Genomic DNA, 56,899 nt, shown 5'->3' with positions numbered 1-56,899 from the left:
TCGAGGTAGCACCAGAGCGTCTCCATGAGCTCAGCCGAGTGGGTGAGGAGGGGCTCGTAGATCTGCTCGATGAGTGTCCGCCGGGCGAGCCCGTCACCCGCGAGCGCACGCTCGGGCAGCAGATCGTCGGCCAAGACCGGGCGCGGGGCGTGCCGCCATGCGCGCGCGACGGCGACGCCGGCGAGCGCGGCACGCGCGCTCCGGGATGCCTCGATGAGGTTGTCGACCGTCGGGCCGAGCACGAGGGGGCCGTCTGCAAAACCATCCGAGAGACGCGCGGCGATCTCAAGGAACGTCCTCGCCGGCTCCTCCACGGCTGCCCCGACACCGGCTTCGCTCGCGGGCGGCGCCATACGGCCAAGTACCAGCACGAGGCGGGTACCCTGCAGACCGATGAGCACGTCCGCGCCGGCGTGGCGGGCGGTGCGGCGGAGCTGATCCACATCGACGGAGCGCTCGGCGCTGCCGACGAGGACTGCCGCCTCGCCGTCGCCGTGCCAACCGAGCGCCGCGATGCGGCTCGGCAGCTCGTCGTCTGACTCGCCCGTGAGGATCGAATCGACGACGAGCGCCTCGAGTCGCGCGTCCCACAGCCCGCGGGCCTCAGCCTGCCGGGCGTACACGTCTGCAGCGGCGAACGCTACATCGCGTGAGTAGTGCAGGATCGCCTCGCGGAGCGAATCGCTCCGCGGAGCAACGCGCGTCTCGACCACAGTGACCACGACGCGGATGAGCTGCAGCGTCTCCTGCAGGCTGATCGAGCGGAGTAGCTCACGGGGGGCGGAGCTGAAGATATCGGAGGCGATCCAGGGCGTCGCGCCCGGGTCTTCGTACCACTGAATGAACGAGCTAATCCCCGTCTGGGCGACCAAACCGACCGCCGAGCGGCGGCTCGGGGGCATGTTCCCGTACCAGGGGAGCGTGTCCTCGAGCCGCGTGACGGTCAGCGTTGCCAGCTCGCCTGAAATCGTGCGAAGCCAGGCGAGCTCCTGATCTTTATGTGTAGGCATATGCCGAACCGCTAGGCGTCTCCGCCTGCGCCGCCGGTGGTTCCGGCGTTGACGTCGTCCAGGCGGTACCGTGCTGCGGCCTCAACTGCGACACTCGCGTCGATCTTGCCCTCGAGCGCGAGGCGCTGGAGGACCTTCACGACGAGCGACTCGCGGTCGATCTTGAAGAACCGGCGAGCAGCCGCGCGGGTGTCGGAGAAGCCGAAGCCGTTCGCGCCGAGCACCGAGAAGTCTCCCGGAACGTAGGGGCGAATCTGCTCTGGCACCTCGGGCGTCCAGTCGCTGACTGCGACCTTCGGGCCCTCGGCGCCCGCGAGCTTCTCGGTGAGGTACGCGGTGCGCTGCTCTCCGCCGAAGTTGTTGAAGTTGTGCTGCTCGGCTGCGAGGCCGTCGCGCTGCAGCTCAGACCAGCTCGTCACGCTCCACACGTCTGCGGCAACGCCCCAGTCGTTGGCGAGAATCTCCTGCGCCTCGATAGCCCACGGCACAGCAACGCCCGAGGCGAGGATCTGTGCGCGGTGGGTGCCGCCCTTGGCTTCGCTCACGCGGTGCAGACCGCGGACGATGCCGTCGACGTCAACATTCTCTGGCTCAGCCGGGTGGATCATCGGCTCGTTGTACACCGTGAGGTAGTACATGACGTTCGGATCCTCGTGCTCGCCACCGTACATGCGCTCGATGCCGGAGCGCATGATGTGCCCGATCTCGTAGCCGTAGGCGGGGTCGTACGAGACGACGGCGGGGTTCGTCGACGCGAGCAGCAGCGAGTGGCCGTCGGCGTGCTGCAGGCCCTCACCCGTGAGGGTGGTGCGGCCTGCGGTCGCGCCGATCATGAAGCCACGCGCCATCTGGTCGCCTGCGGCCCAGATCGCGTCGCCCGTGCGCTGGAACCCGAACATCGAGTAGAAGATGTAGATCGGAATGAGCGGCTCGCCGTGCGTTGCGTACGACGTGCCGACGTTCGTGAACGCCGCAGCTGCGCCCGCCTCGTTGATGCCGACGTGGAGGATGACGCCCTGCGGGCTCTCCTTGTACGCGAGCAGCAGCTCGCGGTCGACCGAGGTGTAGTTCTGGCCGTGCGGGTTGTAGATCTTCGACGTCGGGAAGTACGAGTCCATGCCGAAGGTACGCGCCTCGTCGGGGATGATCGGCACGAAGCGTGCGCCCATTCCCTTGTCGCGCATGAGGTCGCGGAGCAGACGCACGAAGACCATCGTGGTCGCGGCCTCCTGCGTGCCGCTGCCCTTCGCAGCGACCGCGTAGCTCTTCGGCTCCGGCAGTGTCAGCGGGATGTGCGTTGCGCGGCGCTCCGGCAGATAGCCGCCGAGCTCGCGACGACGCTCGTGCATGTACTGGATCGTCGGATCGTTCTCGCCCGGGTGGTAGTACGGGGGAAGCGCCGGGTTTTCCTCGAGCTGCGCATCGGTGATCGGGATGTGCATGGTGTCGCGGAAGAGCTTGAGGTCGTCAAGCGTCATCTTCTTCATCTGGTGGGTCGCGTTGCGGCCCTCGAAGTGCGGCCCGAGGCCGTAGCCCTTAATGGTCTTCGCGAGGATGACGGTCGGGCGGCCCTTGTGCTCGGTCGCGGCCTTGTAAGCTGCGTACACCTTACGGTAGTCGTGGCCGCCGCGGCGCAGGCCCCAGATCTCGTCGTCCGTGTAGTCCTTGACGAGCTCGAGCGCGCGCTCGTCCTTGCCGAAGAAGTGGTTGCGCACGAACAGGCCGCTCTCGGCCTTGTACGTCTGGTAGTCGCCGTCGGGCGTGGTGTTCATGATGTTCAGCAGCGCGCCGCTCTGGTCGCGGGCGAGCAGGTCGTCCCACTCGCGGCCCCAGATGACCTTGATGACGTTCCAGCCGGCACCGCGGAAGTAGCTCTCGAGCTCCTGGATGATCTTGCCGTTGCCGCGGACCGGGCCGTCGAGACGCTGCAGGTTGCAGTTCACGACGAAGGTGAGGTTGTCGAGGCCCTCGTTCGCTGCGACCTGCAGCTGGCCGCGGCTCTCGACCTCGTCCATCTCGCCGTCGCCGAGGAACGCCCAGACGTGCTGGTCGCTTGCGTCCTTGATGCCGCGGTTGGTGAGGTACTTGTTCACCTGCGCCTGGTAGATCGCGTTGATCGGGCCGAGGCCCATCGACACGGTCGGGAACTGCCAGAACTCGGGCGCGAGGCGCGGGTGCGGGTAGCTCGGCAGCGCGTTCGGGGCGTGCGACTTCTCCTGACGGAAGCCGTCAAGCTGGTCAGCCGACAGCCGGCCCTCGAGGAACGCGCGCGAGTACATGCCGGGGGAGGCGTGCCCCTGCACGAAGATCTGGTCTCCGCCGCCGGGGTGATCCTGACCGCGGAAGAAGTGGTTGAAGCCAACCTCGTAGAGGGAGGCAGCTGAACCGTACGTCGAAATGTGGCCGCCGACACCGATGCCGGGGCGCTGCGCACGGTGCACGGTCATAGCCGCGTTCCAGCGAATCCACGAGCGGTACTGGCGCTCAGTGTCGTGATCGCCGGGGAAGTCGGGCTCGTTCTCTGACGCAATCGTGTTCACGTAGTCGGTGGTCGGAACCATCGGCACGCTCAGGTGCAGCTCGCGCGAACGCTCGAGCAGGCTCGTCATGATCTCCCGACCACGGCCTGGGCCGTGCGTGTCGACAACGCCATCAAGCGACTCACGCCATTCGGCGGTCTCGGCGGGATCCATGTCTTCGTGATCCTGCGAGTAAGGATCTTGTGTGTTCACAGCCACGGAATATGCTCCATTCGACACCACGCACTAAACCATGGGCATGTGGGTTCAGCCCCGTTGAGTACGCAACTCAAAAAACGCCCCGCAGGTTAGCGGGCATCTCCCAGACTAGCGAACATCCACCACCGAACGGCGAATCAAAGGGGTGTCTGTGTCATTCACAAACAATATTCGGGTCGTTTCGCAGCTAGTGTGGGGTGCGTAGGGAATTCGCACGGTGGCGTGATTGCGCCCGAAAGGTTGAAGACATGGTTCTAGAGGTAGGCGCGATGGCGCCAGATTTCACGCTTTCCGATCAGCACGGCGAGGAGCTCACGCTCAGTGAACTCGTCACCGAGGGCCCCGTGGCGCTCGTGTTCTTCCCGCTCGCGTTCTCCGGAATCTGCACGGGCGAGCTCTGCGAGCTGCGCGACAATCTCCAGATCTTCGAGGACAGCAAGGTGCGCCTCCTCGGCATCTCGGTTGACTCGGTCTGGGCGCTGAAGGCGTGGGCCGCGGCAGAGGGGTACGAATTCTCGATCCTCTCCGACTTCTGGCCGCACGGCGCAGTCGCGAAGGAGTACGGCGTCTTCGTTGAAGAGGCAGGCATCGCAACCCGCGCGACGCTCGTGATCGGCGAGGGCCGCAAGGTGCTTGCGTCGTTCGAGACCGCTCCCGGCCAGGCGCGCGACTTCGGTGCATACCGCGAGGCGATCGCAGCGATCGCGTAAGCACGCCCGCTGACAGACTGCGGCCCGGCGAGAGCGTAATGCTCCCGCCGGGCCGCAGTGCTGTGTGGAGAGCGAGCTCAGGCCTGCGATCTCAGGCCTGCGAGCTCGGGCCTGCGAGCTCAGGCTGGCGGGCTCAGGCGATGACGCTCAGGCGGGCGGGGCGTCGCGGCTGGGTTCTGGTGGGGCATCAGTGGGCTTTGCTTCGGCACCGAGGTCGGCGTTCCGCTCGACGCGGGGCTCGGCGTCGTCTTCGGCGCTTGGCTCGGCGTGGGGTTTGGCCGCCGCAGCGTCCCGATTCCTGTTGCGCCGCTCCCGCTGCAGCGCTGGGCCGCCCATGACCAGGCCCAACACGATCATGAGCACGTTCGAGACCGTTCCGAACGGCTCGAGCGCGCCTGTGGCCAAACGGGCGACGAGCAGCACGATTCCGATGACGATGAGCAACGCAGAGACCAGCGCCGTTCCGAGCGCTGGTCCGTTCTCACGGCCGCCGGTGCTGCGTTTGGGGTCGCTCACGTTCGTGCTCCTTCGCTGGAGAAACCTTGGCCCGGGCTGTTGGGGCACGAAATCGGGCCCGTTCAGCTCGGCCTACAAGTGTAGCTCACCTCGTGGTGAGTTGCCGAGGCTATACTTCTTCTGCGGTGCCCGGCCCTGCTGCGTACGCCCCGGCGTCCGCACGGGGAAGACGCCGCGCGTCCGCGAGATGCGGTAGTCGATGCGGTCGTTCACGTAGCTCTCCATCTCAGCGTTGTCGGCCAGTGAGCCCGCCCACTGCGTCGTCATGTGCTCCGTGAGCCGCTCGAGCCGCTGCGTGCGCTCCGCGCGTTCAAGCACCCTGTCGTCGATCCGCAGTGCCTTGAGCGTCGCGAAGGCCATGAGTAGCAGGATCACGCTGAACGGCAGCGCGGTGGCGAGCGCCGCGGCCTGGAGCGATTTGAGGCCGCCTGCCAGCAGCAGGGCGATCGCCACGAGTCCGGTAATCACGGCCCACAGAATGCGCGACCAGGCGGGCGGGTTCGGGTGGCCGCCCGAGGCGAGCATGTCGACGACGAGCGATCCCGAATCTGACGACGTGATGAAGAAGATCGCGACGAGGATGATTCCGACGACCGAGAAGATCGTGCCGAACGGAAGGTCGCCGAGGATCTTGAACAGCACGCTGTCGATGTTCACGGTGCCGTCCTCGACGAGGTCGCCCGCCCCGAACAGCTGCCGGTAGAGCCCGCTGCCGCCGAGCACGGAGAACCAGATGATGCCGACCAGCGTCGGAACGAGCATCACGCCAGCGATGAACTCGCGGATCGTGCGGCCCCGCGAGATGCGCGCGATGAAGATGCCAACGAACGGCGACCACGAGATCCACCAGCCCCAGTAGAAGATCGTCCAGTTCGCGAACCAGCTGTTCGCCTCGCCGCGCTGGAACGCGCCGACGTCGAAGGTCATCTGCATAAAGTTCGCGAGGTAGAAGCCGAAGGACTCGGTGAGGTTCTGCAGCAGGAAGAGCGTCGGCCCGAGCAGCAGCATGCTGATGAGCAGCGCCCCCGCGAGGCTGAGGTTGATGTTTGAGAGCCACTTCATGCCCGCACCGATACCGCTGACGACCGAGAGGATCGCGATGAGTGTGACGGCGATGATGAGGATCACGAGGAGCGTGTTGTCTGCGCGGTCGACGATCCCGATCTCAACCATGCCGGCCGAGATCTGCTGCACGCCGAGGCCGAGCGAGGTCGCGACGCCGAAGACGGTGCCGAGAATCGCGAGCACGTCGATGAGGTCGCCCGTCCAGCCCTTCACCCGCTCGCCGAACAGCGGCTCGAGCGCCCAGCGGATCGAGACGGGGCGGCCGCGGCGGTGGATCGCGTACGCAATCCCCAGCCCGATGATCGCGTAGATCGCCCACGGGTGGATGCCCCAGTGCACGAACGTCTGCGCCATCGCGAGGCCGGCGATTTCGCTCTGGCCGCCCTCCCAGCCGGGCTTCGGATCCACGGTCGCGTAGGTGAGCGGCTCGCCGACGCCGTAAAACACGAGGCCGATGCCCATGCCGGCGGCGAACAGCATTGAGAACCACGACATCAACCCGAACTCAGGGGTGTCGTCGTCTTGGCCGAGCCGAATGCGGCCGAGCCGCGAGAAGCCGATGAACGCGGCGATGCCGATGAACACCGCGACGACGAGCATGTAGTACCAGCCGAGGTGCTCGACGATCCAGCCCTGCACGCTGCTAAACGTCTGCTCGGCGGCGTCGGGGAGCGCGACTGCGTAGCTCACGAGCGCGAGGATGATGATGAGCGCGGGCCAGAAGACGCGCGGCGAGATCATGCCGCGGCCGATGCGCACGCCGTGGGTGCGGAGCTTTGCGGTGATGCGCTCGTCGCTGTCGTCGTCCGAGATCTGCACCGCCTCGTGGAGATGCACCGTATCCGGCAAATCCAGGTCGCCAGGCTCGAGCAGGAGCGCGCCGGTGTCTGGCAGTGGCTCCGCGGAGAGCGCGGCTTCGGGTTCGCTGGCGCGGCTAGCGCCTTCGGAATCGGGGGTGGTGTGCTCGGGTGAGCTCACGAGATCATCTCCGTCAGGGGTGTCGCGTCGCGTCGCAAGGGAGCTTCTCCCATGCTGTGCAACTGGTATGAGAGTCCAAGCCGCTCGATAGAGCGATGCAAGGGACTATCTTTGCACAGCTGCGGCGCGGACGCGAGGCGGGTATCTCCGGCCAGTGCGAACGCAGGGGAGTCACGCGAGCACCCCCTTCCTGCAAGAGCACCCCCTTTCCACGCGTAGAAAGGGGGTGCTCTTGCAGGAAGGGGGTGCTTCCGCGAGGAAGTGTCCGCGAGGATCTGTGCGCGGTTGCCGTGAAAACAGAACTGGGGCTTCGGAAGTATCCGAAGCCCCAGTTGCAATATTGGTGGGCCCGGCCGGGATCGAACCGACGACATCCACGGTGTAAACGTGGCGCTCTACCAGCTGAGCTACAGGCCCTCCGCTCGCGAAAGCGAACTCGATCAGTCTAGTGTGGAATCGCGTCGCACACGAATTCGGCTGGGCGCGTGTTGCCCACTGAGATCGGAGAGCCCGTGTCCGCGTTGCCCCCAGAACCCAAGCCACAGTTGCGATCGCGGGGGGAGTGGGCGCTCGACGAGGCGGCGACACGCCGAGCTCGGAGTGCTCAATCCCGGGCGGGTCACGCGGCCGGTCTCGCGGCCGGTCTCGCGGGCGGAAGCCGCCCCGCCGCGATTGAGTCCCGAGCGACACAGCTGGCGGTTGCGGCCTTCGTCGCGGCCGGCGTACTCACCGCGATCCTCATGTGGGGAACACGGCTCCCGCTCGCCGGCGCGGGCTCGCTCGGCAACATCGGGGCGTGGTGCGCGGGGGCCGGTGCCGGGCTGGCCTTCGCGTTCTCGTACACACTCGAGTCGCGGCGTGGGCGCGGCAGCTGGCGCAACTCCCTTCCCGCGCCCAAGCGCGCGTTCGACGTCCTGGCGCTGACCCTCGCGACGGGCATGCTCGCTTACCTGGCGATCATGGCGATCGCCGCGCTGTTCGGGCTTGGGTTTCAGGGGCTCACCGTCGATCCGCTCGGCGGCGGAGTGCTCGCGGGGGCCGCGGCGGCGGCGATGACGTACATCGGCGCGCTCGCAGGTTCCCGGGTCAGCGCGGAGTCAATTGCGTTGCTCGCGACGATGCAGCTACTCGTTGGCACCGTGGCGAGCATGGTGACCTCCCCGGACACGACCTGGTGGCAGCTGCACTTCTCGCAGCTCGGCAACGAGGGCGGGGCGGCCGGGTACCGCTTCAACGTGTCACTCATCCTCACGGGCTTCGCGCTCACCGTGCTCGCGAACTATATTGGGCGCGACATCGAGCGCGGTCTGGCCGTGCGCGGCGTGAGCGATCCGAAGCTCGTCTGGGCACTGAGCTGGGTGTTCGCGGGAATCGGTATCTGCATGGCGATCGCGGGCTCGGTGCCCGACGCCGAGAACATCTTCGTGCACGTCGGATCTGCCTCGGGCATGCTCGTGCTGTTCGGCGTCTTTGTGTTCGTCTCGCTGCGGAGGATCGTCGACGTGCCGCGCGATCTCGTCGTGTTCTCACTCATTGTGGTGGTGGGGATCGTCGTCGCCGTACTGCTGTGGATCCCGTTCGGGTACTACAACCTCACCGGAACCGAGTTCATGGCCGCGAGCCTGCTGTTCGCGTGGCTGATGGTGTTTGTGCGAACCGTTGCCGCGTACGCCGAGGCCCCGCTCGCCGGAGCGGCGCGGGAATAGTCCGCCAATGCAGCCGGTTGGGGTAGGTGGCGCGATGACCGCGCCGGTGAGCGAGAAGAACGGTGGCGAACCTCGATGAACGAGTTTGAAGCAGGCGACGCGCTAAAGCGGGCATTTCGGGATCACCCGGCCGGGGTGGGCCTGATCACGGCGCAGACGCCCGAGGGCCCCGTGGGGCTCACTGTTTCGAGCGTCGCATCGGTCGCGGTGGATCCACCAGCGCTGTCATTCTCAGTGACCCGCGCGACAGGGAGCGCGGGCGGTGTGCTGCACGCCGACTCTTTTATCGTGCACCTGCTCGACACGCGGCACGCAGAGATCGCGCAGACCTTCGCCGTGTCCGGCACCGAGCGCTTCACGCAGGAGCAGGGCTGGGAGATGTTGCCGACGGGGGAGCCGCTGCTCCGCGACGTTCGCGTCGCGCTGCGTTGCCGGTCACTGCACCAGCTCGAGGTGGGGTCGTCGGTGATTGTTGTTGCTGGCGTGCTCGACGCGCACTTCGGCGACGCGGCCGAGCCGATGAGCTACGTTGACCGCACCTTCCGCACGCTCGGGGAGCAGCTCTAGCGAGCAGCTACCAGCCGCGCTCGATCCACGCCTTGTACTGCGGCGCTTCGGCACCGATAGTGGTCGCGGCACCGTGGCCAGGCCAGGCAGTGGTCGTGGCGGGGAGGGTGAGCAGCCGCGAGTCGACCGATGCCATGATCTGCGTGAAGTCGGAGTACTCCCAGCGGGTTGCGCCTGGGCCGCCCTCGAAGAGCGTGTCGCCCGAGAACAGCGTCGCGATCTTCTCGGCGTAGAACGATACCGATCCGGGGGTGTGACCCGGGGTGTGGATCGTCGTGAGCTCGACGCCAGCGACGGCAAACACGGCACCGTCAGCAAGCTCGAAATCGGGCAGCCGATCCTGCCCGTGAGTCTCTTCCCAGAGGAATAGATCTGCCGGGTGCAGGTAGAGGTGGGAGTCCAGTCGATCCGCGAGTGCGACAGCCTCGTTCACATGGTCCTCGTGACCGTGCGTGAGGAGAATCCCGAGCACATCACGTTCGCCAACAACCTCGGCAATCGCCTCGACGTCGTGGGCCGCGTCAATAATCAACACGGCCTGTTCGTCTCCGATCACGAACACATTGTTCTCAATCGGTACGCCACCCGGCGGGTACTCGGGGCGGCCTGCCCCGAGTACCCCTGCGGTGACGACCCGGTGAATACTGAAATCGCCACTCACGACTATCTGCGCCTACTCCGCGCGGGTGACCACGGTCGTGCACGGCAGCGAGTTCAGCACGCCGTGGCTGACCGAGCCGAGCAGGAGGCGCGAGATGCCGCCGCGGCCGCGGCTGCCGACCACGACCATCTCGGCGTTCTCTGCGACCTGCAGCAGCGCGCTCACCGGGGGCGCCTGCACGATCTCGCGGCGCACCTCAAGGTCGGGGTAGCGCTCGGCGAGGCCGGCGGTGCCGATCGCGATCGACTCCTCGGCTGCTGACTGCTGCGCGGTGACGAGCTCCTCGCTCCACAGGTACTCGAGACCGGGGGTGAGGGGCGGCATCCACGCGTAGACGGCGATGAGCGGCACGCCGCGGAACGAGGCCTCTTCGGCGGCGAATGCAATGGCGCGCTTCGACGCCTCAGAGCCATCGACGCCGACAACGACACCCCTGCCGGTGTCCTCTTGCTCAGCGGGGATCACTGCCACGGGGCAGTGCGCGACCGCCGCGACCTTCACGGCGCGGGTACCGAAGACGGAGCCGGCGAACTTTCCGCCAGAGTGTGCGCCGAGCACGAGCAGGTCGGCGTGCTTCGAGGCCGCCTCGACCTCGGCGATCGGGTGGCCGACCACCGCGGTGCCCGAGATCTCGCCCGTGAAGCCGAGCTCGGTGCGAGCGCGCTCGATCTCGTGCGCGAGCATCTGCTCTGAGGCGGCCTGCGCCTCAGAGAGGAACGCGACACTCTCCGACAGGAAGGAATCGTCTGCGACGTGAATGAGCTCGACGGTGGCGCCACGATCCGTGGCGCGTGCGAGACCCCATGCGAGGGCTGCGCGGCTGTGATCGGATCCGTCGACTCCGATGAGGTACTTCTCGGACATGCGAGTTCCTTCCTGTTCGGGTTGATGAGTGCTTACAGTTACAGACTACTTGGCGAGCGCGGGAAGCTGCAGGGGGTGACCGCCTGCGAGCTGCTCGATGACGCGCACAACCTGGCAGCTGTATCCGTATTCGTTGTCGTACCAGACATAGACGACTGCGCTTGAGCCCGTGACGATCGTCGCGAGGCCGTCAACGATGCCGGCGCGGTTCGAGCCGACGAAGTCGGTCGAGACGATCTCGGGTGACTCGACGTAGTCGATCTGGGTGCGAAGGCTGCCGGTGAGCGACACCTGCTCGAGCAGCGTGTTGATCTCCTCGGCGGTGGTCTCGCGCTCGAGCTGGAGGTTCAGCACCGCCATTGAGACGTTCGGCGTCGGAACGCGGATCGCGTTGCCCGTGAGCTTGCCCTCGAACTCGGGCAGCGCCTTCGCAACGGCCTTCGCGGCGCCGGTCTCGGTGAGCACCATGTTCAGTGCCGCCGAGCGGCCGCGGCGGTCACCCGAGTGGAAGTTGTCGATGAGGTTCTGGTCGTTTGTGTACGAGTGCACGGTCTCGACGTGGCCCTGCTTGACCCCGAAGGTGTCGTTCATGACCTTGAGAACCGGCGTGATCGCGTTCGTCGTGCACGATGCGGCGGAGAGGATCGTGTCTGCGTCGGTGATCTTGTCGTTGTTCACGCCGTACACCACGTTGAGCAGGTCGCCCTTGCCCGGTGCGGTGAGCACGACGCGCGAGATGCCCGTGTTCTCGAGGTGCTTGCCGAGGCCCTCGGCGTCGCGCCAGCGCCCGGTGTTGTCGACGAGGATCGCATCTTCGATGCCGTACGCCTGGTAGTCGACGTCTGCGGGATCGCTCGAGTAGATCACCTGGATGCGCACGCCGTTGGCGAGGATCACGTTTTCGTCTTCGAGCACCTTGATCATGCCGTTGAAGGGGCCGTGCACCGAGTCGCGGCGCAGCAGGTTCGCGCGCTTCACGAGATCGTGCTCGCCGTTCTTGCGCACGACGATCGCGCGCAGGTTCAGGCCGTTGTGGCTGCCTGCGTGCTCGATCATGATGCGGGCGAGGAGGCGGCCGATGCGGCCGAAGCCGTAGAGCACGACGTCGCGGCCCGAGGCGGGCTGGGCGCTGAGTGCCGGGGCGAGCTCCGCGCGGAGGTAGGCCTCGAGATCGGTCGATCCCGACTCGCGGAAGCCGTTGGCGAGCAGCGCGAGGTCGAGCGAGACGGGGCCAGGCTGGATCGCGGTGAGCGCCTCGACGATTGCCGAGGTCTCGGCGATCGACAGCTCTGCGTCATCGATCTTGCGTGCGTAGCCGTGCGCGCGAATGATGTCGATCGCGGAGCGGCCGATGAGGCTGCGCCCGTGGACACTCATCACGATGTCGTGATCGCGGTACAACTGGCCAATGAGCGGAATCATTCGTTCCGCCAGTGCCTGCTTGGTGTTCCAGGCTTCGAGGTGATCAGTGGTGGGCTGATTCATATGAACCGACGGTTCCTTCCGAACTTCTCGGGGTGCCGATGTTTTCCGCCCCCGACTCGCTAAATGATCGCTTTCAGTATCCCATGTGCATGACGCAATGTGACGGTCCGATTGGGGTATTCGGGCTCTACGCCCCAGGATTGTCTAGTAACAGGCGGCACATAGTGATTCCGGCCAAGGCGCAAGATTCCTGCCACAGGTCGGCCCCGGAGCCGGAACACGAGATGCCCGCCTGACCCAGACCTCCCACCACTTACGAAAAGGACCATCATGTCTCTGAAGAAGCGCGGCGCACTCGCCGCTTCCGTCGCGGCCCTCGCGATCGCTGCAACTGCGCTCGTTGGTTGCGCCCCGGCGTCCGAATCTGCCGGCGAGGGATCGTCATCTGACGGCCCCGTGCGTATCGGTGTCGTCCCCGGCGGTCAGCCCTACTGGGAGGTCTTCGTTGATGAGGCCGCCGCAGCAGGCATCGAGGTCGAGATCGTCGACTTCTCCGAGTACCCCGTGCCGAACCCCGCGCTCAGCGAGGGCGACCTCGACCTCAACCAGTTCCAGCACGTCATCTACCTCGCAAACCACAACGTTGACGCAGACGACGACCTCGTCGCGCTCGGCTCGACCGTGATCTACCCGCTGAACCTGTTCTCTGACAAGTACACCGACCTCAAAGACATCCCCGAAGGCGGCACCATCGCGATCCCGAACGACGAGTCGAACCGCGCCCGCGCCCTGCTCGTGCTCGAAAGCCTCGGCCTCATCGAGATCACGGGCGGCGGCACGCCGACCTCAACGGCGGCAGACATCGACACCGACAAGTCGCGCGTGAAGGTCACCGAGCTCAACGCAGACATCATCCCGGCGTCGCTTCCCGACGTTGACGCGGGCATCGTGAACAACGACTACGTCGAAATCGGCGGGCTCGACTTCGCTGACTCGCTCGGCTCGGACGACGCGGCCGACCCCGCGTTCGCACCCTACGTGAACATCTTCGCCGCGCGCGCAGAGGACAAGGCAAACAAGACCTACCTCGAGCTCGTTGACATCTACCAGAACAACGAAAAGGTCCAGGCCGCTGTAAAGGACTACGTTGGCGACACCGCGGTGCTCGCAAAGACCTCGCAGGAGGAGCTCGCCACCGCGCTCAAGCAGGCCGAAGACGCCTACCGCGCGAGCAAGTAACCCCCAGCGAACAAGTAAACTCGATACCCATGACCCGTGTACAACTCCAGTCGGTCGGCAAGCGCTACCCAGCGCGAGGCCGCAACGGCACAGAAGTCATCGCCGTCGACGACGTATCAATCGATATCGCGTCAGGTGAGATCCACGCGGTCATCGGGTTCTCGGGGGCTGGCAAGTCCACGCTCCTCAGGCTGGTCAACGGCCTGGAACGGGCAACGGCCGGTCACATCCTCGTCGATGGCGAGGATGTGACCGCGCTGCCCGAGTCAAAGCTTCGGGTCGTCCGCTCGAAGATCGGCATGATCTTCCAGCAGTTCAACCTGTTCCACTCGAAGACCGTCGCGAAGAACGTGGAGTACCCGCTCGTCGTCGCCGGCACCCCGCGCCCCGAGCGCGAAGCGCGCGTCGCCGAACTGCTGAGCTTCGTTGGCCTCGCCGACTACGGGCAGTCGCACATCGAGCAGCTCTCGGGCGGCCAGAAGCAGCGCGTCGGCATCGCCCGCGCGCTCGCAACCAACCCGGGCCTGCTGCTCGCAGACGAGGCCACCAGCGCGCTCGATCCAGACACCTCGCGCGAGGTACTGCAGCTCCTCCAGCGAGTCAACCGTGAGCTTGGCATCACGATCCTCCTCATCACGCATGAGATGGACGTCGTGCGCGAGATCGCGCAGCGCGTCACCGTGATGGCGGGCGGCCGCGCCGTAGAGCACGGTGACGTCTTCGAGGTGTTCTCCAACCCGCAGAACGAGACCACGCGGAGCTTCGTCGCGACCGCGCTGCCTTCGGCCCCCAGCACAGAGCACCTCCGCGCGCTGCGCGAGAAGCACCGCGGAAAGCTCGTCTCGATGACGTTCCGCGACGGCAGCGTCGATCAGCCCATCGTCTTCCAAACGCTCGCTGACCGCGGCGTCGGCGTGAACATCGTCTACGGCGGCATCTCCGAGGTCGGGGGCCGCACCTTCGGCAAGCTCACGCTCGAGCTCATCGGGGATGACCTGCAGGTCGAGCACGCGATCGCCGCGCTCGGACAGCAGACCGAGCTGGAGGTGCTCGCATAATGGATCGGCTCATACAACTGCTCCCGAAGCTCGCTGATGCGGTGCTCGAGACTCTGCTCTACGTCGGCTTCGCGATGCTGCTCGGCGGCATCATCGGGCTGGCCATCGGCGTGCTGCTCACGACGACCCGCCAGGGCGGGATCCTTCAGCACCGTGCCACCTACTGGGTGCTGAACTTCCTCGTGAACTTCTTCCGGCCGATCCCATTCGTCATCCTCATCGGCGCGCTGCAGCCGCTCGCGCGCCTCATCACCGGCAAGGGCATCGGCGGGCCCGCGATCGTGTTCACCCTCGTGTTCGCGGCGTCGTTCGGTATCGCGCGCCTCGTCGAGCAGAACCTGCTCACCGTGCCACCCGGCCAGATCGAGGCGGCTCGCGCGATGGGGGCAAGCCCGCTGCGCATCATCGGCACCGTGCTCATCCCCGAGGGCCTCGGCCCGCTCGTGCTCGGCTACACCTTTGCCTTCATCGCTGTTGTCGACATGTCTGCCATGGCCGGGGTAATCGGCGCGGGCGGCCTCGGCAACTTCGCGCTGCAATACGGCTGGCGACAGGCGAACCCGTGGGTCACCTGGTCTGCGGTCATCGTGATCGTCGTGCTCGTCCAGCTCGTACAGCTGCTCGGTAACACGGTCGCGCGCCGGCTGCTCAGGCGGTAGCGGCCGTCGCGCCGAGCGATATCCACCGGCCCGCGCGGTAGCCTCGAAGCATGACTACGTTCACGCTTGCTGACCTTCGCCGTGAGACCGAGGCCATGTGGCCCGCCGACACCGCAGAATCGTGGGATCGGGTCGGCCTCGTCACGGGGCGCAACGACGCCCCGCTGCGGCGCGTGCTGCTCGCCGTTGACGCCGTCGCCGACACCGTCGCGGAAGCGGTGGCGTGGGAGGCTGACGCGCTCATCACGCATCACCCGCTGCTGTTGCGGGGGATCCACACGGTCGCCGAGGACACCGGCAAGGGTGCGCTGCTCGCCGCCCTCATTCGCGCCGACTGCGCGCTCATCGCAGCGCACACGAACGCCGACCAGCCCGTTGGCGGCGTCTCCGACGTGATCGCGAAGCGGCTGGGCCTCGAAGACGCGGTGCCGCTCGTGCCGCTCGCGAAGGATCCGAGCATCGGCATCGGGCGCGTGGGAACGCTCCCCGCGCCACTGTCACTCCGGCAGTTCGCGGAGCTCGTCGCCGGAGTCATGCCCGCGACGGTAAGCGGGGTGCGGGTGGCGGGCGATCCTGACCGCGCGATCGAGTCCGTAGCGCTCCTCGGCGGGGCCGGCGACAGCCTGCTCGACCACCCGCTCGTGCGCGCCGCCGACGTGTACCTCACCTCGGATCTCCGTCACCACCCCGCGCAGGACGCGCTCGAGCTTGCCGCCGCCGCGGGCGGGCCCGCGCTCGTCGACGTCGCCCACTGGGCGAGCGAATCGCTCTGGCTTGAGGGCGCGGCCGAGGAGCTTTCGGCCCGGCTGCCAGGAGTCGAGTTTCGGGTGAGCCAGGTTCGCACCGACCCCTGGAGCTTTTCTGTTGGGGCGCGCCCGGGAAGCGAGCTCGGCGCAGAGTAAGCTAAAGGGTATGAAGGCCACTCCTCGCCAGCAGCTGTTGCTGCTCGACCTCCAGCAGCTCGACCACTCGCTCGCGCGGCTGCGCAAGCGAAGCGAGCAGCTTCCCGAACGCGCCGAACTCCGGGCACTTGAGGGTGAGCGTGAAGAGGTGCGCAACCGCTACATGGACGCGCAGCGCGAGCTCGACACGAAGCGGCTCGAACTCTCGCGCATCGAGGCAGACGTCGCCGTGGTCGAGCAGCGCGAGCAGCGCGACCACGAGATGCTCGCCGTGAGCACCTCCAGCAAGGAGGCTGTCGCGCTGCAGTCCGAGCTCGACACGCTGGGGCGACGCAAGGCGGAGCTCGAGGAGCGGCAGCTCGAGGCGATGGAAATCGTCGAGGCCGCCGAAGCTGTGTTTGCCGAGGCCGAGCAGGTGCTCGCGGGCGTCGAAGAGCGCCGCGCCGCAATCAACGCACGCATCGAGGCGGCAGAGGCAGAGACCGCTCGCGATCGTGCCGCCGCCGAAACCGAGCGCGCCGGACTCTCTTCCGAGGTGCAGGGAGACCTGCTCGCCCTCTACGAGAAGACCCGCGCGCAGGTCGGCATCGGCGCAGCGAAGCTCCGCGGCAACGTCTCCGAGGCGAGCGGCATGGCGCTGAGCCCCGCTGATCTCTCCACGATCACCCAGGCACCGCACGACGAGGTCGTGTTCTGCCCCGAGACGGGCGCGATCCTCGTGCGCGTCATCGAGGGCGAGTAGCGCGCTAGACTGAATACCGGAATGGGCCGGTGGACGGTTGCGTCACGCGTCGCTTGCGACGACGTGCCGAGGAACGTCCGGGCTCCGCAGGGGAGAACGGTGGGTAACACCCACCCGGGGCAACCCGCGAGAAAGTGCAACAGAGAGTAGACCGCCTGCCGTGGTTCGCCGCGGCCGGTAAGGCTGAAAGGGTGGGGTAAGAGCCCACCGGCGTCCGTGGTAACACGGGCGGCCAGGTAAACCTCGTTCGGAGCAAGGCCAGACAGCAGACGATGACGCGCCCCGCTGAGTCTGCGGGTGGGCTGCTAGAGGGTACTGGTAACAGTGCCCCGAGAGAGATAACCGTCTAAGTTGGTTTCGGCCAGCGGGACAGAACCCGGCGTACAGCTGGCCCATTCCCTTCTCTCCACCCGAGTAACTCGGCGTCGACGGTGAGCTGGACCCTCGCGGCGGCAGCGAGCGGTTCCTCCGCCCCTCACCTTTCGGTCGACGCTAGCCTGCCTCTCACCTTCCCCGAGTTTTTCAAAACGACCCTTCTGCAGGTCGTACAAGACTCAGCAAGGATTATTCGGGTGGGAGAGAACGGGCGGCGACCAGTCGTGAGCAGCGCGGCGTTGCCCGACCCACTGGAAGCCCCCGGGCCCGACGGACGCGGCTGGGGAGCCGCGAAACCTTCACGACCCGGGCCGCTCTGCCGTGCACGGCAAGGAGCCGACGGCGCCCGGCTACTCTGGCTGGTTTCCGCTGGGCAGATGGGTCGCTGCGAGGCTACGCCCACCCTGATTCTCGCTCAACAGACATGTCCTCAGCGAAGTCAGGAGTTATCATCAGTAAAAAAGCCATGACCTCGCTGAGGTCATGGCTTTTGAGCGCTCATCATCGCTGAGGGCTGCACCTTCAAATGTGGTGAGCCTCATTGGGCCGGGCGGGAGAGAGCCGGCGGCGAGGCGCACTCCATCACGGCAAGAGCGCGGAGCACCAGCGGCGGCATTGCACTGCCTCACCACTGCCTCACCGCATCCTCAACACCCCGATTCATCTATTCCGGCCCGTTCGCGGGCAATGCAAGGCTCGGAATAGATGAATCGGGGAGTGAAGGATCGAGGCGGGGCGCGCTACTCCGAAAGGGTGAGCAGCTCGAAGCCGTTCTCGCGCACCACGATCGTGTGCTCGAACTGTGCAGTGATCGACTTGTCGCGCGTCGTGACCGTCCAGTTGTCTGCCCACATGTCCCACTCGTGCGTGCCGAGGGTGAGCATGGGCTCCACGGTGAAGACCATACCGGGCACGATGAGGTCGTTGAACCGCGGGGCAGAGTCGTAGTGCGGCACGATGAGGCCGGTGTGGAACGAGGATCCGACGCCGTGGCCGGTGAAGTCGCGCACAACCCCGTAGCCGAAACGCTTCGCGTACGTCTCGATGACCCGGCCGATGACGTTGACCTCGCGGCCTGGCTTCGCGGCCTTGATGCCGCGCATCATCGCCTCGTGGGTGCGCTCGACGAGCAGGTCGACCTCTTCCGAGACCTCGCCGACGCGGAAGGTGCAGTTCGTGTCGCCGTGGAAGTCGTCAAGGTACGCGGTGATGTCGACGTTCACAATGTCGCCCTCACGCAGCACCGTGTCGTCGGGGATGCCGTGGCAGATGACCTCGTTCACCGATGTGCACGAGGAGGCCGGGTAGCCGCGGTAACCCAGCGTCGAAGGGTAGGCGCCGGCGGCGATGACGTACTCGTGCCCGATTCGGTCAAGCTCGGCGGTGGTCACGCCCGGCGCTACGGCCGCGCCCACGGCATCGAGCGCGCGCGAGGCGATGCGGCCAGCAGCACGAATCTTCGCGATCTCGTCTTCCGTGTAGGTGTTGTCGCCCTCGTAGGGCGGCGGCTCTTGCAGCCCCACATAGGGTGGCCGCGTGATCGCGGCGGGAACAGCGCGCTGAGCGGGAAGGACACCGGGGACAATATTGCCGTGATCATCGAAAGGCATACCTCTAGTCTAGGAGCAAGCGGGTAGCGGTGGTGCAAGCCGCTCACATCGAAGGGAAGCCCAATGAGTAAGCGTGACTGGGGAATCAACGACCCCGAGGAAACCTACTGGTTCAACACCAAGACAAACGAGGTCGAGGAGGGCCCGCAGTCGCTCGCGGTCTACCGCGTCGGCCCGTTCAAGACCCGCGAGGAAGCCGCGCGCGCCACGCAGATCCTCGCTGAGCGCGCACGCGAATGGAATGAGGAAGACGAAGAAGAGGACTAGCCCGCGGTAGGCTGAAAGCCGTACCGGACCCGGTGCAATCAAGCGCCCCGAGAGGAGCTGCCGCGTGAGCAAGCAGAGAGATTTCGTGCTTCGGACTATCGAGGAACGCGGAGTGAAATTCGTGCGCCTCTGGTTCACTGACGTTGCGGGGGCGCTGAAATCGGTTGCGCTTGCGCCGGCCGAGGTCGAGGGTGCCTTCAGCGAGGGAATCGGCTTCGACGGTTCCGCGATCGAGGGGCTCACCCGCGCGTACGAATCAGATCTGCTCGCGGTTCCGGATCCGGCGACATTCCAGATCCTCCCGTGGCGCGGCGAGACCGAGCCGACCGGGCGCATGTTCTGCGACATCCGCACTCCGAACGGCGAGCCCGCCGTGTCCGACCCGCGAAACGTGCTCAAGCGCACCCTCGCGCAGGCCGCCGACATGGGCTTTTCGTTTTACACGCACCCGGAGATTGAGTTCTACCTGCTGAAGTCGAAGGACATTGGCCCCGAGGGGCCGATCCCGGTGGATCGCGCGGGCTACTTCGACAACGTGCCAGGCGGCACCGCGCACGATTTCCGCCGCGAGAGCGTGAACATGCTTGAGGATCTCGGCATCTCTGTCGAGTTCAGCCACCACGAGGCGGGCCCGGGCCAGAACGAGATCGACCTGCGCTACGCGGACGCGCTCGCGACGGCTGACAACATCATGACGTTCCGCTCGGTCGTGAAGGAGGTCGCGATCGCGCAGGGCGTGCACGCGACGTTCATGCCGAAGCCGCTCGCGGGGCACCCGGGCTCTGGCATGCACACGCACGTCTCGCTGTTCGAGGGCGAGGAGAACGCGTTCTACGACCCGAGCGCAAAGTACCAGATGTCGATGACGGCGAGGCGCTTCGTGGCTGGCGTGCTGCGGCACGCGCCCGAGCTCACCGCGGTCACGAACCAGTACGTGAACTCGTACAAGCGGCTCTGGGGTGGCGACGAGGCTCCGTCGTTCGTGAGCTGGGGCCACAACAACCGCTCGGCGCTCGTGCGGGTGCCGATGTACAAGCCAGGGAAGGGCGGCGCGGCGCGCATCGAGTACCGGGGCATGGATAGCGCGGTGAACCCGTACCTTGGCTTCTCGGTGCTGCTCGCGGCGGGCCTCAAGGGCATTCGCGAGGAGTACGAGCTGCCGCCCGAGGCGGAGAACAACGTGTGGGCGCTGAGCGATGGCGAGCGCCGCGCGATGGGCTTCGACCCGCTTCCGCAGAGCCTTGAGCATGCGCTTGCGGTGATGGAGCGTTCCGAGCTCGTCGCTGAGACGCTCGGGGAACAGGTCTTCGCCTACCTCATTCGCGATAGCCGTCGCGAGGTCGACGAGTACCGCAGCCAGGTCACCCCGTTCGAGCTCAATTCAATGCTCGACACGATCTAACGGCGCGCATGTCGGCGACGGGAACTGCTCCGGGCGGGCGGCGCGGCGAGCTCAGCGCGTATGCCCGCGCCGGGTTTCAGGGCCTGTCGGCGGCGCGGGATGGCATTGCCGAGCTCTCGGAGATGCTCGACGGGATTGACCATACGGCGTTGCTTGATGGGCTTGCGGTGGCGGCGGATCCTGACGCGACCCTCGCGCTGCTCCTGCGGCTCGCGGAGACCGATGCGGATCGCCTAATCAGTCTCGATGCATTCGCCTGGCGGCGGCTGTGTCTCGTCACGGGTGCATCTCCCGCGCTCGGGACGTTCCTGTTGCGTCACCCCGACTTGATTCGCGGCCTCACCGGCCGGGACGGCAGGTTGCCGAGCGGTGAGGAGGCACGCGAGGAGATGCTTGCGGCCGTCACGCACCGTGGCGAGGTGCTGAGCGGCGAGGCCGGCTGGAACGCGCTGCGCGTGAAGTACCGCGAGCTGCTCACGGGGGTCGCGCTGTACGATCTGCTCAGCGCCGGCTCGCACGAGGAGCTTCCCGACGCCAGGCCCGCCTTTGAGGCTGTCGCCGCAGCGCTGTCGTGCATGGCTGACGCGGCGCTCGAGGCCGCGATCGCCGTGGGGCGGGCGACCCTGCTCGAAGAGGGATCGACGCCGCGTATCTCCGCGGGGGCCCTTGAGGGCCTGCGCTTCTCGGTCATCGCGATGGGGAAGTGCGGCGCTGAAGAGCTCAACGTGGTCTCTGATGTCGACGTGATGTTCATCGCTGAGGGCGACGAGCGAGCGGCCTCGGCGCTTGCGCGCGAGGTCATGCGGGTGATTCACGACCCAGCGCTCGAGCTGCCGCTCTGGCAGGTCGATGCGAACCTGCGGCCGGAGGGCAGGCAGGGGCCGCTCGTGCGCACCCTGTCGTCGATGCTCAACTACTACGAGCGCTGGGCGAAGGCGTGGGAGTTTCAAGCGCTCATTAAGGCGCGGGCCTGTGCGGGCGATCTCGAGCTCGGCGAGGAGTTCGTGGCGCAGACCCGGAACCTCGTGTGGGCGTCGTCGAACCGCGAGGACTTCGTTGGCTCCGTGCAGCGCATGCGCGAGCGTGTCACCGAGCACATTGCGCCAGAGGATCTTCCGTACCAGATCAAGCTCGGCCCAGGCGGCCTGCGCGACATCGAGTTCAGCGTGCAGCTCCTGCAGCTCGTCCACGGCCAGCACGATGAGCACCTGCAGCTCCGCGGTACACTCCCCGCGCTGCGCGCCCTCGTGGAAGACGGCTATATCGCGCGCTCCGATGGCGAACGGCTGAGCGATCACTACCGCACTCTCCGGGTGCTCGAGCACCGACTGCAGCTGCGCGAGCTCCGCCGCACCGCGCTCATGCCTCGCGACGATGAGGCGCTTCGCGTGCTCGCCCGCGCGTCGGGTCTCGCGCGGAACGCGAAGGAGCTCTGGGCGCTCTGGGAGCAGGTGCGTCGCGAGGTCCGCGAGCTGCACCTGAAGATCTTCTATGCACCGCTGCTCAGCGCGGTCGCGGCGCTCGGCGACGAGGAGTTCGTGCTCGGGTCCGCGCAGGCGAAGGCCCGGCTCTCGAGCATCGGCTTCATGGATCCCGAGGGCGCGACGCGCCACCTTGCGGCGCTGACTGCGGGCCCGTCTCGCAGCGCCAAGATTCAACGGAACCTTGCGCCCGTGCTGCTGCAGTGGCTGGCCGAGGGCACCGACCCGGACTTCGGGCTGCTCGCGTTTCGGAAGGTGAGCGAGGCGAACCGCAACTCCTCGTGGTACCTCAGGCTGCTGCGCGACGGTTCGCTCGCGGCCGAGCGCCTCACGAAGCTCCTCGCGAACTCGAAGTATGCCGCTGGTCTGCTTGAGAGCCACCCCGAGGGCGTCGCGTGGCTGGAGCGCGACGCACTGCTGGTTCCGCCCGCGCCGGCGGCGCTGCAGAGCGAGATGCGGTCGCTCGTGTCGCGCCGATCCTCACTGAATTCCGCCGCCGAGCGACTCCGCGGCGTGCACCGCCGCGAGATCCTCCGGCTCGCGATGGGCCGCGTTGTCGGGGTGCTCGACGAGGATGCGGTCGCGCGGGGGCTTGACGGCGCGCACACCGCGCTCCTCGAGGCGTTGCTCGTGGCGATCCGCGCTCATCACTCTGGCGAGGAAGTGCCGCCGGAGATCGCGCTCGTTGGGATGGGGCGCTTCGGCGGGGGAGAGCTCGGCTTCGCCTCAGACATCGACCTCATCGCCGTCGCGCGGGGCGGGGCGACCGGCGTCGGGCCGGTCTCGCCGGCGGGGAGGATCATTCGCGAGCTCCGATCCCTCGTCTCCGACCCGCGTTTCCCCGTCGACCTCGACTTCGACCTGCGGCCCGAGGGGAAGAACGGCCCGGTCGTGCGCAGCATCGATTCGTACCGCAGCTACTACGACCGCTGGTCGGTGACCTGGGAGGCGCAGGCGCTGCTGCGCGCAAGGCACGCGGCCGGCGACACGAGCCTGAGTGACGAGTTCTTCGCGATGGCGGATCCTATTCGCTATCCGGCCGAGTTCCGCGACGAGCAGCTGCGCGACGTACGCCGGATGAAGGCGCGCGTCGAGGGAGAGCGACTGCCCCAGGGCGACGACCCGCGGATGCACCTGAAGCTCGGCCCCGGCGGCATTACCGACGTCGAGTGGCTCGTGCAGCTCGTGCAGCTCCAGCACGGGGCCCAACACCCCGAGTTGCGCACCGTCGAGACGCTTGCGGCGCTGCAGGCGGCGGCGACCCTGGGGCTCATCGACCGGGAGGACGCGGAGACCCTCGAAGAGGCCTGGCGTTTGGCGAGCACGCTGCGGTCGGCGATGCGGCTCTGGAATGGGCGCGTCTCAGACGCTCTGCCGCGGGATTGGCGTGACCTTGCGGGCATCGCCGGGGTGCTGGGCCACCCGCGCGGGCGCACGACCGAGCTGGTTGAACGGTGGCACGCGGTGAGCAGGCGAGCCCGAGCCGTATTCGAGCGGGAGTTCTTTGGGTACCGCGAGGACGAGCTCTTCCCCGAGGTGCAGGCATAGCGCGAAGCTGAACAGTTCGTGACCATTTCGTTATGGGGCTAGTTTTCAGGTTCGAGTCGGCGTAGCCTGACGGCATGAACTATCTCGCAAAGATGCTTGAGGTCATCCTCATAGGCGAAGACCTCGACTTCGAAGAAGACATCGACTCCTAGCCGCCGCGCGCATCGAACCCGCTAGCCCGGCCCCGCCACACCGAAACACGATAGCCTGACGACAGGCCGAAGGTGGTCAGATCCACCCTCGGCGTTTCCTGAAGAAAGGTGGACTCGTGGCCTATCGAGTGCAGGGCGTGGTTGTGCGTGAGAAAAACGCACCCGCGACCGTAGAAACGATCATCGTGCCGGAGCCTGGCCCGGGTGAGGTCGTCGTCGACGTGCTCACCTGCGGGGTGTGCCATACCGACTACCACTACCAGCAGGGCGGCATCAACGACGACTTCCCGTTCCTCCTCGGCCATGAGTCGACCGCCCGCGTGGCAGTCGTCGGCGAGGGTGTGACTGAGGTTGCCGTCGGCGACCGGGTGATCCTCAACTGGCGCGCCGTGTGCGGTGAGTGCCGGGCGTGCGCGAAGGGGCAGGCGCAGTACTGCTTCGCCACGCACAACGCGACACAGAAGATGACCCTCGAAGACGGCACCGAGCTCTCGGCTGCGCTCGGCATCGGATCGTTCGCCGAGAAGACGCTCGTTGCCGCTGGCCAGTGCACGAAGATCGATGAGGAGTCTGACGCGGCGGCCGTCGGCCTCCTCGGCTGCGGGATCATGGCCGGGATCGGCGCGTCGATCAACACGGGTGACGTGCAGCGCGGCGAGTCCGTCGCGGTGATCGGCTGCGGCGGTGTCGGCACCGCGGCGATCGCCGGCGCACAGCTCGCGGGAGCGACGACAATCATCGCCGTTGACATCGACGACGCAAAGCTCGAGCAGGCGAAGCGCTTCGGCGCGACGCACACGGTGAACTCGAAGGAGGCCGACGCCGTCGAGGCGATCCAGGCCCTCACCGGCGGCTTCGGCGCGGACGTCGTCGTTGACGCTGTCGGTCGGCCCGAGACCTACACGCAGGCGTTTTACGCGCGCGACCTCGCCGGTCGCGTCGTGCTCGTCGGCGTGCCGACGCCCGAGATGATGCTCGAGCTGCCGCTGCTCGACGTGTTTGGGCGCGGTGGATCGCTGAAGTCGTCGTGGTACGGCGACTGCCTGCCGAGCCGCGACTTTCAGATGCTCATCGATCAGGCGAAGCTCGGAAGACTCGACCTTGAAGGATTTGTGACCGAGCGCATCAAGCTCGACGAAGTTGAAGCAGCCTTCGCCAAGATGGCGACGGGCAACGTACTGAGATCGGTGGTGGTGTTGTGAACGCGCGCGTTGAGAACCTGGTGACGAGCGGCACATTCTCGCTCGACGGCGGAACCTGGGACGTTGACAATAACGTCTGGATCGTCGGCGACGACGCCGAGGTGATCGTCATCGATCCCGCCCACGATCCCGCAGCCATCAAGGCGGCGGTGGGGGATCGCAAGACCCTCGCTGTGCTGCTCAGTCACGGGCACGACGACCACATCCGCGCTGCCGTCGAAACCGCGCAGCTGCTCGGCGCACCGATCCACCTCAATCCCGCGGATCGGATGCTGTGGGACACCGTGTACGCGGAGGCCCCCGACGCGGAGATCGCCGACGGAGACGTGTTCACCGTCGCAGGGGTCGAGCTCACCGCGAAGCACACGCCGGGCCACTCGCCCGGCTCCACCTGCTTCGTCGCGCCGGCGCTCGGGGCCGTGTTCTCGGGCGACACGCTGTTCCAGGGTGGGCCCGGGGCGACCGGGCGTTCGTACAGCAGCTTCGACACGATCATCGAGTCGATCCGTGAGGCGCTTCTGACGCTTCCCGGCGACACCGTCGTGTACACCGGGCACGGCGACTCGACGACGATCGGCGCGGAGGCACCGCACCTCGAAGAGTGGATCGCCCGCGGCCACTGAAATCGTCTCGGGATTCGCGCACGAAGACGCGGATCCCGAGACGACGTTGTTCGAATACCGGCGGTGCGTCGCCGGAGAGCCGCGCTTTGGCCTAACATTGTCACTATGTACAGCGAAAGCTTTGGCCGTCTCCCAGCTCACATCCAGCAATCTGTCCTCGATGGGCTAGATGAGGAAATTCGGGCGGGCTTCCAGAAGACCGAGGAGGCGCCTACCGAGGGCGTCACCGCAGCCGACCGTTCCCGGCAGATCGCGGACGGCATCGTGCGTTCGCTTGCGCTCAGGAATTCCTTCACCGGCGACAAGTCGACCGCGCGCGATCTGGGTATCGGCAAGCGCAAGTAACCCCGTAGCGCGCAGCTTGAGCGCGCGTCACAGACTTCTGGCAGCGGCCGGTCGGAACACTGAGTTCCGACCGGCCGCTGCATTTTCACCGACGCCAGTCGGGCTCGTTCGCGGGAATGAGTCTACGAGCCAAGCTTTTCGCTGAGGAACTCCCGCGCCTTGATAATCTTCAGGCTCGACGGGAGCGGCCAAGTCCGGCCCTGGCCGCGGGTCGTGTACGACACCCAGACGTGGCCCTCGTAATCGTCTTGCGGTGGGGCCTGGTCATAGCCCACCTGCGTCGGACGGCCGTACTCGTCTGTCCCGGTGACCTGCAACTCCACTGAGAGGACGTAGAGTGACCCCAGTGCGCCGTTGCCCGTAGCGATGTTGAGGAAGTTCCCGCCCTCGGTGTGCGCATCCCATTCTGCGGAGGCACCTGAGTGGGTGCGCTTCTCGCCGAACATGCTCCATCCGCCGGGAAGATCTCCCAGCACGGAGTCCATGAAGCCCTGTACGTCGCTGCCCGCGGGGATGCTGATGGGGTAGTGGTCTTGCTGCTTCGCCCTGCGGCTGAAGACCATGGAGGTCACGAGAAACGCGACGACGAGGATCAGGAGGAGAACTATGAACGTTGCCAATGTGGTCCCCGCCTAGTTCTCGGAAGCGCTGCGAGGGCTGGCCCCCGCGGTTGAGTGAGTCGTTCTGGTATACAACGTCGCCATCTTGTGGTGTCCTTCAACTTGAGCTGTCGCGAGCAGAGTGCCCGGACTGCTTCACAGTCAAGCAAAGGTGAAGGGGTCCGGACACAGTTCCGGGTGGGAACCGGAAAATCGAAACCGAAAGACAAAGCTGAAGGCTGCACCCGGAGACTGGCGGCGCCGCTTGACGAGGCGAACGACAGAGCGGCTGGGCGGAACTCGCGTTCCGCCCAGCCACTCTCGTCACTCCGGGCCGTTGGCCCTCGTGGGGTTAGACGCCGTAGTACAGCTCGAACTCGTAGGGGTGAGGGCGAATCGCCATCGGCAGGATCTCGAGCTCATGCTTGAGCGAGATCCAGGTCTGGATCAGCTCCTCGGTGAACACGCCACCCTCGAGCAGGTACGCGTGATCCGCCTCAAGCGCGCTCAGCGCCTCCTGCAGCGACCCGGGTACCTGCGGGATGCTCGCGGCCTCCTCGGGGGGAAGCTCGTAGAGATCCTTATCGATGGGCTCGCCTGGCTCGATGCGGTTGCGGATACCATCTATGCCGGCCATGAGCTGCGCGGCGAACGCGAGGTACGGGTTGCCCGAAGCATCGGGCGCACGGAACTCGACGCGCTTCGCCTTCGGGTTCGACCCGGTGAGGGGGATGCGGATCGCGGCCGACCGGTTTCCTGCCGAGTATGCGAGGTTCACCGGTGCCTCGTAGCCCTTCACCAGGCGACGGTAGCTGTTGATCGTCGGGTTCGTGAAGGCCAGCAGCGACGGTGCGTGCTTGAGGATGCCGCCGATGAACCAGCGGGCGGTGTCCGAAAGTCCGGCGTAGCCGTTCTCGTCGTAGAACAGCGGCTCGCCGTTTGCCCACAGCGACATGTGGGTGTGCATGCCGGAGCCGTTGTCACCGAAGACGGGCTTTGGCATGAACGTCGCGGTCTTGCCCCACAGCTCTGCGGTGTTCTTCACGATGTACTTGAACTTCAGCACGTCGTCTGCCGCGGTGACCATGGTGTCGAAGCGGTAGTTGATCTCGGCCTGGCCGGGAGCCCCGACCTCGTGGTGCGCGCGCTCGAGCTTGAGGCCCGCCTCGATGAGGCGCATTGAGATGTCGTCGCGCAGGTCGGCCTGCTTGTCAACGGGGGAGACGGGGAAGTAGCCACCCTTTTGCGGGGTCGTGTTGCCGAGGTTACCGCCCTCGTACTCGGTCGCAGAGTTCCAGTGTGCCTCTTCCGAGTCGATTTCGAAGAACGTGCGGCGCGGAGTGGTTTCGTAGCGCACCGAGTCGAGAATGTAGAACTCGGCCTCCGGTGCAAAGAATGCGGTGTCGGCGATGCCGGTCGAAGTCAGGAACTGCTCGGCCTTCTTCGCAACCTGACGCGGATCCTTCGAGTAGATCTCGCCCGTGCGCGGGTTGTAGATGTCGAACACCATGATGAGCGTGCGCTCAGCGCGGAACTGATCGACGTAGCAGGTGGTGACGTCGGGGATGAGCTGCATGTCCGACTCAGCGATCGACGCGAAGCCGCGGATCGAGGAGGCGTCGAACATCTGCCCGACCTCGAAGAACTCGAGGTCTACCGTGCTCGCCGGGATGTTGAAGTGCTGCTGCACGCCGGGGAGGTCGGTGAACCGAATGTCGAGAAACTTGACATCGGTTTCGCGGATATAGTCGATGACTTCCTGGGGAGTCTTGAACATTGGATCCTCACTTTTCGGTGCGGCAGGCTGCCGCTTCGTAGGTCAAGCCTATGCTTCCAGCATTTCGAGCGCATGGAAGCACTGTTTCAGGCGTGTTACGTCTTGCGGCGCACAGAACACCGGTGTCGGCTCTGACATCGTGTGTTCGCATGATCCAGTGGTCGCGCTACGCGCGAATCAACACCGTCCCAGCGATCTTGTCGTGGAAGCCTCGCTGGTCTGAATCCCAGACGAGGGCGGGGACTACGAGGGTGACGAGCAGGCTGCGCACGATGGGCCGCCAGATCCCGACCCAGCCGCCGGCAATCGGTACGACATTGAGTCCGACAATACGGTGACCCAATGATCCACCGATTGTCGGAATGAAGATCATCTGCAGCACGGCGAATGCGAGCAAGTGCCACCACTTCGCGTGCGGCCCACCGATGAGCACATACGCGGGGATTGCGGCGAGAGCCCAGTCGATGCACACGGCAAGCAGTCGTCGCCCGACGCGAGCGACGGAGCGGGGCCCGGCCTCTGGGAGGCCCAGACGCTCGCCCGGAAAATCACTCGGGGCGAGATCGCCAAACTTTTGAGACATCGTGTTCCGAGCTTAGCGCGGGCGCTGCGCGCGGACGCGGTTGGGATCGATGCCCTTCGGGATGCCAACGGGGCTCTGCTGCAGCGAGGAGAGACGGTTGTAGACCGCCGCGATCTCGTTGCGGTTCAACGACTTCTTGAGCTTCTGGAGCTCCTTGGACAGGTTCGGGAGCGCGACTGCGCCCTCGTCGGGTCCGACGTAGAGGTGTGAGATCGGCACGTTCGAGATCGCTCGCTTGAGCTTGCGCTCCTCGTCCTGCGCGATGCGCTGAGTGCGCTGGCGTGAGCCCTCTGAGATGAGCACGACGCCGCCGCGACCGATGACGCGGTAGACGGCATCCTGCTGGCGGGTCATCGCTACGGGAACCTCTGAGCCGCGCCAGCTGCGGCGCAGTGCACTCTGCACGATTGCGCCAACGGCGCCCGGACGGCCCTCGATCTGACGGTACGCGACCGCCTCAGCGCGGCGGCCCAGCACGATCATTGCGATCAGCAGGCCGGCGAGGATGCCGGTCAGGGGCCAGAGGATCCAGCTGAACCAGCTGCCGGGAAGCAGCCAAGCCACCAGCAGCGCACCGACGATCGGGCCCAAAAAGGACAGCAGCATCAGCGGGGTCAGCAGCTTATCTTCCGTGCGGGTGTTGCGATACACCTGCACCATCTGCTTGATGCGACCCGGGGACTTCTGCTTCGCCTCTGCCATACCTTCCATCGTACCGTCTCTCGGGGGCTCCGTTGACAATCCGCCCTGAGTTCGCGGTGAGTTCGCGGTGAGCGGAGCGTTGTCCACAGCCTCGAATTTTGCTCAACGAGGAGAAAAGCACGCACCGGGCTGTGCGCACAGGCGTCTGGGGTGCGCTGGCAGGGCAAACTGCTGCCATGCAACAGCAAGTACAGGTGAGACGGAAGAACCGACCGGTGTGGGGGAGACCTCGGGAGCGCTCCCCGGATCGGGTCCGGGGGCCTCGGAGGCCCCCGCAGCCGCGGAGCGCTCTAAGGCCCCCGCAGCCCCGGGGGTCGGCGGCGCTCGGAGCGAGGGAGCTCGCGTACGCGCTCAGGGAGGTGGGGTTCCTCGCCCTCGAGGTGCGGGCGCGCGGCGCCTGCCTGGGAGCGGGTCTCGCCGATCGACTCGAACTGACCCGGGTTGGCGGCGGCAGGTACCACCGCACCAGCCCGGGCTCGCGGGAACTCCGGCTCCTCGATGTGCCACGTCCGGGGCGTCGGGCGGCGTGGCGCGCGCTGAGCGCGGGGGCCGCGCATGCCCGCCGTGGCCATGACGCGAGTTGCCATAGCTTCGGTGTCGCGGAGCGTGAACTCTTGGAGGTTGCCGGGCGCTGGGGTGGTGAAGCGGCCGCGGGCTACGTGCTGGAACGTCTCGCGGTGACCGCGGAGGAGGTTGGCGGGCAGCTGCCCTGGTCGGTTGCTGAGGCGAGCGACGCGTTCGCGGAGGCCATCGAAGCGCGCGTGACGCCCGTGCCGCCATCCCGCGAGCAGCTCGCGGCGCTCGCACGCGGGCAGCCAGGAAAAAGAAGGAGGGGCTGGGGTGCAGCACGCAATGCGCTGCACCCCAGCCCCTGAATTCCTCAGTCCGCCGAAGCGGAGGCTACTCGGTGACGGTTAGATGCCGAGGTCTGCCGAGAAGTTGCCCTCTTCGAGACGCGCCTTCATCTGCGTCAGGAAGCGAGCCGCGTCAGCGCCGTCAACGATGCGGTGATCGTACGACAGTGCAAGGTAGACCTGCGAGCGGATCGCGATCGAGTCGCCTTCGGGGGTCGATACCACCGCGGGCTCCTTGAACACGATGCCGGTGCCGAGGATTGCCGACTGCGGCAGGAACACGAGCGGCGTATCGAACAGCGCGCCGCGCGAGCCCGTGTTCGTGAGCGTGAAGGTGCCACCGCTGAGCTCGTCCGGAGTGAGCTTGTTGTCGCGGGTGCGAGCCGCGAGGTCCGCGATCTCACCCGAGATCTGCGCGATGTTCTTCGTGCCCGCATCGCGGAGCACCGGGGTGAGCAGGCCACGCTCCGTGTCGACCGCGATGCTGATGTTCTCGGTTGCGGGGTAGACGATCTGATCGCCTTCCACGGTCGAGTTGATCACTGGGTGCGCCTGCAGCGCTTCTGCTGCTGCGACCGCGAAGAACGGCAGGAAGGAGAGCTTCGAGCCCGTCTTGGCGAGGAACTCGTCCTTCTTTGCCTGGCGCAGCTGAGCGACACGCGTGACGTCAACCTTCACCATGGTGGTGAGCTGGGCGGTCTGCTGCATCGAAGCAACGGCGCGCTCTGCGATGACCTTCCGCAGACGGCTCATCTTCTGCGTCGTGCCGCGCAGGTCCGAGACCACGCGCTCGACGGGCGCAGGGGCTGCAGCTGCTGCGGGAGCAGCGGTCGCTGCCGCGAGCACATCTTCCTTGCGGATGCGGCCGCCGACACCGGTTCCGGTGACGGTCGCGAGGTCGACGCCCTTTTCGTTCGCGAGCTTGCGCACGATCGGGGTGACGTAGCCGCCAGCCTCAGCTGCGGGAGCGGCAGCGGGAGCCGCCGGAGCAGCTGCCGGTGCTGCCGGAGCCGCGGGAGCTGCCGGGGCCGCGGGTGCCGCCGGAGCAGGAGCTGCGGCAGGCGCCGGAGCTGCCTGCGCGGGCGCAGCCGGTGCTGCGGGAGCAGCTGCAGCGGGAGCCGGTGCTGCGGGAGCAGCTGCAGCGGGAGCCGCAGGAGCAGCTGCAGCTGCCGGTGCGCCGCTTCCGACGCGAGCGAGGACGCCGCCGACCTCAACGGTCTCGTCTTCGCCGACGAGCATCTCCTGGAGGATGCCTGCGATCGGCGAGGGAACCTCGGTGTCGACCTTGTCGGTCGAGACCTCAAGGAGGGGCTCGTCGACCTCGATCGTGTCACCAATCTCCTTGAGCCACCGGGTGACGGTGCCCTCAGTGATGGATTCGCCGAGCGAGGGCAGGACGATATCCTGCGAGTCGCCACCGGCCGCGGGAGCTGCGGCGGGAGCCGCCGGAGCCGCAACCGGCTCGGGCGTTGCTGCGGGTGCTGCTGCTGCGGGTGCGGCTGCTGCGGGAGCTGCCTCTGCCGGGGCTGCCTCTGCGGGAGCAGCGGCTGGGGCTGCCGGAGCTGCGCCGCCACCGCTTCCATCGCCGATGACGGCGAGTACGGCACCAACCTCAGCGGTCTCGTCTTCCTGTACCAGGATCTGCTCAACCACACCGGCGACCGGCGAGGGAACCTCGGTGTCCACCTTGTCGGTGGAGACCTCGAGCAGCGGCTCGTCGACCGCCACGGTCTCCCCGACCTGCTTCAGCCAGCGGGTCACCGTCCCCTCGGTGACGCTCTCGCCCAGCGCGGGGAGGACTACCGATTCACTCATCGTGATTCTCCTTCTAAAATTCTCTGTAAGTAACTAGCTTGTGACGCCGGCTCAGATGGCGTGCAGGGGCTTGCCGGCGAGCTTGAGCATGGCCTCGCCAATGGTTTCGTTCTGGGTGGGGTGGCCGTGGATGAACGGTGCAACATCCTCCGGGTACGCCTCCCAGTTCACGATGAGCTGGGCTTCGCCAACGAGCTCACCGACGCGGGCACCGATCATGTGGACACCGAGCACGGGGCCGTCGTTCAGGCGGACAGCCTTCACGGTTCCGGCGGTGCCGAGGATCGAGCTCTTCGCGTTACCCGCGAGGTTGTACTCGAACGCGGTGATGTTCTCAGCACCGTACTTCTCAGCGGCCTTTGCCTCGGTCAGGCCGACCGAAGCGATCTCAGGATCGCAGTAGGTGACCTTCGGGATGTTCGCATCGGCGACGACGACGGGGTTGAGGCCCGCGATCTCCTCAGCGACGAAGATGCCCTGCTGGTAACCGCGGTGCGCAAGCTGCAGGCCGGGCACGATGTCTCCGACCGCGTAAACGCCAGCGACGTTCGTTGCGAGGCGCTCGGTCGTGAGCACGAAGCCGCGATCCATTTCGATCCCTGCCTCCTCGAAGCCCAGGTTCTGGGTTGCCGGGCCACGCCCGACTGCGACGAGAAGGTAGTCGGCCGTGATGGTCGTGCCGTCTTCGAGGGTGACCGTGACGCTCGATGCGTCCTGAGTGACGCCCTGGAAGCGCACCCCGAGCTTGTAGTTGATGCCGCGCTTGCGGAAGGCGCGCTCGAGCTGCTTCGAAACCGACTCTTCTTCGTTCGGGACGAGGTGGGGCAGGCCCTCAACGATGGTGACCTCAGCGCCGAATGAACGCCAGACGCTGGCGAACTCCACGCCGATGACGCCGCCGCCGAGCACGATGACCTTGCTCGGGATCTCCTGGAGCTCAAGGGCGTGCTCGCTCGTGATGACGCGGCCACCGATCTCGAGGCCCGGAAGCGAACGCGAGTACGAGCCTGAGGCGAGTACGACGTTCTTGCCGACGACGGTGTCTTCGCCGACCTGGATCGTGTTTGCAGCGGTGAGGCGGCCCTCGCCGTCGAAGACGGTGATGCCGTTTGCCTTGATGAGGCCCTGGAGCCCCTTGAACTTGCCGGCCACGAGCTTCTCGCGGAAGCCGTTCACAGCGGTGATGTCAATCGACTCGACGTGCGAGTGAACACCGTACGTTGCGCCCTCGCGTGCGACGTCGGCCACCTCTGCTGAGTGGAGGAGTGCCTTCGTCGGAACGCAGCCGCGGTGCAAACAGGTGCCCCCGAGCTTGTCCTTCTCGATAATCGCTGCAGTCATTCCGAGTTGTGTTGCTCGGACTGCGGTAGCGTATCCGGCGCTTCCGCCACCAAGAACTACAATGTCAAACTGGTGCTCGGCCAAGTGGGGTCTCCCTCGGGTCTCTTGAACTATCGCCTGATCCGCGCGGTATGCGGTGCGCGTCTTTTAGCCTACTACTTCTAGGAATCTCCCGGAGCGGAACCTCGGGTGTTCGCTTGTCGCGCATTTCAGCCAGTTCAGCGGTGGGTTTCGTACAATGGGAAGGTGACCGAATCTCTCTTCTCTGCCGTGTACGCGGAACGCCGCGCGAGTGTCGCGAAGGGCCTTCCGCTCGTTGTCGCGCTTTCGGGATCCAGCGATGCCGGGAACGCCGTTTCTCAGCTTGAGCAGTACCTGTGGGAGCGCTGCAAGCCCGAGGAAATCATTCGCTTCGATGCAGACGAGCTGCTCGACTATCGAGCCCGTCGACCGCTCATCACGTTTAACGAGGACCACTTCACCGACTACAGCCCGGAAGAGCTCATCCTCAGCGTCGCCCGCGACGACCTGGGAGCGCCGTTCCTGCTGCTCTCGGGGTTCGAGCCTGACTTCCGCTGGGAGTCGTTCGTCGACACAGTCCTCCTGCTGGTGCATGAGTTCGAGGTCTCAGTCACCACCTGGGTGCAGGCCGTTCCCATGCCGGTCCCGCACACGCGCCCGATCGTCGGCACCGTCAGCGGTACTCGCGACGACCTGCTCGAGCGCTCGGTGTGGAAGCCCACCACGCGCCTTCCAGCGAGCGTGGTGCACCTGCTCGAGTACCGCCTCCACGGCGTCGGCGAAGAAGTGGTGGGCTTTGCTCACCTCGTTCCGCACTACCTCGCGAACAACGAGTACCCGGAGCTCCTCAGCGCGGCCCTTGACAACATCATGGCGGCCACCGGGCTGCTCTTCGCCACAGATGAGGCGCGTGAGCGGGCGCGCGAGTTCAGGGTGCAGGTTGATCGTCAGATCGCCGAGAACGAAGAGTCCACCGAGATGCTCGTTAACCTCGAGCGCCGGTTCGACAAGTACGTCGAGGCCCAGGGTGAGCGTGTTTCGCTCCTCGGGGAAGACGGAATGATGCCCACCGCCGACCAGTTGGCGAGCGAGCTCGAACGCTTCCTCGCGGAGCGGAATGAGGGGCCTGAACCGAACGACGGTCCGGGCGTGCAATAATAGACCCTACGAACCCATTTCAAACGTCGCGGGAACACCGCGGACTTGACATGGGTTTTCATGGTGTGCGCAGTTTTTAGGATGCACACCGACGAGATCTGAGAGGAAGTTGCGTGGCAGCAGCGACAACGACCAAGACTCGCGCGGCGAAGACGGCTGAGGGCGAAGAGCAGAACGTGGCTGAAACGCCAGCGAAGAAGGCTCCCGCTAAGAAGGCCGCGTCGACAGCGAAGACCACCGCAGATAAGGCCACGGCAGAAAAGGCCCCTGCAAAGAAGGCTGCTACGGCCAAGTCCGCAGCAGCGAAGACCACCACCGCAAAAACTGCGGCGGCAAAGACAGCGACGAAGAAGGCTGCGGCGAAGACGGCGACAGCTGAGGTAGACGCGACCGAGGCAGAAGCGCCTGTGAAGAAAGCTCCCGCGAAGAAGGCTCCCGCAAAGAAGCCTGCAACGCGCGCGAAGAAGGTTGTCGAGGAGATCCTCGACGAGCCCGACGAGACCGAGGCGAGTGACGAGCAGGCTGAGGAAGATCAGCCCGCTGTTGAGCATCGCGAGCCGCTCCCGACCGGAGCGATTGTGCTCAAGGCTGGTGACGAAGAGGATGTGCCGACGGTTACGACGGCGATCCCCGGCGCGACCGCCGACCCGGTCAAGGACTACCTCAAGCAGATCGGTAAGGTTGCGCTTCTCAACGCTGCTGAGGAGGTCGAGCTTGCGATGCGTATCGAGGCTGGCCTGTTCGCAGAGGAGAAGCTGGGCACCGAGAAGGGGCTCCCGAAAAAGCTCGAGCGCGAGCTCAAGTGGGTTGCTCGTGATGGACAGCGCGCAAAGAGCCACCTGCTCGGGGCAAACCTCCGACTCGTTGTGTCGCTCGCAAAGCGTTACACGGGCCGCGGAATGCAGTTCCTCGACCTTATCCAGGAAGGCAACCTGGGCCTGATCCGTGCCGTCGAGAAGTTCGACTACACCAAGGGCTTCAAGTTCTCGACCTACGCAACCTGGTGGATCCGTCAGGCGATTACTCGCGCAATGGCTGACCAGGCGCGCACCATCCGTATTCCGGTACACATGGTTGAGGTCATCAACAAGCTCGCACGCGTGCAGCGCCAGATGCTGCAGGATCTCGGCCGTGAGCCGACCCCTGAAGAACTGAGCCGCGAGCTCGACATGACCACCGAGAAGGTCATCGAGGTGCAGAAGTACGGCCGCGAGCCGATTTCGCTCCACACGCCTCTCGGTGAGGACGGCGATAGCGAGTTCGGTGACCTCATCGAGGACACCGAGGCGATCGTGCCCGCCGACGCAGTGGGCTTCACCATGCTCCAGCAGCAGCTTGAACAGCTCCTCGACTCGCTCTCGGAGCGCGAGGCAGGCGTCATCAAGATGCGCTTCGGCCTCGGCGACGGCATGCCGAAGACCCTCGACCAGATCGGTGACACGTTCGGCGTGACGCGTGAGCGCATCCGCCAGATCGAGTCGAAGACGATGGCGAAGCTTCGTCACCCGTCACGCAGCCAGCAGCTGCGCGACTACCTCGACTAGGCGAGAGCCCAGCAGGAACAGGAAAGGCCCCGGGAGAAATCCCGGGGCCTTTCCTGTTACCGAACGCTGCTGCGTACCGGCGCCGTGCGCGGGTTACGCGTTGAGCTTGTGGCTCTCGTCGTGCCATGCCTCAGCCATTGGGCGAAGCTTCGCCTCATGCTTGGCTGCGTGGTGTGCGCAGAAGAGCAGCTCGCTGCCACTCAGCGTCGCACGCACGTATGCCTGTGCGCCGCAGCTGTCGCAACGGTCGAGTCCGCTGAGCGGACGTTCCGCCGTTGTCGCCTCCGCTACGTCAGCGGTCTGTTCCAGTGTGCTCATGGCCACCTCCCGGTAGTTCAATTGCTTCCATCCAATCATCCCTCAGCCTATAAGGCGCTGTTTGTGGGTGCCGTTTCGCTGACCGCGTACGATCCGCGGTGTTTTCGCTCGAGAAACCTCACTCGCCGTGCCCAGTCACAGGCAGTGTCGGTGGCGTGCTCTACAGTGGGGGAGTCTCCAAGAAAGCAGGTTCTTTCACGTGGCTGAATCCAGTTACTCTGCCAGGCACCTCACCGTACTCGAGGGGCTTGAAGCCGTTCGTAAGCGTCCGGGTATGTACATCGGCACGACCGACTCGCGCGGACTCATGCACTGCCTGTGGGAGATCATCGATAACTCCGTTGACGAGGCCCTCGCAGGCCACGGCTCGAGCATTCGCATCACGTTGCACGCGGACGGCAGCGTCACCGTCGCCGACGACGGGCGAGGCGTGCCCGTTGACATCGAACCGCGCAGCGGTCTGAGCGGCGTCGAGCTCGTCTTCACGAAGCTGCACGCGGGCGGCAAGTTCGGTGGCGGCGGCTACGCCTCGTCCGGCGGCCTGCACGGTGTCGGCGCCTCCGTGGTCAACGCACTGTCCTCACGCCTCGACGTCGAGGTCGACCGCGACGGCAAGACCTGGGCGATGTCCTTCCGGCACGGCGAGCCAGGGGTGTTCGCTGGCGAGGGCCCTGACAGCGATTTCGCTCCGTTTGACCGCGCGACGGGTATCCAGGCGATCGGCAAGGTGAAGAAGGGCGTCACCGGTACGCGGGTGCGCTACTGGGCGGATCCGCAGATCTTCCTGTCGACCGCGCGCTTCGAGGCCGACGCGCTCATCGCGCGTGCCCGGCAAACCGCCTTCCTGGTCACGGGGCTCACGATCGAAATTGTCGATCAGCGACCCGAATCGCTCGACGAGAGCGGCGCACCAGTCGTTCACAGCTTCAACTACGAGGGCGGGATCGCGGAGTTCGTCAACTTCCTCGCCGTCGACGCCCCGGTCACCGACACGTGGCGGGTGAACGACTCCGGGAAATTCACGGAGACCGTTCCCGTGATGGACGAGACGACCGGGCACCTGGTCTCGCGCGAGGTCGAGCGTGAGTGTGAGGTCGATATCGCCCTCCGCTGGGGCACCGGCTACGACACCGAGATCCAGAGCTTCGTGAACATCATCGCGACGCCGAAGGGTGGCACGCACCTCGCCGGCTTCGAGCAGGGCCTCACCAAGTTCTTCCGCAAGCAGATCGAGACGAACGCTCGCAAGCTGAAGGCCGGTTCGGACAAGCCCGAGAAAGACGACATCCTCACGGGGCTCACCGCCGTGGTCACCGTTCGGGTGCCCGAGCCGCAGTTCGAGGGGCAGACGAAGGAAGTGCTTGGCACAGCCGCCGTCCGCCAGATCGTGTCGAAGTCCGTGGCGAAGGCGCTGACTGAGCGCTACGAGTCGACGAAGAAGCACGACAAGGCCCAGACCGGCACGCTGCTCGAGAAGATGGTTTCTGAGATGAAGTCTCGGATCGCCATGCGGACGCAGCGTGACACGGCGCGCCGCAAGAGCACCCTCGAGAGCTCCTCGCTGCCGTCCAAGCTCATTGACTGCCGTTCGAAAGACGTCGCGAACTCTGAGCTCTTCATCGTCGAGGGCGACAGTGCCCTCGGCACCGCGAAGCCGGCACGCGACAGCGAATACCAGGCGCTCTTGCCGATCCGGGGCAAGATCCTCAATGTGCAGAAGGCCTCGCTCGCCGAGATGCTCTCGAACACCGAGTGCGGCGCGATCATCAAGGTCATCGGGGCGGGATCGGGCCGCGACTTCGACCTCGAATCGGCGCGCTACGGCAAGGTGATTCTTATGAGCGACGCGGACGTCGACGGCGCGCACATTCGCACGCTGCTGCTCACGCTGTTCTTCCGCTACATGCGCCCCATGCTCGAAGCCGGCCGTGTGTACGCAGCGGTGCCACCGCTGCATCGCGTCATCGTGCAGAATGCGGGCCGCAAGCCCAACGACGTGATCTACACCTACAGCGAGCGCGAGCTGCAGACGCTGCTCACAGACCTGCGCAAGCGCGGGAAGAAATACCAGGAGCCGATCCAGCGCTACAAGGGCCTCGGTGAGATGGACGCCGATCAGCTCGCAGAGACCACGATGGACCGCGAGCACCGCACGCTGCGCCGGGTGCGCCTCGAAGACGCACACGCGGCGGCCCAGATGTTCGAGCTGCTCATGGGCAACGAGGTTGCCCCGCGCAAGGAGTTCATCATCGAGAACGCTGACGACCTCGACCGGGAGCGCATCGACGCCTAGCTGCGCTGCGGCGCCCCAACGGCGGTGCTTCTGGAGGTGCTCCTCGCGGTGGTTCCACGGCGGCGCGCCCGCCGTGGAACCACCCGAGCGCTACAGCATGCGTGCGCGGAGCGCGGTGAGGGCCTCAGGCGGCAAGCCTAGCCCCTCGGTCGCGTATCGCGCGACGTCGCCGTACTGCTCGCGCACCTGCCCGAAGGCAGCGTCGAGGTAGCTTTCGCGAACCCCGAGTACCGGCATGACGGTCGCCCGGCTGACGCCCTGTGCCTCCAGCGCCGCAAACACGGGCTCGAGTGCCGGCAGCAGGTCGGTGTTGGTGCGCATGTAGTCGGCAGAGATGGCGTCCTCGGAAGCGCCGAGGATCGAGAGCACCAGGGCTGCGGCCCATCCCGTGCGGTCCTTGCCAGTGGTGCAGTGGAAGAGCGCCGCACCCTCCCGGGCTGGATCGGCGAGGTCGAGCACGAACGCGCGGTAGGCATGCTGTGCCGAGGGAAGCCGCACGAGGTCGCGGTAGGTCTCCTCAAACAGCCGCTCCGCTTTGCCTCCGGCGAGCGAGTCAGCGAACCCCTGCGGATTGCTCGTGATGCTCCCGAGCGTCGCCGCGACACTCAGGGAGCTGTCCGCAAGCACGTCGAGTGCGACCGCGCGTGCGCCCCCTGGCACGCGGTCGGGGGCTGAGCTCGCCTCGTCCGCTGTCCGGAGGTCGAACACGGTGCGAACGCCAAGGGCACCGAGGGCCTCCTCTGCGCCGGGCGCGGAGAGTGACGCTGATCTGAACAGCACGCCGGGCGCGACGAGCGCACCGTCAGCGGCGGCAATGCCCCCGAGATCTCGCAGGTTCGCGACGGCGCTGGGCTGCGACGCCGCGCGCTCCCCGCTCACACGAGCTCCGGCCGCGGCGCGACCCACGTGCCGTCAAGCACCGCGGGCCTGGGGCGGTAGAGTCGCAGCACGTAGTTCCAGCCCGGCATGATGGGCAGCGCGTTTGCGACGCCGTCGAGCTGTACGCCGAAGCGAATCGTCACGCCGTCGTCGGCGTCCCTGACCGCCGTCAGGCTGTTGATGCTGTTCACGCCGAGCGCGTTCTCCTCGAAGTAGCCCGCGGCGTTGTACAGCGAGACCGACCAGAACGCGTCGACGGGAACGTCGCTCAGCCGGAGCCGGTACTCGGCGACCGGGAGGTTCTCGCTCACGCTAATGTAGGTCGCCTCGTATTCGGGGAGCCCGCCCCAGCCTGACGCGGTTCCGAGAAGGTGCATCACCGGGTCCACCTCGGCGGCGGTGCCGAACGAGCGGTCGTACTTGCTCACGCCGCGCGCGAGCGTGAGGATCGCCTCGCGGGTCTCAGTGTGCGAGGCCTCGTCGTAGTCGGGGAGCGGGAACGGGCCCGACCCGCCACCCGTGAGCTTCAGGGCGTTCTGCAGCCGGTTCACCTCGGCGACGTCCGCGGGAACCGCCGGGTCCACGAGGATCCGCACGATGAGCGCGGCGTAATCGCTTCCGACGAGCTCGCGGGTGAGCACGTGCTCACCGGCCTCGCTGAGGATGAGCGGGCCGTAGTGATCCTGGTTGACGACCCACACCGAAATGTAGCGGTCGCCGACCTCGGGCAGCGTGACAGTGACGTCGCCTCGCACATCAATGATCGCGCTGCTGTACAGCGTGTCCCGGTTCTGCCGGATGATGGGCTGGTCGTCGAGCGGCTTGAGCTCGTAGGTGTGGTTCCACTGGCCCAGGCCAGAGCCTAGCGCCAGGCGGGAGAACATGAGATCGGTTTCTGCCCGGTTGAAGTTCTTGACGTTTACGGGGATGGGGGACAAGGTGGGGTCCTTTCGAAGTGGTGCGGGTCTGAGTGCTCACGGTTGATGCCGCGTGCGCGCGGCAGGTGTGCGCGGGAAGCGCTGGCAGGCGTGCGCGGGAAACACGGGGCACTCGGAAGCGCGGGAGGCGTGTGACGGGCAGCGGCCTAGGCGAGCGCCTTCGCCTTGAGCGCGTCGAACTCGGGCTGCGTGATGGTGCCTGCGGCGAGCAGCTCGGCGGCCCCGGCGATCTCCTCCGCGGGGGTGCGCCCGGCCACCTCCCGAATCTACGAGGCCGTCGCGGCCTCCGCCTCGCGCCCCGCGGCCTGCGTTCGCGACGCCATGCCGCCGCCGCGGGTGATGAGGTACACGAGGGCGGTGAGGAGTGGGAGGAAGATGAGGAACAGTGCCCACACGGCCTTCCCCCAGCCGCTCAGGCTGTGATCGCGGAACAGGTCGGTGATGATCGCGAAGAGTGCGAACAGGTAGCTGATGAAGATGACTGCCCAGAGCATCCAGCCGAGCATTTCCCAGAGATTCATGTGTGTTCCTTTTCAGTGGTGGCCCGAGTGGGCCGCGGAGCTCGCTACAGGGCGGCGATGCCCTTGCCGAGCATGAGGGCTCCCATGACGGTGAGGAGCACGGTCGTGATGATTGCGTTTTCGCGCGCGAGCCACCGGTGCAGTGACTCGAGCGCTGGCCTGAGCCGATCAGCCGCGAGGAAGTAGGCGCCGACGGGGATGAGCACCGTTGACACCGCGCACCCGATGAAGACGGCGGTCGCGATCGTTGCCTGGCCGGCGCTCAGCCCGGCGCTGCCGATAATCACGCCGGCGCTGGCCGCGATGAGGAGGTTCTTCGGGCGCGGCCCCGAGAGCAGCAGGCCGAGTCCGAGCGCGCGGCCGAAGGTGAAGGAGTCGATGGCAGACATCCACTTCGGCAGCGGCGCGTCCTCGCCGGGCTTCGGGCGGCCACGCCAGCCCTTCAGCGCGAGCAGGAGCATGAGCGCGGCCAGGACGAAGTGTGTGATTGCCTGCGCCACACTCTTGCCACCCGTCGCCGCCTGCTCGGGGAGTAGGCCGGCGATGAGCACGGACACGGTGACCGGCACCGCGATGCCGAGCAGCCAGCCGAGGAAGAACCCCGGGCCTGTCTGCTTGGCCCGTGGGGAGAGCAACATGAGCACGACAGCGACGATGGAGAGCGGGCTGATTGCGATCGCGATGGTGAGCGGCAGCACCTCGCCGATGATGGTGTTTAGCATGTGCGGTCCCTTGACTCGAGCGGGTTGGGTGAGGCGGGGTCGCCGAGTGCGGCCCGGTTCGTGGGGTGCAGCGTGTCATCCGGCATGACGACTCCGAAGTGGCGCAGGCGCGGGAGGGCGTCGCTGCGGACGCGGCTGAAGCTCAGGGCGATCTCGCGTTCCGAGAGCCACTGGCGGAGCCCTGCGAAGGCCTCGGCCCCGGTGACGTCGACGTCGGTGATGGCCTCCATGTCGATGACGAGCGAGCGCACGGCCGCTTCGCCTGCCGGCCGTGTCACCGCGGCTTTCGCTGCGGCTACGAAGACGCTGCCGTTCGCGAAGAACAGCGGTGCGGCCATGCGCAGCACGACGGTGTTCGGGGCCGAGACGCGCGGCGCGCCGTCTGGCTCGTCGCCGGGCGCGATGACGTCGATCGCGGGGCTCGCCGCGCGCCTGGCGAGATTCACGAGCGCGAGCACAAAGGCCACGAGGATCCCGGCGATCGCGCCGACGAAGACGGTCACGAGCAGGCAGACGATCCCGATCCAGAACTCGCTCTTCGAGGTGCGCCAGAGCCCGCGAAACTCCGTCACCCCGAGCAGCGGAAGCACTGCGACGGCGACGATCGCGCCGATGGCGGGCGAGGGGATGCTCGCGAGCAGTGAGGTGCCGAACAGGAGGAAGCCGAGCGTTCCGGCGGCGAGTACGAGCGACGGCAGCTGCGTGCGGGATCCGGCCGCGTCCATCGCCGCGGTGCGGCTCGTCGAGGCACCTTGCACAAACGATCCGCTCGCCCCGGCCGCGATGTTCGCGACACCGAGCGCGAGCAGGTCGCGGTTCGGGCGCGTCGCGTAGCCGCGCTTCTCAGCGTAGGAGCGAGCCACCAGCAGCCCCTCCGCCGAGGTGACCAGCGTGAGGGCGATGGCGGACGGCACGATCGCGAGCCAGTCGTGCCACGCCAGTACGGGCCAGGTGAGCACGGGCGGCCCGCCGGGAATGGCCCCGAGCACCCGCACCCCGTGCGCCTCCGCGCCGGTTGCCACGACGAGCACCGTCGCCAGCACCATGACGGCGAGCGCCCAGGGAATCATTGGGGCGAGTTTCTTCCCCGCGATGAGGACGAGTAGCCCCGCGGCCGCGATCAGCACGGATGGCAGGTTCGTCTCGGCGAGCCCCGTCGCGATGCGCACGAGCTTCGCACCGAACTCGGCCCCCGACTCGACGCTGATGCCGAGCATCTTCGCGACCTGGGAGAGCAGGATGTCGAGGGCGAGGCCGCTGACAAAGCCGATGAGGATCGGTTTCGAGAGGAAGTTCGCGAGAAAGCCGAGCTTGAAGACCGACATGAGCAGGAAGAGCACGCCGCAGAGCACGGCCTGCGCGAGCGCCATCGCGGCGTAGTGGGCGGATCCGGCGACCGCAATTCCCCCGAGCGACGAGGCGACGAGTGCTGCCGCCGCGGCGTCAGGCGACACCACGAGCTGCCGCGATGAGGTGACGAGGGCCCACACCACGGTGGGCACGATGAGGGCATAGAGCCCGGCGGTGGCGGGGAGCCCGGCGATCTGGGCGTAGCCGATGTTCAGCGGGATCGCGATCGCGAGCAGCGTGACGCCAGCCAGGAGCTCGCGGCCGGCATTGTGGCGGGTGAGGCCTGGGATGATTGTGCGCATTGCTGCAATAGTCCCCGAAAACCGGGCTCCGCGGAAGCAATCTCACCCTTCTCGGATGAGGGGCGGTGGCCGAGGAGGGAGCTATCTTCCTCCCGTGATGCACAGAGGGATATCCTGTGAGTCATGATCGATGCCATCCGTCGCGAGCTCGCAGCAGGCGACGTCGATCGCGCTCTCGGCCTCCTGCGCAGGCACTGGCTCAACCTGATCCTTGAGTCGCACACCGCCGAGCTCGAGCAGCTCTGCGTCGAGTTCTCCGCTGCCGAGGATCCCGACCTGCTGCTCATTCGTGCCTGCTGCAGAGACCTCCTCGGTGATTCCCACGGGGCCTCGTTTCTCCGCGGTCAAGGCCTGCGCGCCGCACCCACCGAGTTCGTCGCCTGCTTTACCAACCTCCTGCTCGCGCCCGACACACCCACGAAGGCTACGATCGCCGACGAAGCGAAGCGAGCGCTTGCCAAGTGCGGTCCGGGCGACGACTATCCCTCAGCGCTGTTCCTGCTCGGCTGGGCAGAGGTGCGACTGCGGCGCAACCTGCCGGAGGCAATCGCGCTGCTGCGCTCCGCGTCGGAAGAGGCGCGGCTGCACAAGCGGGGCGAGACGCTCCACCTCGCGCAGGCAAACCTCGCCTTCGCGCTCGCGCTCGCCGGTGCGTTCACCGAGGCTGAGACGATCCTCGACGGCCTGCGGCCCCAGAACCCCGCGAACGACTGGGAACGCTTCGAGGGCGGCCTGTGTGATTCAACGCGGGGATCGATCGCGTACTGGCGCGGAGACTTCGAGCGCGCGGTCGCGCTGCTCGACCCGCTCGTACGCGAGGGCAGCCCCGGAACGGACTTCGAAGCCCACGCTCGGCTGTTCCTCGTGATGAGCCTGATCGCGATACAGCGGAAGGACCGCTACCGGGAGGCCTCCCGACTCCTGCAGGGCGTGAGCGCCGAGGATAAGCACGGAATCCCGTGGGGAACGCTACGCCGCGTGGCGGCCGGTTGGCTCGCGCACGCCGAGGGCAACGATGCGGTCGCACGACAGATCGCCAGCCCCGCGCTCATGCGCAGCGGTGCCCCGGTCGCGCACGCGCTCCTCGCTGAGCTCTTCAGCCGCCTCGGCGACGCGGAACGGGCAGCCCAGGCGCTCAGCCTCGCCGCCGTGAGCACGCCGCCCCGCTACGCGGTCGTGAGCACCCTCGCGACCTCGGCCTCCCTTGCTGCCGCACGCGGCCGCGGGCCGCTCGCGCACGAGTACCTTGAGCGGGCACTTGAGGCGGCCGAGAGTGAGCGTGTCCTCGCCCCGTTTCTCGCCCCAGACTCCGTGATTGGTGACCTGCTCAGCGCCCACGCAAACGGAGGGACCGCACACGAGCGGTTCTTGCAGACAATCTTCGCGGAGCGAGATCGGCACTCGGCGGTCGTCACGGGGCTGCTCACGAGGCGCGAGCGCGAGATCCTCACCCTCCTGCGCACCACGATGACGGGCGAGGAGATCGCAGCAGAGCTGTCGATCGCATACCCGACCGTGAAAACGCACATTCGGGCTATCTACAAGAAGCTCGGAGTGAGTACGCGGCGGGCTGCGCTCACAGCGGCGGACCAGCGCTAGCTGGGGTCAGCCGCACGGAGCGGCCTACGGCGCCTCACCGATGTAGGCAATCGCGCTCTCGAGCGGGGTGCCCGAGCCGTCGCGCTTGCCGAGCTCCTCGGGGAGCTTGCGGGCCGCGCCGTCAGCGGCGAGGGCGCGTGGCTCGCCCGTGCCGACCCAGGCCGCGACGAGGCGATCCTCGCCCTTCAGGAAGCGCTGCGCGCGGACACCACCGGTCGCACGGCCCTTCGCCGGGAACTCTGCCCAGTCCGAGACCTTCGCAGACGACACGAGCGCGCTGAGCAGCGCGTTCTCGTCGGATCCCTCGGCCACGGTTGCAACGCGCGCCTCTGCGTCCTCGGCGACTGCCGTTGCGAAGAGCACGCGTGCCCCGGCACCGAGCTTCATGCCGGCCATACCGCCGGCTGGCCGGCCCTGCGGCCGAACGGTGGAGGCAGAGAAGCGCAGCAGCTGGGCGTCGCTCGATACCGCGACGAACTCTGCGGAATCTGGCACGGGGAAGGCGGCGACGACCGAGTCGCCCAGCTTGAGGGTAATGACCTCGAACTCGGGGCGCGCAGGCAGGTCCGTGAGCACGACGCGCTTGACGATGCCCTGCTCGGTGAACATGCCGACCGGGGTCTCAGCGTCGAGCGGCACGACCCCAACAATGCGAAGCTTCTTGTCGGTGAGCCCGATGTATTCGGCGAGCTTCACGCCGGCCGAGAACGCGATCGATGCCCCCGGCACGAGCGGTAGGTCAACGGGGGTGAAGCGGTGCAGCGAGCCGTCGGAGAGGATCGCGCCCAGCTCGCCCCGGACCGTCGTGTCGATGCGGGTCGTGACGGCACCGTGCTTCGTGGCGCGCGGGGTTGCGCGGGCCACCTCCTGCCCCTCGGGGTCGCGGTCGACACGCAGCGCGCGACCGGTCGCCGAGAGCAGCACGGTGCACGGGGTGTCTGCGACCTGCAGTGCGTCGGGGGAGACCGCCGCGCGGGCCGGGCGTGCGACCGCGCCAGTGAGGAGCGTGCGGCGCGGCGTGCCGTAGGCGGTCGCCGCGGCGTCGAGTTCGGTGGCGACGACTCCGCGGAGCCGCTCCTTGCTGCTGAGGATCTCGAGGAGCGCCTCAATCTCTGCCTTCAGCTGGTCACGCTCGCCTTCGAGCTCCACGCGGGAGAACTTCGTCAGGCGGCGCAGCCGGAGCTCGAGAATGTACTCGGCCTGCAGCTCAGAGAGGTCGAATACCTGCTGCAGCCGTGAGCGCGCCTCGTCGGAGTCGTCGCTCGTGCGGATGACCTGGATCACCTCGTCGATGTCGAGGATTGCGATAAGCAGGCCCTCAACGAGGTGCAGCCGCTCGCGGCGCTTTCGCAGCCGGTACTCGCTACGGCGCGTGACGACCGAGAGTCGGTGGTCGAGGAAGACGCGCAGCATTTCGCGCAGGCTGAGCGTCTGCGGCTGCCCCTCGACGAGCGCAACCGAGTTGATGCTGAATGAGTCTTCGAGCGGCGTGTAGCGGTAGAGCAGTTCGAGCACGGCCTCGGGGGAGAAGCCAGTCTTCAGCGTGATGACGAGCTTCAGCCCGTTCTTGCGGTCTGAGAGGTCGACGACGTCGGTGATGCCGGTGATCTTCTTCGCCTCGACGCCCTGCTTGATGCGGTCGATGACGCGCTCGGGGCCGACGAGGTACGGCAGCTCGGTGACGATGATGCCGGTGCGGCGCGGGCCGATCTGCTCGATCGAGACCTTTGCGCGGGTGCGGAACGCCCCGCGGCCCGTGCGGTAGGCGTCGGTGACGCCGTCGAGGCCCACGATGGTGCCGCCCCCGGGAAGGTCAGGGCCGGGGATGAACTCCATGAGCTCCTCGACCGTCGCACCCGGGTGGTAGAGCAGGTGCTTCGCGCCCTCGACGACCTCGATGAGGTTGTGCGGGGCGAGGTTCGTCGCCATTCCCACCGCGATACCGCTTGCGCCGTTCACGAGCAGGTTGGGAACCGCCGAGGGGAGTACCTCCGGCTGCAGCAGCTGGTTGTCGTAGTTCGGGACGAAGTCGACGACGTCTTCGTCGAGCGACTCGGTCATCGCGAGGGCGGCACCGGCGAGCCTCGCCTCGGTGTAACGCGCGGCAGCAGGGCCGTCGTCGAGCGAGCCGAAGTTTCCGTGCCCGTCGATGAGTGGCAGCCGCAGCGCGAAGTCTTGCGAGAGCCGAACGAGCGCGTCGTAGATTGACGAGTCACCGTGCGGGTGGAGCTTACCCATGACCTCGCCGACGACGCGGGCAGACTTCACGTGGCCCTTGTCGGGGCGCAGCCCCATATCGGTCATCATGTAGAGGATGCGGCGCTGCACGGGCTTCAGGCCGTCACGCGCGTCGGGCAGCGCCCGCGAATAGATCACCGAATAGGCGTACTCGAGGAAGGAACCTTCCATCTCTTCAGAGATGTCGATGTCTTCGATGCGTTCGCCGGGAGCCTCGTGGGCTGCTCCGGGAGTATCCATGTCGGTTACGTCGGCCATAATGGGTTTCATGCTACCGACTGCTACCGACAACGGCGGGAGGCTTGCCGCGATTTTGCCGACTGGCCTCGCCGCGCTCGCGCTCGGCCACGATCTCTCCGCCGAAACCGTGCTCGGGGCGGCGAGCGGTCGAGAGCTCGGCAACGATGTGGTCGGGAGCGATGTGGTCGGGATGCTGCCGGCGATCCGCTCGCTCGTCATTCTCGCCGTTGACGGTCTCGGCAGCGCGAATCTCAAGGCGCGCAAGGGGCACGCTCCAACGATTTCGGCGCTGCAGCAGCGGCGCATCACCACGGTCACGCCGTCGACCACCGGGGCCGCGCTCACGGCGCTGACGACGGGCCGCCTGCCCGCCGAACACGGCCTCATCGGCTATCGCATCATGCACCCAGAGCTCGGGCTGATCTCGCCGCTGCGCGACTGGGAGGGCATCGCCGACCCGCGAAGCTGGCAGCGCGCGCCGTCGCTGTTCGAGACCGCCGCCTCCGCCGGAGTGCGGGCGCGCGCGTACGGTCGGCCTGCCCACACCGGGAGTGGGCTCACGAACGCAATCCTCACCGGCGCCGACTACACAGGCGGCGACCGCATCGAAGACCGGCTGGCGGCGGCGAAAGCGCACTTGGGCTCGGGCGAGCCCACCCTTGCCTACGTCTACGTCGATGAGCTCGACCGTGCGGGGCACCAGCACGGCTGGCAGAGCGAGGAGTGGTCGCGCCGCCTCGAGCAGCTCGACGCGGCGCTCGCCGGTTTTCTGACGGGGCTCCCCAGCGAGACGGGGCTCATCATCACGGCCGATCACGGCATGGTTGACGTCGCCGCCCACCAGCAGATCGTCTTTGACCTCGGCGCCCCGGAGTTCGCGGGCGTGCGCGCCGTCGGAGGCGAACCGCGCTTCAGGAGCTTCTACCTGAACGACGGAGAGGATCCCGCGCACTTCGCCGAGATGCTCACAGAACTCGAGGGCAAGCGGGCGTGGGTCGCCACCCGCGACGAACTCTTCGCGTCGGGGGTGTTCGGCGACGTCGTCGGTGAGGGAGTCGCCGAGCGCGTCGGAGACGTGGTGCTCGCGGCACGCGCGCAGTGCGCCTACTACTCGACCGAGGACGACCCTGAGGCCCTGAAGATGGTCGGGCAGCACGGCTCGTGGACCGACGAGGAGCGCGGGATCCCGCTGATCCTCGGCGGGGCCCTCGCGGGCAGCTCATTCGCGCGGGCGGTCGAGCTTGTCGCCGCGGCGGCACCCACGCCGCGCGTCTAGCGACGTGCCACTCGCGTGCGCGAGACAGGCGCGAGACGGGTGCGCCGCAACCTCCGGAGCCCCCGGTGCGCTAGGCGGGGTCGTCGTCGCTGCGTGTGCCGAAGAGGATGTCGTCCCAGCTCGGGATCGAGGAGCGGCCGCGCTTGCTATCGCTTCGCTTCGCGTCGCGCTTTGCACCCGAGCGTTTCGTTGATGCCGTCTCGGAGTCGGCAGCAGCTGCGCCAGTGCCATCGGCGGCGTCTCCGCTCGCTACATCGATGTCGAGCGTCGCTGGTATGCCGGAGGCATCGTGTGCGTCGCTGTCAGCGGCCGTGGTGCCGGAGTCCCTGACGCCCGAGCGTCCGGCACCCGCTGCCGTGCCATCGGTCCGTTCGGTGGCCGCTGCATCGGGTCTTGCTGCGTCGGGTGTCGCGGAAACGCCGAGCGTTCCCCAGATGTTCGCTGCCGCGCCTGAGCGCTTGCCGGGCTGCGGCCGGGGACCCGCGTCGATGAGTGCGCGCGGCGAGCGGTCGGCAGCCCACTGGTCGGCGGAGTCGCCTGCAGCGGGTTCCGAATCGCTGCCGGGCTCCCCGTCAAGCGCGAGCTCCGCCTCGAGCGAGCGCTCACCGCGTCGCCGCCTGAGCGCGTCGAGGAGGTCGGCAGTCTGGCTGAGGTCTGCTGCGCCGTCGTCTGGCGTATTCACCGCGAGGTGGTCGATGTCTCGCCGGCGCTCGTATTCTGCGTCGGCGTTGAGCGGGGGAGCGTCCTGCGACGCGGACTGAGCCCCCTGCGAGGCATGAGCGCCCTGCTCGGACTGCTGCACCGCATCGGCCGGTGTGAGCGGCTGAATCTCCGCCGTTGGCGCGAGTAGGCCGTCGGGGTCAAAGACTGGGGTGTCGACGCGCTCGGGCTGCTCGTTGTCGACCGCACGAAGCTTCGGGATGAGCCTGTCGCCAACTTCGCCGAGCTTTGAGAGGTTCGTTGCGTCGGGCGTGAGCGGGCTGAGCACGCGCTTCTTGTGGTCGAATGTCCAGACGGCGTCGTGCTCGCCCTCGCGGGAATCGAAGGTGAGCCCGATGAGCCATCCGGCCTCGTCGTCACGCCAGGATCGCCAGCTGCTCTCGGTGTTTCCCAGCCCGATGAGGCGCTCGGAGATGACCTGCCCAAAGCGCTGCTCGTCGGCGTTCGCGGTGGGCGTACTCGAAGTTTGCGTGGCATCGGTGCGGACAGACACGGCGTGCGCGAGGTCGAGCATGTAGCGCATTTCGGCGCGCACGGGCTCCTCGAAGCGCTCGACGTCGGCCTCGTCGAGACCGGTCTCGCTTGCCACCTCGGCGCGGGTCTTGCCCGAGCGCAGAAGTGCCTGGATCTCGCGGGGGCGCACACGCACCGAACTCGCTGTACGGGGCGTCGCCAGGCGCACTTCTTGGGCAATCTCTTCGTCGACGACCAAGCGGTATTCTTCGCCGAGCTCGTTCGCGAGGATGAGGGAACCCTCCTCGCGCCGTACTACGCGCAGTTCATCCATTGCAGATCCCTTCGATGTTCGCTCAAGCGTGCCACAGCTTGCGCGTAGGAGTGGGTATTGACCCGGGCGAGTGCGCGGATGCTTTCGGCGGGCGCGCCGTGCCCGAGAATATTAGTTTGCGTTCGAACGATCTATCGGGCAGACTATGGCCGCTCCCATAGCCAGCCGCGACGAATTGCAGGAGAAACATGGCAACCGATTACGATGCCCCTCGGAAGAACGACGACGAAACAGCAGAGTCGATTGAGGCGCTGAAAGAGCGTGGCCCGTCGAAGGGAACCTCGTCGCTCGACTCCGAAGACGCGGACAACCCGAGTTTCGACCTCGGCGGCTCTGACCTCTCCGACGTCGAGCTCGACGTCGTGGTGCTGCCGCAGCAGGCAGATGAGTTCACCTGCGTGAGCTGCTTCCTCGTGCGCCACCGCTCGCAGCTCTCACGCGAGACCGACCTCGGGCCGATCTGCGTGGAGTGCGACGCGTAACAGCGTGCCTACGCCGCTGTCCGAAGCGCCTCTGCGAGCGCGAGTGGCTTGCGGCTGGTGATGATCCAGAACGGCGTTGCATCTGACGCGTCAGTAATCTCGAGCTTCACCCCGCGGTGGATCCATCCCCGCACAACCAAGTAGTTTCGGGCGTCAGCTCCGGGGCCAATTACGTCCCGGAGCGCGTCCGAACCGAGCGGTTCAATCTCACCGATCATGTCGGTTGAGATGTGGGCCCGACCGGCGCGCAGCGTCCCGTCACGCACCTCGACCACCGGGCTCAGCGCCACAAAGATGAGCGCGACGAGCACGTACATGCCGATCGCCACGGGAATAGCCGCGCCCTTGTTGATCGGCATCATAATGAGTGCCGTTGCTGGGATGAGGAGCAGCCAAGCGCCGAAGAACCCGAATCCTGGGAGAAGGCGCTCGCGATAGCGAACTGCCGTAGTCTGTGCGGTCATGATCCCATTATCTCCCGTTGTCGGGCGGGAAGCTGTGTGCGCTGCGTTTCGCTGCCTGATTCTCGCGCGCGTTCGGGCGGGTTTGCCGCGGCATCCGATAGCCTGATCTCGTGACTGACGTAGTACGTGTACCCATAGTTGCGGAGCCGCCTCCGCAGTACGCCCACTCCGACGATGCTGGAGCCGATCTTCGCGCGGCAGAGGCCGTCATTATTGAGCCCGGCCATCGTGCGCTCGTTGGCACCGGAGTGTCGATCGCGCTGCCCGAGGGGTACGCCGCGTTTGTGGTACCCCGCAGCGGACTTGCCGCGAAGCGCGGAATCACGGTCGTGAACTCACCGGGAACCGTCGACGCTGGCTACCGCGGCGAAATCAAGATCACGCTCCTCAACACCGACCTCTCCGAGCCGTTCGAGGTGGCCGTCGGCGACCGGATCGCGCAGCTGCTGGTGATGCCGGTGAGCCGTGCGGTCTTTGTGCCGGTTGCCGAGCTTCCCAACGACACCGCGCGCGGCGCACAGGGCTTTGGTTCCACCGGAGTGAGCGACGCGGTCTAACGCCCCGCGGGTGACCCAGATATTTAGGAGACAATCAAGTATGAGCGAATACGAAGTGAACGAGTCGGCCGCTGACGCGCAGGAGACCACCGAGGAGGCTGCCGAGGCGGTCGACACCTCGAAGTCTGCGCCCGCGGATCGCGAGACGGCCGGCCCGTTCGATTTTGCTGAGGTCCCGGCAATGCGGCCGTACGTCGATCTCGGCGGCATCAAGATCGCGCCGCGTGAGGGCCTGCAGATGCGTCTCGAGGTCGATGAGCGCGCGCAGCGCGTCGTCGCCGTCTCGCTCGAGTACGCCGAGTCGCTGCTGCAGGTGCAGGCGTTCTCCGCTCCCAAGTCGAGCGGCATGTGGCACCAGATTCGTCGCGACCTCACCACCCAGCTTGAGGGCCAGGGAGCCGAGGTGCGCGAGGAAGACGGCGTGCTCGGCGCTGAGATCGTGACCGCAACCGCGGTTCCCGCCGACCAGGGCGGCGGCACGCGCGCGGCGCGCTTCATTGGCGTCGATGGACCGCGGTGGATCCTCCGCGGCATTCTCATGGGTAAGGCCGCAGTCGACGCGGAGACCCGCGAGCAGGTCATCGAGCTCTTCCGTGAGATCGTCGTCGTGCGCGGCGATCTGCCGATGCCTCCCGGCGACCTGCTGCCGCTGCGTGTGCCCGCGGGCGTGCAGCCCGGAGCTCAGGGTGCCGGAGCGACTGACGCGTGAGCCCCGAGCGCTCCGAGGGCTCCGAGGGCTCCGAGGGCTCGGAAAGTTTCGAGCAGTCGGCAGGCTCTGAACTTCCGGAGGGCTTCGGCGGTGCTGACGCAGCTTCGGGCGGCGATCCCGCTGCCGGGCAGCCCCCGGTTTCCGGGCAGGCGGCCCGTCTCGCGAGCCTGAATGGGGGGATCGCGCGCGCGGTCCGCGCGGGTGCCGAGGGTGAGGATCTCACCGCGGCGGGCGTGTTCCAAGCGATCGGCGGCGTGCGCGGCGTAGTCGAGGCGATCGTTCCGAGCCTGCTGTTCGTCGTGCTCTTCGTCGTTACGCAGGATGCGCGGTTGTCCGCGCTCGTGCCTGGCGGGCTCGCCCTGCTGCTCGTCGCGCTGCGGCTGATTCAGCGCGAGCCAGTCGTCTCCGCGCTGTCTGGCATGCTCGGCGTAGGTATCGCCGTCATCATTACCCTGGTGACGGGCCGCGGCGTGGACTACTTCCTCTCCGGGTTCATCGTGAACATTGCGTGGGGCACCGGACTGCTTGCGTCGATCCTCGTTGGCTGGCCCGCGGTAGGCCTGCTCATCGGCATGCTCGACGGCGACATGCGCGGGTGGCGGAAGAATCGGAGGGTCCGTCGGACGGCGCTGTGGCTCACCGTGATGTGGCTTGGCTTGTTTGTTGCGCGGCTCGCGGTGCAGTTGCCGATGTATCTCGCGGAGCGGGTGGAAGCGTTGGGCGTCGCGAGAATCGTGATGGGCGTGCCGTTCTTCGCGGTGATCATCATCGTTACGTGGTTCGCCGTGCGCAGGCTCCGATCTTCATCAGATGATTCGCCGGACAAAAAGGGCGTAATCTCGGGGGAGAACACCCCGTCGGAGTGACAGCAGAGATCCTCTTGAGGGTGTAGGATTTATCTTGACATCGAGAGACTTTGGAGGGACCTCATGGCATCGATCAACAGCTTCGGCGCACGCGACACGCTTGCAGTCGGAGACAAGAACTACGAAATCTTCAAGATTGCTGAAGTCGCCGGCAGCGAGCGGCTCCCGTACAGCCTGAAGGTGCTGCTCGAGAACCTGCTCCGCACGGAAGACGGCGCAAACGTCACGACCAAGCACATTGAGGCGCTCGGCAACTGGGATCCGTCGGCAGAGCCCGACACGGAGATCCAGTTCAGCCCGGCACGCGTCATCATGCAGGACTTCACTGGTGTTCCCTGCATCGTCGACCTCGCCACCATGCGCGAGGCAGTGACCGACCTCGGGGGAGACCCCGCAAAGATCAACCCGCTTGCGCCCGCAGAGCTCGTGATTGACCACTCGGTCATCTCCGACTCCTACGGCAACAAGGAGGCGTTCGCGAAGAACGTCGCGATGGAATACGAGCGCAACGGTGAGCGCTACCAGTTCCTCCGCTGGGGCCAGGGCGCCTTCGATGACTTCAAGGTTGTTCCCCCGGGGACCGGCATCGTGCACCAGGTGAACATTGAGCACCTCGCGCGCGTTACCTTCACCCGCGAGGTTGACGGTGTCACGCAGGCGTACCCCGACACCTCTGTCGGCACCGACTCGCACACGACCATGCAGAACGGTCTCGGCGTGCTCGGCTGGGGCGTTGGCGGCATCGAGGCCGAGGCAGCAATGCTCGGCCAGCCGATCTCCATGCTCATCCCGCGCGTCGTCGGCTTCAAGCTCTCTGGCAAGATCCCCGCTGGCGTCACCGCAACCGACGTCGTGCTCACGATCACCCAGCAGCTCCGCCAGCACGGCGTAGTCGGCAAGTTCGTTGAGTTCTACGGCGAGGGCGTCGGCTCCGTGCCGCTCGCAAACCGTGCAACCATCGGCAACATGAGCCCCGAGTTCGGCTCGACCGCAGCCATGTTCCCCGTCGACGAGGTCACCCTCGACTACATGCGCCTCACCGGCCGCTCGGACGAGCAGGTTGAGCTCGTCAAGGCGTACACGCAGGCGCAGGGCATGTGGCACGACCCGAGCGTCGAGCCCGTGTTCTCGGAGTACCTCGAACTCGATCTCAGCACCGTTGTCTCGTCGATCGCTGGCCCGAAGCGCCCGCAGGATCGTATCGAGCTCACGAGCGCGAAGGATCAGTTCGAGATCGACCTGAAGAACTACACCGAGGCGTCGAACCCCGCCAAGGTGAAGGACGACCAGGGTCGCGAGTTCGAGCTCGATCACGGCGCGGTCACGCTTGCATCGATCACCTCGTGCACGAACACCTCGAACCCCTCGGTGATGCTCGCGGCCGGTGTGCTCGCGCGTAACGCCGTAGCGAAGGGCCTCAAGGCGAAGCCGTGGGTGAAGACCACGCTCGCTCCCGGCTCGAAGGTTGTCACCGACTACTACGAGAAGTCGGGCCTGAACACCGACCTCGAGGCACTCGGCTTCTACCTTGTCGGCTACGGCTGCATGACCTGCATCGGTAACTCCGGTCCGCTGAACGACGAGATCTCGGCCGCGGTCAACGACCACGACCTCGCCGTCACCGCGGTGCTCTCGGGTAACCGTAACTTCGAGGGTCGCATCAACCCGGACATCAAGATGAACTACCTCGCGAGCCCCCCGCTCGTCGTTGCGTACTCGCTCGCCGGCACGATGGACTTCGACTTCGAAACCGAGTCGCTCGGCGAGGATTCCGAGGGCAACGACGTGTTCCTCCGCGACATCTGGCCAGACCCGACCGAGGTGCAGAAGATCGCTGACGCCTCGATCGACTCTGACATGTTCCGCGAGAAGTACGCGACCGTGTTCGACGGTGACGAGCACTGGACCTCGCTGCCGACCCCCGAGGGCAACACCTTCGCATGGGACGAGGCTTCGACCTACGTGCGCAAGGCGCCCTACTTCGACGGCATGGAGGTCACTCCTGCTCCCGTCGAGGACATCACGGGCGCTCGTGTGCTTGCAAAGCTGGGCGACTCGGTCACGACCGACCACATCAGCCCCGCAGGCAGCTTCCGCGCCGAGACCCCGGCAGGCCGCTACCTCGTCGAGAACGGCATCGCTGTCCGTGACTTCAACACCTACGGCTCGCGCCGTGGCAACCACGAGGTCATGATCCGCGGCACCTTCGCGAACATCCGCCTGCGCAACCAGCTCCTCGACAACGTCGAGGGTGGCTTCACCCGCGACTTCACGCAGGAGGGCGGCCCGCAGTCGTACATCTACGACGCGTCGCAGAACTACCAGGCAGCTGGCACTCCGCTCGTCGTCCTCGGCGGCAAGGAGTACGGCTCCGGTTCGTCGCGTGACTGGGCAGCAAAGGGCACCAGCCTCCTCGGCGTCAAGGCCGTCATCACCGAGAGCTTCGAGAGGATCCACCGCTCGAACCTCATCGGCATGGGCGTGCTGCCGCTGCAGTTCCCCGTCGGCAAGAACGCCGACAGCCTGGGCCTCGACGGCACCGAGACGTTCGACATCTCGGGCGTAGCGGAGCTGAACAACGGCGTCACCCCGAAGACCGTCAAGGTCTCGGCCACGAAGGCTGACGGCTCGGTCGTCTCCTTCGACGCGGTTGTCCGTATCGACACCCCGGGTGAGGCAGACTACTACCGCAACGGCGGCATCCTGCAGTACGTGCTGCGCTCGCTCGCGAAGTAGTACACGCCCGGGCTCTAGCCCTGCGCGATAGCAAGACCCCCGTGCCCTGATAGGGCATGGGGGTCTTGCTGTTGTGGCCGCGGAAGCTTTGGGCGTGATCTCAGGCCCTCCGTGCGGAGCCATGTCATTGCTATGTATGGCATCACTCTTGACACTTCTATACCTAAATAGTTACCCTTGTGTCATGTACTCGGTTGCCGATTTCGCCTCGCAGAAGGGCATTTCCGTGTCGCGAGTACGGCAGCTCGTAGCGGCGGGCGACATACCTTCCGAGCGTGTGGGAAACCTTGTAGTGATTCCAGCCAGGGCCGCTGGGTGGCGTCCGCGCAGCCGCCGCCCGCTCAGCGATCGGATGGCTGCCGCGCTGTTAGATGCCTTGAGCGGATCGTTACCGGAAGTGTCTCCCAAAGAACTATCACGGGTACGGGCGCACCTCGTGCTGATGCACAGCTCTCCCCACCCAGCGGTGGTGCTGTCCGATCTGCTTGCCTCACGAAGTCGCAGGCAAAGCTTCTCGGCGCATCCCGACGACCTGAAAGATCTGAAGTCGGACAAGCGTTTGAAGCTTTCAGGCGCCTCGCTGCCTGAGTTTCAGTTGTCACCGGGGTCCTCGCTTGACGCCTACGTCGCTCCAGTCGACATCGAGGGCGTTGTGCGGGAATA

50 protein-coding genes, 1 tRNA gene and 1 other RNA gene (1 of these 52 cut by a window edge) are annotated in these 56,899 nt (G+C 66.5%); 27 read left to right on the top strand and 25 right to left on the bottom strand.

Features of this window, described 5'->3' with window-relative positions:
• On the bottom strand, positions 1-1,010 hold the 5' portion of the coding sequence (locus ACI1US_RS08700; RefSeq protein ID WP_416549599.1) for a PucR family transcriptional regulator. It extends 199 nt beyond the left edge of the window; 1,010 of the gene's 1,209 nt are visible here — the first part of the coding sequence; it begins with the start codon at positions 1,008-1,010; the stop codon falls past the left edge of the window.
• Between the two features lie 11 nt (positions 1,011-1,021).
• Complete coding sequence (aceE, locus tag ACI1US_RS08695) at positions 1,022-3,748, bottom strand: pyruvate dehydrogenase (acetyl-transferring), homodimeric type (RefSeq protein WP_416549598.1); 2,727 nt, start codon at positions 3,746-3,748, stop codon at positions 1,022-1,024.
• A 248-nt stretch (positions 3,749-3,996) separates the two neighbouring features.
• On the opposite strand from aceE, the gene ACI1US_RS08690 reads away from it, so the two are divergent.
• On the top strand, positions 3,997-4,458 hold the full coding sequence (locus ACI1US_RS08690; RefSeq protein WP_416549597.1) for a peroxiredoxin: 462 nt from the start codon (positions 3,997-3,999) through the stop codon (positions 4,456-4,458).
• Between the two features lie 147 nt (positions 4,459-4,605).
• Here ACI1US_RS08690 and ACI1US_RS08685 read toward each other — a convergent pair whose 3' ends face one another.
• The 3 genes from ACI1US_RS08685 to ACI1US_RS08675 all read right to left on the bottom strand — a co-directional run bounded on the left by ACI1US_RS08685 (position 4,606) and on the right by ACI1US_RS08675 (position 7,434).
• A complete protein-coding gene (locus ACI1US_RS08685) occupies positions 4,606-4,974 on the bottom strand; it encodes a hypothetical protein (RefSeq protein WP_461639763.1) in 369 nt (122 codons plus the stop codon).
• 72 nt (positions 4,975-5,046) lie between these two features.
• Positions 5,047-6,912 carry a BCCT family transporter gene (locus tag ACI1US_RS08680; protein WP_461639828.1) on the bottom strand — a complete coding sequence of 622 codons (1,866 nt, stop codon included), beginning with the start codon at positions 6,910-6,912 and terminating at the stop codon, positions 5,047-5,049.
• Positions 6,913-7,358: 446 nt separating this feature from the next.
• Positions 7,359-7,434: transfer RNA gene (locus ACI1US_RS08675), tRNA-Val, on the bottom strand.
• Positions 7,435-7,502: 68 nt separating this feature from the next.
• Between ACI1US_RS08675 and ACI1US_RS08670 the strand changes: the two genes are divergently transcribed.
• Together ACI1US_RS08670 and ACI1US_RS08665 are read left to right on the top strand one after the other, a co-directional pair.
• The gene (locus ACI1US_RS08670; RefSeq protein ID WP_461639762.1) at positions 7,503-8,723 is read left to right on the top strand and encodes a DUF998 domain-containing protein; all 1,221 of its coding nucleotides are present in this window, start codon (positions 7,503-7,505) and stop codon (positions 8,721-8,723) included.
• Positions 8,724-8,798: 75 nt separating this feature from the next.
• Positions 8,799-9,290: a flavin reductase family protein gene (locus ACI1US_RS08665; protein WP_461639760.1), complete on the top strand. Its 492-nt coding sequence runs from the start codon at positions 8,799-8,801 to the stop codon at positions 9,288-9,290.
• A gap of 7 nt (positions 9,291-9,297) precedes the next feature.
• Here ACI1US_RS08665 and ACI1US_RS08660 read toward each other — a convergent pair whose 3' ends face one another.
• From ACI1US_RS08660 to ACI1US_RS08650, 3 genes are read right to left on the bottom strand one after another with little or no spacing between them, the layout of a single operon-like run.
• The gene (locus ACI1US_RS08660; protein WP_461639758.1) at positions 9,298-9,951 is read right to left on the bottom strand and encodes an MBL fold metallo-hydrolase; all 654 of its coding nucleotides are present in this window, start codon (positions 9,949-9,951) and stop codon (positions 9,298-9,300) included.
• A 12-nt stretch (positions 9,952-9,963) separates the two neighbouring features.
• Entirely contained in the window at positions 9,964-10,815 is an 852-nt protein-coding gene (locus ACI1US_RS08655) for a universal stress protein (RefSeq protein ID WP_416549595.1), read from the bottom strand.
• A 45-nt stretch (positions 10,816-10,860) separates the two neighbouring features.
• Complete coding sequence (locus tag ACI1US_RS08650) at positions 10,861-12,300, bottom strand: glyceraldehyde-3-phosphate dehydrogenase (RefSeq protein ID WP_416549594.1); 1,440 nt, start codon at positions 12,298-12,300, stop codon at positions 10,861-10,863.
• A gap of 270 nt (positions 12,301-12,570) precedes the next feature.
• On the opposite strand from ACI1US_RS08650, the gene ACI1US_RS08645 reads away from it, so the two are divergent.
• From ACI1US_RS08645 to rnpB, 6 genes are all read left to right on the top strand, one after another.
• A complete protein-coding gene (locus ACI1US_RS08645; protein ID WP_461639755.1) occupies positions 12,571-13,479 on the top strand; it encodes a MetQ/NlpA family ABC transporter substrate-binding protein in 909 nt (302 codons plus the stop codon).
• 29 nt (positions 13,480-13,508) lie between these two features.
• A complete protein-coding gene (locus ACI1US_RS08640; RefSeq protein WP_461639753.1) occupies positions 13,509-14,537 on the top strand; it encodes a methionine ABC transporter ATP-binding protein in 1,029 nt (342 codons plus the stop codon).
• Positions 14,537-15,196, top strand: coding sequence for a methionine ABC transporter permease (locus tag ACI1US_RS08635; protein ID WP_416549591.1), 660 nt, complete (start codon positions 14,537-14,539; stop codon positions 15,194-15,196). The genes ACI1US_RS08640 and ACI1US_RS08635 overlap by 1 nt, the downstream gene beginning before the upstream one ends.
• A 50-nt stretch (positions 15,197-15,246) precedes the next feature.
• Entirely contained in the window at positions 15,247-16,098 is an 852-nt protein-coding gene (locus ACI1US_RS08630) for a Nif3-like dinuclear metal center hexameric protein (RefSeq protein WP_416549590.1), read from the top strand.
• Between the two features lie 10 nt (positions 16,099-16,108).
• Positions 16,109-16,840: a zinc ribbon domain-containing protein gene (locus ACI1US_RS08625; protein ID WP_416549589.1), complete on the top strand. Its 732-nt coding sequence runs from the start codon at positions 16,109-16,111 to the stop codon at positions 16,838-16,840.
• Positions 16,841-16,861: 21 nt separating this feature from the next.
• Positions 16,862-17,240: RNase P RNA component class A (gene rnpB, locus ACI1US_RS08620), an RNA gene on the top strand.
• 715 nt (positions 17,241-17,955) lie between these two features.
• On the opposite strand, the gene map is transcribed toward rnpB, so the two are convergent.
• Positions 17,956-18,825 (bottom strand): type I methionyl aminopeptidase, encoded by an 870-nt coding sequence (gene map / locus ACI1US_RS08615; RefSeq protein ID WP_416549588.1) that lies wholly within the window; start codon positions 18,823-18,825, stop codon positions 17,956-17,958.
• A gap of 63 nt (positions 18,826-18,888) precedes the next feature.
• Between map and ACI1US_RS08610 the strand changes: the two genes are divergently transcribed.
• The 6 genes from ACI1US_RS08610 (at position 18,889) to ACI1US_RS08585 (ending at position 25,845) form a co-directional block, all read left to right on the top strand.
• Positions 18,889-19,092 carry a methionine aminopeptidase gene (locus ACI1US_RS08610; RefSeq protein ID WP_416549587.1) on the top strand — a complete coding sequence of 68 codons (204 nt, stop codon included), beginning with the start codon at positions 18,889-18,891 and terminating at the stop codon, positions 19,090-19,092.
• Between the two features lie 64 nt (positions 19,093-19,156).
• On the top strand, positions 19,157-20,494 hold the full coding sequence (gene glnA / locus ACI1US_RS08605) for a type I glutamate--ammonia ligase (protein ID WP_416549586.1): 1,338 nt from the start codon (positions 19,157-19,159) through the stop codon (positions 20,492-20,494).
• An 8-nt stretch (positions 20,495-20,502) separates the two neighbouring features.
• Complete coding sequence (locus ACI1US_RS08600) at positions 20,503-23,523, top strand: bifunctional [glutamine synthetase] adenylyltransferase/[glutamine synthetase]-adenylyl-L-tyrosine phosphorylase (RefSeq protein WP_461639749.1); 3,021 nt, start codon at positions 20,503-20,505, stop codon at positions 23,521-23,523.
• Between the two features lie 268 nt (positions 23,524-23,791).
• Positions 23,792-24,877, top strand: a complete 1,086-nt coding sequence (locus ACI1US_RS08595; RefSeq protein ID WP_461639747.1) for an S-(hydroxymethyl)mycothiol dehydrogenase — start codon at positions 23,792-23,794, stop codon at positions 24,875-24,877.
• Positions 24,874-25,500 carry an MBL fold metallo-hydrolase gene (locus ACI1US_RS08590; RefSeq protein ID WP_461639745.1) on the top strand — a complete coding sequence of 209 codons (627 nt, stop codon included), beginning with the start codon at positions 24,874-24,876 and terminating at the stop codon, positions 25,498-25,500. The genes ACI1US_RS08595 and ACI1US_RS08590 overlap by 4 nt, the downstream gene beginning before the upstream one ends.
• A 105-nt stretch (positions 25,501-25,605) precedes the next feature.
• Positions 25,606-25,845, top strand: a complete 240-nt coding sequence (locus ACI1US_RS08585) for a hypothetical protein (RefSeq protein ID WP_461639743.1) — start codon at positions 25,606-25,608, stop codon at positions 25,843-25,845.
• 122 nt (positions 25,846-25,967) lie between these two features.
• Here ACI1US_RS08585 and ACI1US_RS08580 read toward each other — a convergent pair whose 3' ends face one another.
• The 4 genes from ACI1US_RS08580 to ACI1US_RS08565 all read right to left on the bottom strand — a co-directional run bounded on the left by ACI1US_RS08580 (position 25,968) and on the right by ACI1US_RS08565 (position 29,506).
• Positions 25,968-26,465, bottom strand: coding sequence for a hypothetical protein (locus ACI1US_RS08580; RefSeq protein ID WP_461639742.1), 498 nt, complete (start codon positions 26,463-26,465; stop codon positions 25,968-25,970).
• Positions 26,466-26,796: 331 nt separating this feature from the next.
• Complete coding sequence (gene glnA, locus ACI1US_RS08575; RefSeq protein ID WP_416549585.1) at positions 26,797-28,221, bottom strand: type I glutamate--ammonia ligase; 1,425 nt, start codon at positions 28,219-28,221, stop codon at positions 26,797-26,799.
• Between the two features lie 166 nt (positions 28,222-28,387).
• On the bottom strand, positions 28,388-28,804 hold the full coding sequence (locus ACI1US_RS08570) for an RDD family protein (protein ID WP_416549584.1): 417 nt from the start codon (positions 28,802-28,804) through the stop codon (positions 28,388-28,390).
• A gap of 12 nt (positions 28,805-28,816) precedes the next feature.
• Positions 28,817-29,506, bottom strand: coding sequence for a DUF4191 domain-containing protein (locus ACI1US_RS08565; protein WP_416549583.1), 690 nt, complete (start codon positions 29,504-29,506; stop codon positions 28,817-28,819).
• Positions 29,507-29,865: 359 nt separating this feature from the next.
• Here ACI1US_RS08565 and ACI1US_RS08560 point away from each other — a divergent pair, with 359 nt between their 5' ends.
• Positions 29,866-30,381: a hypothetical protein gene (locus ACI1US_RS08560; protein WP_461639739.1), complete on the top strand. Its 516-nt coding sequence runs from the start codon at positions 29,866-29,868 to the stop codon at positions 30,379-30,381.
• A 39-nt stretch (positions 30,382-30,420) separates the two neighbouring features.
• Here ACI1US_RS08560 and sucB read toward each other — a convergent pair whose 3' ends face one another.
• On the bottom strand, positions 30,421-32,175 hold the full coding sequence (gene sucB / locus ACI1US_RS08555; RefSeq protein WP_461639737.1) for a 2-oxoglutarate dehydrogenase, E2 component, dihydrolipoamide succinyltransferase: 1,755 nt from the start codon (positions 32,173-32,175) through the stop codon (positions 30,421-30,423).
• A 51-nt stretch (positions 32,176-32,226) separates the two neighbouring features.
• A complete protein-coding gene (lpdA, locus tag ACI1US_RS08550) occupies positions 32,227-33,600 on the bottom strand; it encodes a dihydrolipoyl dehydrogenase (protein ID WP_416549581.1) in 1,374 nt (457 codons plus the stop codon).
• Positions 33,601-33,762: 162 nt separating this feature from the next.
• Here lpdA and ACI1US_RS08545 point away from each other — a divergent pair, with 162 nt between their 5' ends.
• Together ACI1US_RS08545 and ACI1US_RS08540 are read left to right on the top strand one after the other, a co-directional pair.
• The gene (locus ACI1US_RS08545) at positions 33,763-34,695 is read left to right on the top strand and encodes a proteasome assembly chaperone family protein (protein WP_416549580.1); all 933 of its coding nucleotides are present in this window, start codon (positions 33,763-33,765) and stop codon (positions 34,693-34,695) included.
• Between the two features lie 113 nt (positions 34,696-34,808).
• Positions 34,809-36,239 (top strand): RNA polymerase sigma factor, encoded by a 1,431-nt coding sequence (locus ACI1US_RS08540; RefSeq protein ID WP_416549579.1) that lies wholly within the window; start codon positions 34,809-34,811, stop codon positions 36,237-36,239.
• A 93-nt stretch (positions 36,240-36,332) separates the two neighbouring features.
• On the opposite strand, the gene ACI1US_RS08535 is transcribed toward ACI1US_RS08540, so the two are convergent.
• Positions 36,333-36,557 (bottom strand): DUF7455 domain-containing protein, encoded by a 225-nt coding sequence (locus ACI1US_RS08535; protein ID WP_416549578.1) that lies wholly within the window; start codon positions 36,555-36,557, stop codon positions 36,333-36,335.
• A gap of 199 nt (positions 36,558-36,756) precedes the next feature.
• Between ACI1US_RS08535 and ACI1US_RS08530 the strand changes: the two genes are divergently transcribed.
• Positions 36,757-38,850: a DNA gyrase/topoisomerase IV subunit B gene (locus ACI1US_RS08530; RefSeq protein WP_416549577.1), complete on the top strand. Its 2,094-nt coding sequence runs from the start codon at positions 36,757-36,759 to the stop codon at positions 38,848-38,850.
• Between the two features lie 90 nt (positions 38,851-38,940).
• Here the strand turns inward: ACI1US_RS08530 and ACI1US_RS08525 are convergent, their stop codons facing one another.
• The 6 genes from ACI1US_RS08525 to ACI1US_RS08500 form a co-directional block, all read right to left on the bottom strand.
• Positions 38,941-39,729 (bottom strand): tyrosine-protein phosphatase, encoded by a 789-nt coding sequence (locus ACI1US_RS08525; protein WP_461639733.1) that lies wholly within the window; start codon positions 39,727-39,729, stop codon positions 38,941-38,943.
• Entirely contained in the window at positions 39,726-40,667 is a 942-nt protein-coding gene (locus tag ACI1US_RS08520; protein ID WP_461639731.1) for a DUF1214 domain-containing protein, read from the bottom strand. Before ACI1US_RS08520 ends, ACI1US_RS08525 begins: the two co-directional genes overlap by 4 nt.
• 146 nt (positions 40,668-40,813) lie before the next feature.
• A complete protein-coding gene (locus tag ACI1US_RS08515; protein WP_461639729.1) occupies positions 40,814-40,924 on the bottom strand; it encodes an SHOCT domain-containing protein in 111 nt (36 codons plus the stop codon).
• A gap of 9 nt (positions 40,925-40,933) precedes the next feature.
• Positions 40,934-41,188 (bottom strand): PLDc N-terminal domain-containing protein, encoded by a 255-nt coding sequence (locus tag ACI1US_RS08510; RefSeq protein ID WP_461639727.1) that lies wholly within the window; start codon positions 41,186-41,188, stop codon positions 40,934-40,936.
• A 44-nt stretch (positions 41,189-41,232) separates the two neighbouring features.
• The gene (locus ACI1US_RS08505; RefSeq protein ID WP_461639725.1) at positions 41,233-41,910 is read right to left on the bottom strand and encodes a GAP family protein; all 678 of its coding nucleotides are present in this window, start codon (positions 41,908-41,910) and stop codon (positions 41,233-41,235) included.
• On the bottom strand, positions 41,904-43,562 hold the full coding sequence (locus tag ACI1US_RS08500; protein WP_461639723.1) for a SulP family inorganic anion transporter: 1,659 nt from the start codon (positions 43,560-43,562) through the stop codon (positions 41,904-41,906). The genes ACI1US_RS08505 and ACI1US_RS08500 overlap by 7 nt, the downstream gene beginning before the upstream one ends.
• 123 nt (positions 43,563-43,685) lie before the next feature.
• Between ACI1US_RS08500 and ACI1US_RS08495 the strand changes: the two genes are divergently transcribed.
• Positions 43,686-45,161 (top strand): helix-turn-helix transcriptional regulator, encoded by a 1,476-nt coding sequence (locus ACI1US_RS08495; protein ID WP_461639721.1) that lies wholly within the window; start codon positions 43,686-43,688, stop codon positions 45,159-45,161.
• Between the two features lie 24 nt (positions 45,162-45,185).
• Here ACI1US_RS08495 and ACI1US_RS08490 read toward each other — a convergent pair whose 3' ends face one another.
• The gene (locus ACI1US_RS08490) at positions 45,186-47,657 is read right to left on the bottom strand and encodes a DNA gyrase/topoisomerase IV subunit A (protein ID WP_461639719.1); all 2,472 of its coding nucleotides are present in this window, start codon (positions 47,655-47,657) and stop codon (positions 45,186-45,188) included.
• A 10-nt stretch (positions 47,658-47,667) separates the two neighbouring features.
• On the opposite strand from ACI1US_RS08490, the gene ACI1US_RS08485 reads away from it, so the two are divergent.
• On the top strand, positions 47,668-48,915 hold the full coding sequence (locus tag ACI1US_RS08485) for an alkaline phosphatase family protein (RefSeq protein ID WP_461639717.1): 1,248 nt from the start codon (positions 47,668-47,670) through the stop codon (positions 48,913-48,915).
• Between the two features lie 70 nt (positions 48,916-48,985).
• On the opposite strand, the gene sepH is transcribed toward ACI1US_RS08485, so the two are convergent.
• Positions 48,986-50,422: a septation protein SepH gene (gene sepH / locus ACI1US_RS08480; RefSeq protein ID WP_461639715.1), complete on the bottom strand. Its 1,437-nt coding sequence runs from the start codon at positions 50,420-50,422 to the stop codon at positions 48,986-48,988.
• Between the two features lie 188 nt (positions 50,423-50,610).
• On the opposite strand from sepH, the gene ACI1US_RS08475 reads away from it, so the two are divergent.
• Positions 50,611-50,904: a DUF4193 domain-containing protein gene (locus tag ACI1US_RS08475; protein ID WP_461639714.1), complete on the top strand. Its 294-nt coding sequence runs from the start codon at positions 50,611-50,613 to the stop codon at positions 50,902-50,904.
• 8 nt (positions 50,905-50,912) lie between these two features.
• On the opposite strand, the gene ACI1US_RS08470 is transcribed toward ACI1US_RS08475, so the two are convergent.
• Positions 50,913-51,368, bottom strand: coding sequence for a DUF3093 domain-containing protein (locus ACI1US_RS08470; protein WP_461639712.1), 456 nt, complete (start codon positions 51,366-51,368; stop codon positions 50,913-50,915).
• Between the two features lie 110 nt (positions 51,369-51,478).
• Here ACI1US_RS08470 and dut point away from each other — a divergent pair, with 110 nt between their 5' ends.
• The 5 genes from dut to ACI1US_RS08445 all read left to right on the top strand — a co-directional run.
• Complete coding sequence (gene dut, locus ACI1US_RS08465) at positions 51,479-51,925, top strand: dUTP diphosphatase (protein WP_461639710.1); 447 nt, start codon at positions 51,479-51,481, stop codon at positions 51,923-51,925.
• A 40-nt stretch (positions 51,926-51,965) separates the two neighbouring features.
• The gene (locus ACI1US_RS08460) at positions 51,966-52,634 is read left to right on the top strand and encodes a DUF3710 domain-containing protein (protein WP_461639708.1); all 669 of its coding nucleotides are present in this window, start codon (positions 51,966-51,968) and stop codon (positions 52,632-52,634) included.
• Positions 52,631-53,500 carry a DUF3159 domain-containing protein gene (locus ACI1US_RS08455; protein ID WP_461639706.1) on the top strand — a complete coding sequence of 290 codons (870 nt, stop codon included), beginning with the start codon at positions 52,631-52,633 and terminating at the stop codon, positions 53,498-53,500. The genes ACI1US_RS08460 and ACI1US_RS08455 overlap by 4 nt, the downstream gene beginning before the upstream one ends.
• Positions 53,501-53,563: 63 nt before the next feature.
• Positions 53,564-56,236 (top strand): aconitate hydratase AcnA, encoded by a 2,673-nt coding sequence (gene acnA / locus ACI1US_RS08450; protein WP_416549575.1) that lies wholly within the window; start codon positions 53,564-53,566, stop codon positions 56,234-56,236.
• Positions 56,237-56,420: 184 nt separating this feature from the next.
• Positions 56,421-56,899 (top strand): MerR family transcriptional regulator (locus ACI1US_RS08445; RefSeq protein WP_461639704.1); only part of this gene is annotated, 479 nt, incomplete at its 3' end.

This window comes from Leucobacter sp. BZR 635, from assembly GCF_048061935.2.
GTDB lineage: Bacteria > Actinomycetota > Actinomycetes > Actinomycetales > Microbacteriaceae > Leucobacter.
The sequence above is the reverse complement of the archived record's forward strand: the minus strand, read 5'-3'. Positions and strand labels throughout refer to the sequence as shown.

What these genes read in the sequence shown, in the direction of transcription:
- ACI1US_RS08690 (WP_416549597.1), top strand. Translation starts at nt 3,997, where the DNA reads ATGGTTCTAGAGGTAGGCGCGATGGCGCCAGATTTCACGCTTTCCGAT.
- ACI1US_RS08665 (WP_461639760.1), top strand. Translation starts at nt 8,799, where the DNA reads ATGAACGAGTTTGAAGCAGGCGACGCGCTAAAGCGGGCATTTCGGGAT.
- ACI1US_RS08655 (WP_416549595.1), bottom strand. Translation starts at nt 10,815, where the DNA reads ATGTCCGAGAAGTACCTCATCGGAGTCGACGGATCCGATCACAGCCGC.
- ACI1US_RS08650 (WP_416549594.1), bottom strand. Translation starts at nt 12,300, where the DNA reads ATGAATCAGCCCACCACTGATCACCTCGAAGCCTGGAACACCAAGCAG.
- ACI1US_RS08645 (WP_461639755.1), top strand. Translation starts at nt 12,571, where the DNA reads ATGTCTCTGAAGAAGCGCGGCGCACTCGCCGCTTCCGTCGCGGCCCTC.
- ACI1US_RS08640 (WP_461639753.1), top strand. Translation starts at nt 13,509, where the DNA reads ATGACCCGTGTACAACTCCAGTCGGTCGGCAAGCGCTACCCAGCGCGA.
- ACI1US_RS08635 (WP_416549591.1), top strand. Translation starts at nt 14,537, where the DNA reads ATGGATCGGCTCATACAACTGCTCCCGAAGCTCGCTGATGCGGTGCTC.
- ACI1US_RS08630 (WP_416549590.1), top strand. Translation starts at nt 15,247, where the DNA reads ATGACTACGTTCACGCTTGCTGACCTTCGCCGTGAGACCGAGGCCATG.
- ACI1US_RS08625 (WP_416549589.1), top strand. Translation starts at nt 16,109, where the DNA reads ATGAAGGCCACTCCTCGCCAGCAGCTGTTGCTGCTCGACCTCCAGCAG.
- map (WP_416549588.1), bottom strand. Translation starts at nt 18,825, where the DNA reads ATGCCTTTCGATGATCACGGCAATATTGTCCCCGGTGTCCTTCCCGCT.
- ACI1US_RS08610 (WP_416549587.1), top strand. Translation starts at nt 18,889, where the DNA reads ATGAGTAAGCGTGACTGGGGAATCAACGACCCCGAGGAAACCTACTGG.
- ACI1US_RS08600 (WP_461639749.1), top strand. Translation starts at nt 20,503, where the DNA reads ATGTCGGCGACGGGAACTGCTCCGGGCGGGCGGCGCGGCGAGCTCAGC.
- ACI1US_RS08585 (WP_461639743.1), top strand. Translation starts at nt 25,606, where the DNA reads ATGTACAGCGAAAGCTTTGGCCGTCTCCCAGCTCACATCCAGCAATCT.
- glnA (WP_416549585.1), bottom strand. Translation starts at nt 28,221, where the DNA reads ATGTTCAAGACTCCCCAGGAAGTCATCGACTATATCCGCGAAACCGAT.
- ACI1US_RS08570 (WP_416549584.1), bottom strand. Translation starts at nt 28,804, where the DNA reads ATGTCTCAAAAGTTTGGCGATCTCGCCCCGAGTGATTTTCCGGGCGAG.
- ACI1US_RS08565 (WP_416549583.1), bottom strand. Translation starts at nt 29,506, where the DNA reads ATGGCAGAGGCGAAGCAGAAGTCCCCGGGTCGCATCAAGCAGATGGTG.
- sucB (WP_461639737.1), bottom strand. Translation starts at nt 32,175, where the DNA reads ATGAGTGAATCGGTAGTCCTCCCCGCGCTGGGCGAGAGCGTCACCGAG.
- ACI1US_RS08535 (WP_416549578.1), bottom strand. Translation starts at nt 36,557, where the DNA reads ATGAGCACACTGGAACAGACCGCTGACGTAGCGGAGGCGACAACGGCG.
- ACI1US_RS08510 (WP_461639727.1), bottom strand. Translation starts at nt 41,188, where the DNA reads ATGAATCTCTGGGAAATGCTCGGCTGGATGCTCTGGGCAGTCATCTTC.
- ACI1US_RS08505 (WP_461639725.1), bottom strand. Translation starts at nt 41,910, where the DNA reads ATGCTAAACACCATCATCGGCGAGGTGCTGCCGCTCACCATCGCGATC.
- ACI1US_RS08500 (WP_461639723.1), bottom strand. Translation starts at nt 43,562, where the DNA reads ATGCGCACAATCATCCCAGGCCTCACCCGCCACAATGCCGGCCGCGAG.
- ACI1US_RS08495 (WP_461639721.1), top strand. Translation starts at nt 43,686, where the DNA reads ATGATCGATGCCATCCGTCGCGAGCTCGCAGCAGGCGACGTCGATCGC.
- ACI1US_RS08490 (WP_461639719.1), bottom strand. Translation starts at nt 47,657, where the DNA reads ATGGCCGACGTAACCGACATGGATACTCCCGGAGCAGCCCACGAGGCT.
- ACI1US_RS08485 (WP_461639717.1), top strand. Translation starts at nt 47,668, where the DNA reads ATGCTACCGACTGCTACCGACAACGGCGGGAGGCTTGCCGCGATTTTG.
- sepH (WP_461639715.1), bottom strand. Translation starts at nt 50,422, where the DNA reads ATGGATGAACTGCGCGTAGTACGGCGCGAGGAGGGTTCCCTCATCCTC.
- ACI1US_RS08475 (WP_461639714.1), top strand. Translation starts at nt 50,611, where the DNA reads ATGGCAACCGATTACGATGCCCCTCGGAAGAACGACGACGAAACAGCA.
- ACI1US_RS08470 (WP_461639712.1), bottom strand. Translation starts at nt 51,368, where the DNA reads ATGACCGCACAGACTACGGCAGTTCGCTATCGCGAGCGCCTTCTCCCA.
- ACI1US_RS08460 (WP_461639708.1), top strand. Translation starts at nt 51,966, where the DNA reads ATGAGCGAATACGAAGTGAACGAGTCGGCCGCTGACGCGCAGGAGACC.
- acnA (WP_416549575.1), top strand. Translation starts at nt 53,564, where the DNA reads ATGGCATCGATCAACAGCTTCGGCGCACGCGACACGCTTGCAGTCGGA.